The sequence below is a fragment of the Bacillus cereus group sp. MYBK195-1 genome (genome assembly GCF_051916605.1).
Taxonomy (GTDB): Bacteria; Bacillota; Bacilli; order Bacillales; family Bacillaceae_G; genus Bacillus_A; species Bacillus_A cereus.
In genome coordinates this window covers 57,672-115,342 of the sequence record NZ_JBQAGZ010000007.1, presented here as the reverse complement: position 1 = coordinate 115,342, position 57,671 = coordinate 57,672, and the positions used below count along the sequence as shown (strand labels likewise).

The following is a 57,671-nucleotide window of genomic DNA, read 5'->3' as shown; positions in this document are numbered from 1 at the left end:
AAATTGCAGAATAAAAAGGATGCATGTAATGCATCCTTTTTATTATTTCACCTATAAGCTCCCCCTTTATATGTGAGAAAACTCCATTCTTCATTTTTTGCTATAATAGAGATTGTCATTTTAAAGATAAGGGGTTAGTTATATGAGCAATTCCCGTTCCATTTTATCTCAGCCAGAGTGGCGCATTGTAGATCAATCTAGTTTGGGACCAACATTCCATGCACTTCAGTCATTCGCAATGGATGACACATTATGCACAAGCATTGGAAATGGCAAGTCAGCCGCAACAATGCGTTCTTGGGTTCATCACAATACAATTGTCCTTGGCATTCAAGATTCACGCCTTCCGCATTTAGAAGAAGGTATTTCTTTTTTAAAACAAAACAACTTCAATGTTATTGTCCGTAATTCTGGCGGGCTTGCGGTCGTGCTTGATGAAGGTGTTTTAAACGTATCACTTTTATTCCAAGAAACAGAAAAAGGTATCGATATTGATCTTGGATACGATACAATGTGGCATTTGATTAAGGAGATGTTAAAGGATTACGACGTTACTATCGAGGCAAAAGAAATTGTCGGCTCTTACTGTCCTGGTAGTTATGACTTAAGTATTCGCGATCAAAAATTCGCTGGTATTTCACAACGTCGTATTCGCGGCGGTGTCGCTGTCCAAATCTATCTCTGCGCTACCGGAAGTGGCTCTGAGCGTGCCGCACTCGTTCGTGATTTTTACAGCCTAGCAATTCAAGGGGAAGAAACACGCTTTACGTACCCTGAAATTGTACCAAGTACGATGGCCTCACTCTCAGAATTACTTGGCGAAACCATTACAGTACAAGATTTAATGATGCGTCTTTTAAAAACATTGCAGCAATTCGCTCCAAAGTTAACACCATCTCAATTAACAATAGATGAGATTCCTTTATATGAGACGAATTTACAACGTATTATTGATCGTAATAATAAAGCACTTGGTTTAGAAAAATAAAGACCGTCGCTATAATAGCGACGGTCTTTATTTCAATTCATTATAGAATTAAAGTGCTTGAGCTGCTGTAATTAAAGCTAACTTGTACACTTCTTCTTCGTTACATCCACGAGATAGGTCATTTACAGGCATGTTTAAGCCTTGTAAGATTGGCCCTACTGCTTCGAAGTTACCTAAACGTTGAGCGATTTTGTAGCCGATATTACCAGCTTCTAAGCTTGGGAATACGAATACGTTAGCATCACCTTTAATTGTAGAACCTGGAGCTTTTTTCTCAGCTACAGATGGTACGAATGCAGCATCGAATTGGAATTCTCCATCTAAAGTTAACTCAGGAGCCATTTCTTTTGCAATGCGAGTTGCTTCTACAACTTTTTCTGTTTCTGGAGATTTCGCAGAACCTTTTGTAGAGAAGCTTAACATAGCAACGCGTGGATCAATGCCGAATAACTCAGCAGTTTTCGCACTTTCGATACCGATTTCAGCTAAATCTTGACTGTTTGGTGCAATGTTAATTGCGCAATCAGCGAATACATATTTCTCTTCTTCACGTACCATGATGAATACGCCAGAAGTTTTTGTAACGCCTGGTTTTGTTTTAATAATTTGAAGTGCTGGACGAACTGTATCAGCTGTAGAGTGAGCTGCACCACTTACTAGACCGTGTGCTTTGCCCATGTATACAAGCATTGTACCGAAGTAGTTTTCGTCTTTAAGGATTTTGCGAGCGTCTTCTTCAGTTGCTTTACCTTTACGGCGTTCAACGAAAGATGCTACCATTGCATCCATTTCTTCGTATGTAGCTGGGTCGTAAATATCAACGCCTGCTAATGTTAAATTCATGCTAGCAGCTTTTGCGCTAATTTCTTCTCTATTACCAACTAAGATTGGTTTTACTAACTCTTCTTTTGCTAAACGCTCTGCAGCGCCTAAAATTCTTTCATCAGTTCCTTCAGGAAGTACGATAGAAATGCCTTTTCCTTGAACTTTTTCTTTTACTGTTGTAAATAAGTTGCTCACGAATAAACCCTCCTACATATGTTAAAAAAACTCTATCTTTAAGAATACTGCTTTTCTTCTATATTTTAAACTTATAGCTCCCAAAAAATAGATAAAATAAAAATGATTATATTTTCATAAAATTCAGCCGTTAAATTCACCTTGCTTAAACACTTAAATGTGACAATTTTATGCGCCAAGGTTTTATATAGATGATTTTAAAACTATATATGCTATAGTTAACGTGTAAAACTATCATTAACTGAGGTGAATAGAATGAGTGAAGCAACAACAACGTTAGATGGCTGGTATTGTTTACATGATTTACGTTCTATTGATTGGGCTGCATGGAAAACATTATCTAGCGACGAACGCGGACAAGCAGTGTCTGAATTTTTAAATGTCGTTGAAAAATGGAACGAAGTAGCTACTGCGAAAAAAGGTAGTCACGCAATGTATACAGTTGTTGGCCAAAAAGCTGATATTATGCTTATGATTTTACGTCCAACAATGGAAGAGTTAAATGAAATTGAGACAGAATTGAATAAAACAACTTTAGCTGAATATATGGTTCCTGCATATTCTTACGTATCTGTTGTTGAATTAAGCAACTATCTTCCAGCTGATGAGGATCCATACCAAAACCCGCAAATTTTAGCTCGCTTATATCCTGAATTGCCGAAAGCAAATCATATTTGCTTCTATCCAATGGATAAGCGTCGCCAAGGTGATGACAACTGGTACATGCTTCCTATGGAAGAGCGTAAAAAAATGATGTACAGTCATAGTAAAATTGGACGTCAATACGCAGGTAAAGTACGCCAAGTGATTTCAGGATCTGTTGGATTCGACGATTTCGAATGGGGCGTAACATTATTCGCTGACGATGTTCTTCAATTTAAAAAACTTATATATGAAATGCGCTTCGATGAAGTAAGTGCTCGTTATGGTGAATTTGGAACATTCTTCGTTGGAAACATTTTACCAGACGAAAAAGTAGAGAAATTTTTACACATATAAATGGTGAAAAGGAACGAAATTCGTTCCTTTTTTTATTCTTCTCTATATTTATCCTCAAAAATCCCCTTTTTTCTGCACTTTTGAAGAAAAACCGACATTTTTTCAAATTTATTGTAAAATTGTAACCTTTTTATATGTAAAGATATGCTAAAATGATACGAGCTATATGCTAAATAACGATGCGAAGGTGATAATCTATATGAAAAAAATTTTGTCTATTTTACTATTGCTTGTATTGTCAATTTCTTCCTTAGGAGTAACAACATCCCATGCGGAAGAAAAAATACATATTGAGGCAGCCGCTGCACTTTTATTTGATGCAGATACAGGAAAAATACTTCACGAGCAAAATCCAGATGAATTGCTAGCTATTGCTAGTATGTCGAAATTAATTGTTGTTTACGCTGTTTTAGAAGCAATTAAAGAAGGAAAAATCACATGGGATACGAAAGTAAATATTTCTGATTACGCTTATGAAGTCTCTCGTAATAATGAATTCTCTAATGTACCGTTCGAAAAAGGACGTCAATATACTGTAAAAGAATTATATCATTCTATTGTTATATTCTCTGCAAATGGATCTAGTATCGCTTTAGCAGAACTTCTTGCAGGAAGTGAGAAAAACTTCTTAAATCTTGCAAATGAACATGCTAAAAAGCTAGGATTAAAGAAATATAAATTTGTAAACGCTACGGGCTTAAATAACGCTGACTTAAAAGGAAAACATCCTGAGGGTACTGATCCAAATGCAGAAAACTCTATGTCAGCTCGTGATATGGGTATGCTTTCAAAAGCAATGATTACAAAGTATCCAGAAATGCTAGAGGATACAAAACAAAGATTTAGAAACTTCCCAGACAATCACCCAAAACCAATTCGTATGGAAAACTGGAATTGGATGTTACCAGGAGCTGCTTTCGCTTATGAAGGTACTGATGGTTTAAAAACTGGAAGTTCTGATACAGCTGGATACGGATTTACTATTACTGCTAAACGTGGTGATGTACGTCTTATCTCGGTTATTATTAAAACAAAATCAATGGATGAACGTTTCACAGAATCTCGTGAATTAATTGAATATGGATTTAATAACTTTGAAAAACAAAAACTAAAAGTTAATAAGAACAATACAATCTCTGTAGTAAAAGGGAAAGAAGACCAAGTAACTGTTGCACCCGAAAAAGAAATAACAGTAATTGCGAAAAAAGGTAGCAAAGAACCTTATAAAATTGGGACTGAATTAGATAAATCTCTTGCTGAAGATGGACATTTAGTTGCTCCTATTAAGAAAGATGCCAAAGTAGGCTCAATTACTTTAGAATCAACTGATAAATATGGTTTCTTAGACGGTAGTAAAAGTATGAAAGTTACTGCAAAAACGACAGAGGAAGTTGAAAAAGCAAATTGGTTTGTGTTAACAATGCGCTCTATTGGTGATTTCTTCTCAAACTTATGGTCTAAAGTTTTTTAATAAAAAAGCTGGCTCACGCTAGCTTTTTTTATTTTCCGCTCTCAATGTAAAACTTCGTTTGGTTGTCATATCTGAGCCCTTTTCCTCATACGTATGAACTAGTAATTGTTACACACTTCATCTAGAGATAAACCTCTTTCCAAAAGGTATTCCAAAAAGAGAGGTGACACATAATGGGAGTTATTGCTTATAACGAAGAAGATGTAAAGTTGTTAGCTAGACTGATGCGTGCTGAAGCCGAAGGAGAAGGACAACAAGGAATGTTAATGGTCGGAAACGTTGGGGTAAATCGTGTCCGCGGAAATTGTTTAGACTTTAAAAGCATTCGTAATTTACGTCAAATGGTTTATCAAAACCCCGGCGGTTTTGAAGCAACGCAAAAAGGATACTTTTATCAACGGGCACGTGAACAAGATATTGCCCTAGCGAGACGGACCATTCAAGGGCAACGTTTTTGGCCTGCCAACTTTGCCTTATGGTTCTTTAGACCTGAAGGGGCATGTCCACCGACTTGGTATAACCAACAAAACTCTGGTCGCTTTAAAAAGCACTGCTTCTTCCAGCCATCTGCTGGAGACTGCCCTAGCGTATATTAAGGAATAAAAATGAGGAGGGATTTTTGAATGGCACAGCAACAAAATCCGTACTATGGAACAGGTTTTTATCAACCATCTGGAACTTATGTACAACCGCAACAAATGACTCAACAACAGCAGCAAGCGATGCAACAACAAACAGCTCAAGCTGCGCAAGCTCAATATGCAATTTCTCAAGGCATGTTACCTCTAGAGCAATCCTATATTGAAAATATCCTTCGTTTAAACAAAGGTAAGCAAGCTACGGTTGTAATGACTTATGAACGTGGCAGTTCCCTTGGTACACAATCTTATACAGGTATTATTGAAGCAGCTGGCCGTGACCATATTGTTATTAGTGAACCGCAATCAGGAAAACGCTATTTACTACTAATGATCTACTTAGATTACGTAGAGTTTCCAGAAGAAATTACGTATTTACCTAGTCAACAAGCAACTTATACTCCAAGACCATAAAAAAAGCTGGCAAATGCCAGCTTTTGTTTTTTTATAATCCTTTTACAACTGCAGTCCCTACTAGAATCCACGCCACAATAAACGCTACACCACCAAGAGGTGTAATTGGACCAAAGAACTTAATGCCTGTCGTACTTAATGCATACAAACTACCTGAGAACATAATAATTCCAGCTACCATTAGCCAACCAGCAGTAGTTAAAAGTGATGATTGAACCTTATCCATCAATAAAGCAACTACGAATAGTCCACCTGCATGAAACATTTGATATGTAACGCCTGTTTTCCAAACTTCTAACATTTTTGCAGAAATTTTATTTTCTAAACCGTGTGCTCCAAAGGCCCCTAACGCAACAGATAGCCCCGCTGCAATACAACCTAGTAAAAAGAAAATTTTCATCTTAATTCCCCTTTTTTACCTTTATCATAAGCAATTTTTGCATATAAGCCAAACGATTTATCTTCTAAAAATCAAATAAAGAATTACCGTTTGCATCACTTTCTTTTATATATACTGGCTCCCCAGAAACAGGTGCAATTGGTTGCATAGTTGTTACTGGTTGTGATCCAATTACTTGCGATTGAATTTTCGGTTCTCTATATGTAGATGTTTCAACTTGTTCATCTAATAATAAGTCACATAAAGCACGCACAACTAATAAATGTTCTTTTGACTTTTGTCCTTCACTACTTTTTGCCTTCGCAATTTCATTCGCCATTTTATTTAAAATCTTGTCGCTAGATATTTGCATTCCTTATCACCTCGTACTTTGTAATTCTTTCTCGAATTGTCCCAATTTTTCTACTGAACCAAATACTATTATCATATCACGTTCTTTCAATTTTTCCTGCCCTGTTGGATTATGTATAATATTCCCATTTCTTGAAATCGCTAATATTGTTACATCAAACTGATTCCTTACATTACTCTCTAGTAACGATTTACCAACTAATATTGAATCTTTTCCAACTAGAATTTCTTCAATGACAAATGACTGTTCTACTCCATACAACACTGTATCAATATAATGAACGGTTAATGGATTTGCAATACCTTTTGCGATATGAATACCCGCCATACTAGATGGGTTAATAACCTTATTTGCACCAGCACGCCTTAATTTCTCTTCAGTTTCTGGCTTTTCAGATCTCGCCACAATTTTAATCGTATCGTTTAACCCTCTTGCTGTTAATGTAATAAATACATTTTCGGCATCATTTGCAACAATAGCAACTAAACCAGCTGCTTTTAAAATTCCGGCATTATGTAATACTTGATCTTCCGTTGCATCTCCATGTACAAATAAAAGCTTTTCCTGCTCCAATATACTTTCATCTTTATCAACAACGACAAATGGAATATTCTTTTCTTGCAATTCATGTACAACTTGAAGCCCCACTCTACCGCAACCACATACTATAATATGATTTTTCAACTGCGCTATTTGTTTATCCATTTTCTTCCTCCGTACTGCATGAAATAAATTCCCTTCAATAATCATAGCTGCCACTACCCCAATTGCATACGTAACAATACCTACGCCAACAGGAATAATAAGAAGCGCAAATACTTTCCCCGCTTGCGTTACAGGAACGGCATCTCCGTATCCAACAGTCAATACAGTAATCATTGTCATCCAAAATGCTTGAAACAAACTAATCTCTTCAATCGTCATAAATCCTATCGTTCCTAGAATTACAACAAAAGTCATACATATAACTGCTATCCATAATTGCTTACGTGCATTCATACCGTGTTTCAACTCTTTTCTCTATCTACAATCTTTGCCAGTGGAAATAAAATACGTATATACTAGATACGGAATCTATGAAAGAGGTTGATATAATGAAGACATTTCTTTCCGCCTTACAATGGGCACTATTTATTTTAGCTGGAAGCCTTATTGTACCAATTAGTGTCGCAACTAGTTATGGTCTTAATGGCGCTGAAGCCATCGCATTCGTACAAAGAACATTATTTGTTCTAGGTTTTGCTGGTCTCTTGCAAGCTATATTTGGGCATAAACTTCCTATTCAAGAAGGTCCTGCTGGCCTTTGGTGGGGAATTTTCTCCCTTTACGCAAGTTTAGGCGTCGTACTATTTGGATCAAATAATGAGACACTTAAAGTTCTTCAATATGCTTTCTTATTAAGCGGTATTATTTGTATTATTCTTAGCGTTTTTGGACTTATTGATAAACTCGTTCGCTATTTTACACCGACAGTCATTGGAACGTATTTATTTCTTCTTGTCGCGCAGCTTAGTGGCTCCTTCTTAAAGGGAATGTTTGGCCTTGATGGAAAACATACAGAAGTACAATCTAACGTATTTATTCTTTCACTCATTGTTATTTTACTATCCTTTTTCATCATGAAGCTACCTATTATTGGACAATATTCCGTTCTTTTCAGTATCGTATGCGGCTGGATATTATTCGCATGCTTCGGATTATCTAATCCAATAACACCAGTGACAGACATAATCCGTTTTCCATCCTTATTTGTTTTCGGAATGCCTCGTGTTGAATGGAACATGGTAATTACGGTCATTTTCGTTACACTCTTACTTCTAACAAATATGTTAGCAAGTATTCGTGTTGTACAAAAGGTTGTCTCTAAATATGAAGAAAACGCTGCATCAGATCGTTTTAAACAAGCTGGCATTATAACAGGAATCAACCAATTGCTAGGCGGCCTATTTTCAGCTATTGGGCCTGTCGCTATTTCTGGATCAGCAGGTTTTATTGCAACGACTAATATTTATAAACGTCTCCCGTTTATATTAGGGTCAAGCTTTATTATTGTCGTTAGTATATTTCCAAAGATTACTTCATTCTTTGCAGCAATCCCTGTTGCAGTTGGTTATGCCGCTATTTATCCTGTATTCGCAAGCATGATTGGCCTCGCCTTTCGAGAATACGAAACTGTCCAGGATAAAGAACGATTATTTAAAGTAGCCGGTCTTTCAATCTTTACAGGAGTCGGAGTTATGTTTGTTCCAGCAGGAGCATATTCCACACTTCCACCATTTCTAGCATCGTTTTTAAGTAATGGTCTCGTTCTTGGATCTGTAATGGCAATCTTGCTAGAAATACTATTTTCTCGTTCCACAGCAAAACAAATATCTTAAATTGGAAAACTTCCATTATTGCACTCTACCTTTAGAGTTGTTACGATAAAATCAAACTTTAATCATTGGGGTTTTATTCATCCCCAATGATTATTAACCAATATTATGAGTAACACACTCATAATAATTTATCTACTTCTTTTCAAAGAGGTTTGATGTCTTACTATTATTCCTCAACATCTTCATGAACATGTATTTTGATTTCAATTAAAGAAAGGAATTTTCTATATGACTTATAAAATGATTGTTTTAGATTTAGATGATACTTTATTACGTGATGACCATACTATTTCACCTCGTACGAAAGAAGCATTAATGACTGCACAAGAGCAAGGTGTAAAAGTTGTACTTGCTTCTGGGCGTCCAACATTCGGTATGCGCAATGTAGCGAAAGAACTTCGTTTAGAAGAATATGGCAGTTTCATTCTATCTTTTAATGGCGCAAAAATTATTAACTGTAAAACAAACGAAGAAATCTTTAGTAGTACGCTATCTCCTGAAATCGTTCACAACCTATTTGAAATTAGTAAAACTGAAGATGTATGGATTCATACTTATATGGGCGATGATATCGTAACAGAAGAAAATAATCCTTATACTGAAATTGAGGGCGATATTACTGGTATGCCAATTGTTGTAGTAGATGACTTTAAGGCCGCAGTTAAAGAGCCAGTAGTAAAAGTATTAATGAATAAAGAAGCTGAACGCCTTGTTGAAGTTGAAAAGAAACTACAAAAACAGCTAGAAGGCCAATTAAGTGTGATGCGTTCGAAACCATTCTTCTTAGAATTTACTGAAGCTGGTGTTACAAAAGGAACGAGCTTAAACAAACTGATTCAAAAGCTTGGCATTAAGCGTGAAGAAGTTATCGCAATGGGCGATAGCTATAACGACCAAGCGATGATTGAATTTGCTGGTCTTGGTGTTGCAATGGGCAATGCACCTGATGATATTAAAGAAATTGCAAACTACGTAACAGATACAAATATGAACGATGGTGTTGCAAAAGTTGTAGAGAAATTCGTTTTAAAAACGGATGTACTTGTTTAATATTTTCATTCACAAAACCTATTTGAAGTCAAATACTTCAAATAGGTTTTTATTTAAATTCTCATGCTTTTGTGACTATATTTTGAACTTTGCACTATTCTCGTAGTGTAAACTTTCTTTTTGTATATAATGAAACAAAATAGACTATTTTATTTTGAAAAAGAATACAAATTTACTATATACAAGCATACGTTAAAGGAGGCTACTTTATGTTATCTACACCAATCGGACGATTAAGAGCAATTGGACTAGTTGAGGGTATTTCTTTCCTATTACTATTATTTGTAGCAATGCCATTGAAATATTTCGCAGGATTTGCAACAGCTGTTAAAATTACAGGCATGGCTCATGGTGTTCTATTTATTCTATTCATCTTTGCAGTAATTCAAGTAACAATCGTACACCGTAAATCAATTTCATGGGCACTTGGAGCATTTGTTTCATCAGTTATCCCATTTGGCACTTTTGTACTAGATGCAAAATTAAAGAACGAGCAACAATAATAAAAAGGTAGTTAACGACTGTTAACTACCTTTTCTATTTATAAATTTGGAATTTCCCAATCAATTTCTCTTTCGCCCATATTAGCTAAAATCGTATTTACTTTAGAGTATGGCTTACTACCAAAGAAACCACGTCTTGCCGATAATGGGCTTGGATGTACAGATTCGATAATATGATGATTCGGATCCGTAATTAACTTCTTCTTCGCCTGCGCATGGCGCCCCCACAATATGAAAATAACTGGCTTTTCACGTTCGTTCAACAGTTCAATTACACGATCTGTGAAGTTCTCCCATCCTTTTCCCTTATGAGAATTTGCTTCGCCTTGACGAACTGTTAATACGGTATTTAGTAATAATACTCCTTGTTCCGCCCATTTTACTAAATAACCGTTATTCGGGATTTCATAACCATATTCATCTCGAAGTTCTTTATACATATTTAACAATGACGGTGGTGTTTTAACACCAGGTTGCACAGAAAAGCTTAAACCATGCGCTTGATTCGGTCCATGATATGGATCTTGTCCTAAAATAACAACCTTTGTATTTTCATAACTTGTATACTGAAGAGCGTTAAAAATATCTTCTACCTTCGGATAAACAACATGCGTGCTGTATTCTTCTGTCAAAAAACTGGATAGAGTAAGATAATACTCTTTCTCGAATTCTGGTGCCAATAGTGGCTCCCAATCATTCTTTAAAACATTTTCCATACTGTCACTTCCTGTCTAATTAATTCACCATATCCTGTCTTGTAAATACTACGAACGAAATAACAAGAGAAACAACTGCCCAAACAGTTAAATTCATCAAAGAAAATCCCATCGATAAACCTTGTAATGCAGGTAATTTTCCTGATAAATAATCCGTTAATGATAAATTCACACTAAAAATATATTTCGCGCCTTCCCAAGATGTTGCGAACGAGCTTAAAATACCGCCTGCAATTAATGCAGCTAGCATAACGCCCATACCAGCTGGTGTATTACGAATTAAAACAGAGACCATAAATGATATAGTTCCGACAACGATAGCAACAAACCAGGCTAGTCCATACGCCATTAAGATGTATTGCCACTGCGGAATAAGATGCACAAAGTTCGTATTTAACGTTTCCTTATCAATAACAAATCCTGTTAAAACAGGTAAATTCCATCCCGAGTACCCAAATACAAGCCCTGATAATATGTAAGCAAACAAGCCTACAAGAAACAGTATGAGCGAAATGAAAAATAACATCGTCACGTATTTACTAAGGAGTATTTTCCAGCGCCGAATTGGCCGCGTAAGTAACATCTTCATCGTCCCATCACTTCGTTCTCCTGAAACGATATCAATGGCTACAATCATTACGAGAAGCGGAATAAATAATGTAATTCCTTGTTCAATAAATGCTCTGACAAAAGTTGGTGCACCCGGTGCCATCGGATTAATATCATGATCTAAATAATATTGTTGTTGCTCAACTCTTACCTTTAACCAATCACGCCATTCTTCTGGCAACCTAGAATTGTTCAACCGGTTCTGAGAATCAACAATTTGCTGTTGCAATGAAACCTTCCAATCGGTTGTACCGAGCCTTTTTTGTGTCGTTTCTATTTCACGATACTGCGCATACACAAAAAGCGGGATCAAGATTGCTAAAATAAGCATGACAACAAAAATACGTTTCTTACGGTAAATTTTTTCTGATTCATTTAAAACTAGATTCGCAAATTCACGCATGCTGCTCACCCCTTGTGAGTTCAATAAATAAATCTTCTAGCGTAAATACAAGCTCCTTAACGCTATGTACATCTATCTCATTTTCTACAAAGTGTTTATTCCAACTACTTATAGATGCAATATCCATGCGGCATAGTAATCGCTCGCCTTCTACACTTACTTCCCTTACTTCTTCGGCTGCTTCTAGCATATCTTTCGCCTTAGAAATTGGTGTAACAATCCATTCTACACGATCACTTGCTGTTTTAATTAATTCTTCAACCTTGGCAACTGTTATCATCTTTCCTTTATGAATAATAGCAACGCGATCGCATATCATTTGCACTTCACTTAGCAAGTGGCTTGAAATAAACACGCTCATATTTTCTTCTTTTACAAGCTTATGTATAAATTCCCTAAGTTCTCTAATCCCTGCTGGATCTAAACCATTCGTTGGCTCATCTAATATGAGCAATTTTGGATTCCCAAGGAGCGCCTGCGCAATTCCAAGGCGTTGTTTCATACCAAGTGAGTACGTTTTTACCTTATCATGAATTCTTTCATCTAAATGAACCATTTCAGCAATTTCAATAATACGTTCATCTGATATATCACCTAACATACGAGCAAATTGCTTTAAATTTTCCCATCCCGTTAAATATGTATACAACTCTGGGTTTTCAACGATACTCCCAATTTGACGCATCGCTTCTCTGAAATTTTCCTTAATCGAATAACCACCGATAAAAATCGTACCTTCTGTCGCCTTAATCAATCCGACTAACATTCGAATGGTAGTCGTCTTTCCAGCACCATTTGGTCCTAAGAACCCGAACACTTCTCCTTGCTTTACATCAAAGGAAATATTCTCTACAAGAGTCTTCTTTCCAATTACCTTCTTCAAATCTCGTACGGAAAGTATCGTCGTCATTTTACCCCTCCTTGTTCTAGTTTTAATTTACTTACAACATTTTGAACTAAACGTTCTGCCATATACGTATAACCTACTTCGTTCGGATGAAAATGATCAGAGTATAATAAATCTTTCCCGCGGTTTTGGAATAAATCAAATGTCGGTGTAATATACACATTTTTATCGTTTAGCGCTAACTTCTCTAAAGATGCATTCCAGTCCACAACAATGTTTGAAGACCCTTTTAAATCTTCTACATCTTCAAAAGGATTGTATAAACCAAGCCAAAAAATCGGACTATCTGTATTTAATTTACGAATTTCTTCTATAATTTTCTTTGCTTCATTTTGAAACGTTTCTGTGTCAGGACGATACGTCTCTAAATCTATTTTCCCAAGCGATTCCCAGCCTGGGAACAAATCATTCCCACCAATCGTTAACACGATTACATCTGCTTGCTTAATTGAATATTGAGCGCCATTACTTTCAATTTGTTTTAATAAATCAGGCATTTTTGCACCACTAACTGCTAAATTTGTTAATGCAATTTTTTGCTTATAATCTTTTTGTAAATCCTCTTTCATTCGCCCAACATAGCCAATTCCTTCTTTATCACCAACGCCACGCGTTAATGAATCACCTAAACTAACGATTTGTAACGTTCCCGTTTTCTTTTTCTCTTTTGCCACTACATCGGTCTTTTTAATTAAATTTGAAGCTTTCGGATTTAATACATCATTTACACCTGAAACAAAGCCATATGCAAATAAACAGAAAGATGCAATTGTAATGAGTAGAATTACTTTTACTACTTTTGATCTCATATCAAAACCCCTTTTAGCCCTCATAGATTGTCCATAATTATACCAAACGAAATTTTGAAAAGCGATTTTCACACCTTCTCAATTATGTCGTTTCTCTATCTACTAACTCTGGTAATAACTCTATATGCTTCACATCTAATTTCTCTTCATTAATCTTTTCATATAATAATTCAAACGCTTTTACTCCAACGTTTTTACTAGAATGCGAAATCGTCGTTATACCCAATATATCTGCCACCTCTTGATCATCACACCCGATAATCGTAATATCCTCTGGAATACGAATTCCTTGTTTTTTTGCTTCTGTAACCATCCCTGCTGCAATATGGTTACAAGATACAAGGAACGCCGTCGGTTTTACTGACATATGAGCCCATTCTCTAATTACATTGCGTCCATCTTCCACTGTAAAACAACCCTCAAATTTCCAGGTCTCTAACGGTGTTACGATACTCTGTTGAAGCGAATCTTCATATGCCTTCTTTCGTCTTTGGCTATTAACACTATTACTTCTTCCAATACAATATCCAATATGTGTATGACCGGCATCTATTAAGCTTTTCATCCCAAGTGAAAATACTTTGTAGTAATCGATATGGACACTTGAAATGCATTTTGAATCTATTTCTTCACACATAACAATCGGGCCGAATTTCGTATATTCTTCAAGCTTCTCCTTACTATTTGCCCGAGAACAAATAATAACCCCATCAAGCTTTTTCATTTTTAACATATTTAAAATTTCTAGTTCTCTTTCTTCGCTATAATTCGTCTGGCAAAGCATCATATTATAATTATTCTTGGCTGTCTCTTTTGATATCCCCTCGATAATAGCGCTATAATATTGATCATTTACGTGTGGCAATAAAACGCCAATTACATTCGTTTTTCCTTTCACTAAATGAATTGCATTCACGTTTTGCGTGTAATTTAATTCTTCTATAATCGCTAGAATTTCTTTTCGTTTCTGTTCATTTACGTACGGATGATTATTTAGTACACGTGAAACAGTTGAAACAGATACTCCAGCAAGTTCAGCAATCTTTCTTATATTTGTCATCTCATTTTCCCCTTCTCACAAAAATTCTCCCTTGACCTGGTAAGCTTTCCACAATATATCCTTTCCTAGCAAATACATTTAGAAAGGATATACAACTATGCTTCGATTCAAATTAGAATATATATTTTTCATTGGCGGTTTACTCATTCTTGCCATCGGTATTAATATGATGACGACAATTACTTCCTTTGGACTTAGCCCTTATGATTCCTTCTTTATTGCACTATATCAAAATTTTGGCATAAGTATTGGTTTTTGGATTTTTATGATTAACTTTGCCTTTACACTTATCGTACTCTTTTGGAATAAAAAACAAATTACAATCGGTACAATTGTAACGATGGTTCTTATTTCTCTTTTTGTTGATTGGATTGGTTCCATTACAACTATTATGGACGCTATCCGCTCTCTTCCAAAATATATAACACTTATTTGCGGAAATCTATTCGTTGGAGCTGGAATTGGTCTTTACGTCTCTACAAACTTTTGTGCAGCGCCTCAAGAAGCTTTCGTTTTAACGGTTGCTGAGAAGAAAAAATGGACGTTTAGAAGAACAGAGATTTCATTAGCCTTTTTATTTTTAACGTTAAGCTTTTTATTAGATGGACCTATCTATTTTGGAACAATCATCTTATCCTTTACAACAGGCTGGATTATCCAAGCATTTATTCAATTTGGTACGCAGATTTTAAATAGAAAAGAGCCTATTAAGCAAGCTGCTTAATAGGCTCTTTCTGTTTTATGGTAAGAGATACTACTTAGCATCCCCTTCAATTCGATAGTTCGCTTTCAAACAATCTATTTCTACATACCCTTGCAACGTATGTAGAATATAATCATAATCAGCAAGAGACGCACGATGCGTTACAATTACAATTTCAGCCTTTCCTTTCTCTTCAAGCGGCATTTGAATAATTTTCTCAAAGCTAACTCCGCGCTCAGAGAACAATGAAGTAATTTTTGCAAATACACCAATTTCGTCTTTTACATGCAGTCTTAAAAACTTTTTCACGACAATTTCGTCTGGCTCTTTTAATACTTTTTGATATTGTGGGACTACAGCACTATTTCCTGTTACCCCTAATCTAATATTTTGCATTACAGCAACTAAATCCGAAACAACAGCTGTAGCTGTCGGTAAACTTCCTGCGCCTGGTCCATAAAACATCGTTTCCCCAACTGCTTCACCGTACACATACACAGCGTTATATTCATTTTGTACTGCCGCAAGAGGATGTGTATTTGGAAGTAAAGTTGGTTCAACTGTAACCTCCAATTTTTCACCATCTCGTTTTGCAAGACCGATTAATTTAATTGTATAACCTAAGCTCTTACTGTATTCAATATCTTCCTCTGTAATAGAGGTAATCCCTTTTACTTTCACGTCTCCAAGCTCTACATTTGTAGAGAAACCGAGAGTAGCTAAAATTGTCATTTTTCTTGCTGCATCTAAACCTTCTACATCTGATGTTGGATCTGCTTCTGCAAATCCAAGTTGTTGGGCTTCTTTTAACACGTCGTTGTATGCTCTCCCTTCGTCTGACATTTTCGTCAAAATAAAATTTGTCGTTCCATTTACAATTCCCATTACTTTCGTAATAAGATCTGAAGAAAGTCCTTCTACGATACTGCGTAAAATTGGAATTCCCCCTGCCACACTCGCCTCATAGAATAAATCAGCCTTATTATCTTTTGCTGTCGCTAATAATTCAGCTCCATGTAATGCCATTAAGTCTTTATTTGCAGTTACAACATGCTTTCCGCTTTTTAAAGCTTGTAAAATATATGATTTTGCATCATCAATGCCACCCATCACTTCAATGACAACATCAATATTTGGATTATCTAAAATTTCATTTGCATCTTGTGTTAATAGAGTAGAAGGTACCTCTACCTCTCTCTCTTTCTCAATGTTTTGCACTAATACTTTCGTTACCTTCACTGGACAACCTACTTGGTGTATGAGTCGTTCTTGATGATCCGTAATAATACGAACCACACCACTGCCAACTGTCCCAAGACCTAATAACCCAACTTGAATTTCTTTCATAGTACTGTCCACCCCTCAAAAATTGTGTTTAGATGAAATTATATGAGTAAAAAATCCGAAAAACAATGTATTTTGAACATTCGGAAAAATAAAGGTTGATCTTTACAAGGAAAACGTTGCCACGTGTTACACAATCTTTCTTTACAATATATAAGGGGTTTCTTGATACACGTAATAATTCAACCAATTAGAAAACAATAAATTACCATGACTTCTCCACCTAACAAGCGGCTTTTCATCTGGATTATTATGTTTAAAATAGTTTTTTGGCACATCAATATTTAATCCCTTGTCACGATCTCGTTCGTATTCTTGTTTTAACGTCTCACAACTATATTCGCTATGTCCAAGGGCAAACACTTGCCTTCCTTCTGGCCCAATAACAAGGTGAACACCTGCTTCTTCAGAGTTTGCTAACAATGTTAATTCTTTCACTTCTCTAATATCATTCTCCCGTACTTCTGTATGACGAGAATGCGGAGCAAAAAACAATTCATCAAATCCTTGTAACAATTTCACATGTTGCTCGCAAACTTCATGTTCAAATACACCGAACATTTTTTCCTTAAGGGGATACTTTGGAACACCATAATGATAGTACAAGCCAGCCTGTGCCCCCCAGCAAATATGGAGCGTAGATGTTACATTCGTTTTTGAATACTCCATAATATGTTTAAGCTCTTCCCAATAATCTACCTCTTCAAAAGCAAGGGTCTCCACTGGCGCTCCTGTAATAATGAGCCCATCAAACTTTTCATTTTCAATATCACGAAACGTTTTATAAAAGCTTGTTAAATGTTCTTGCGTTACATTACGAGATAGATGTGATTCCATATAAAGCAAATGAACATCTAATTGTAACGGTGTGTTTCCAATTAAACGGAGTAATTGCGCCTCTGTGTCTTGCTTCGTTGGCATTAAATTTAATATAGCAATTTTTAAAGCGCGTATATCTTGTGTTTCCGCTCGCTCCTTCGTCATTACAAAAATATTTTCTTTTTGCAACACTTTGCGAGCCGGTAAATCTTTATCAATTATGATCGGCATGTGTTTTGCCTCCAACTAGAGCTGCTTCCAAATCTGCAATAATATCAGAAACATCTTCTATACCAACCGATAAACGAATTAAATCAGATGTAACACCAGCTAAACGCTGATCTTCAGCACTTAATTGTCTATGCGTCGTACTAGCAGGATGTATAACGCAAGTTCGTGCATCAGCTACGTGCGTTACGAGAGTTGCTAGTTTTACATTTGCGATAAATTCTTTTGCTGCTTCTAATCCCCCTTTAATACCAAATGTTAAAACTCCACTAGCACCTTTTTTCAAATACTTTTGTGCTAACGAGTAATTTTCATTACTATCTAATCCCGGATAATTCACCCATTCAATACGTTCATGATTAGCAAGCCACTTAGCAACCGCGAGAGCATTTTCGCTATGACGCTCCATTCGTAAATGCAAAGTCTCTAAGCCAATATTGCTAATATATGCATTGAATGGGCTCATACAATTTCCATAATCTCTTAATAGCTGAACACGTGCTTTCACAATATACGCTGCTGCACCAAAGTTTTGAACGTAACTTACACCGTGATAACTTGGATCTGGTTCAACAAGTTCAGGATACTTCCCATTTGTCCAATCAAAGTTTCCACCGTCAATTACAATACCGCCTAAGGAGCTCGCATGCCCATCGATATATTTAGTTGTAGAATGAACAATAATATTTGCCCCATGTTCAAAGGCCTGGCATAAATAAGGAGTTGCTAATGTATTATCAACGATAAAAGGTACCTCTAATTCTTTAGCGGCAGCTGAAAATTCTTTAAAATTTAAAACATTCATCGCTGGATTTCCTAACGATTCTGCATAGATAAGTTTCGTCTTGTCATTAGCAAGCGCCGTAATTTCATCTGCCGTTAAATTCGGATTAAAGAACGTAACATCAATGCCCAGTTTACGCAAACTCACTCCAAATAAATTAAACGTTCCCCCGTAAACCGTTGAAGAACAAAGTAAATGATCCCCACTACTACAAATATTTAAAACTGCGAGCATAATAGCTGCTTGCCCAGAAGCCGTTGCAACAGCTCCTACACCGCCTTCTAAATCTGATAACTTCTGCTCAAATGCGGCTAGAGTAGGGTTTCCAATACGCGTATAAATATATCCTTCTGCCTCTAAGTTAAATAGAGCTGCTAAATCATCCGAAGTATCGTATTTATACGTTGTGCTTTGATAAAGTGGTAAAACACGTGGTTCACCATTCTTTGGCGTATAGCCACCTTGCACACAAATCGTTCCTTTTCCCCATGATTCTCCCATCTCTCATTCTCCTTTCTTTTATACAAAATAAAAAACTGCCCCTTTCCTGAAAACAAGAAAGGAGCAGTTTGAAAACACGCTCTAAAGGCTCTTTCTTATCTCTCAGGATTACTACCTGCAGGATTTGGCACAATTCCGTTATACGGCTGTTGCCAAGGTTTCATCGGGCCTGTCCCTCCACCTTTTCTTGATAAGACTATGCAATTACCGTTGATTTTATAGCAATAATTTCCTAATGTCAAACAGTTTTTCTGAATGTTCTAAAATAAATGTTAACAGTTTCATATAAAGCAACAAAAGAAATATATTCTAGTCTATTTCAAAAAAGACCTTTAAAAACCTCAAATCAGTCTATAAAATTAAATAAGTAATTTAACCTATAAATTCAAATTCCCCAAAAGTTAGCCTATACGTTGAATAGGCCATCTTCTCAAAAAGATACTATATATATTCAATCCATTTTCCACTAGTATATTTCACTTTTTCCCTACTAAGATTTACATAATGGAGGTATAACATGACAAATAAAAAAGATATGCAGTACATACTTGCTCTATATGGCATTCTTCTAGGATCTATAGTAGGAGCTACAGTCTGGTTATTTTTAGTCACAATAAATATTGGAATCCACTTTATTTGGGGATACTTGCCTGAAGTTCTCTCTTCTCCCGCTTATTACACCCTTTGCGTAACAATAATTGGCGGAGTCCTCGTTGGTCTATCACAAAAATATTTCGGTACATATCCACGCCTTATGCCTGAAGTGATGACTGAATATAAAAAAGCTGGTCGAATCGAATATCGCTTTGTCCATCAGGCTACTTTAACAGCGATTATTGTTTTAATTTTCGGAGCTAGTCTTGGTCCAGAAGCCGCACTAGTTGGAATTATAGGCGGACTGTGCACATGGGTAGGGGATCGCTTTAAATTTGCCTTAAAGGGTATGAATGAGCTAACCGAGATCGGAATTGGAGCTACTTTAAGTGTCATTTTTAACGCACCATTATTCGGTTATTTAGCACCAAATGAAAATGAGGGGGAACAAATTGCTGCTTTTTCTAAAGGAAAAAAGGCGATTGTATACTTAGCTACTACTTTCGCAGGTTTTTCTGTTTATTTACTACTGAGTAAACTCGATAATCGTGGATCCTTTATTGTTGATTTCGGGGAAGGTGCACTTTCTTTCAATGAATGGATCGCATTTCTTCCACTTGCTAGTATCGGTGCTATAGTTGGTTTCTTTTATTTCAAGTTAGAATTCACATTAGAGAAGTTAATTCACCCTTTTAGGGAATACAAACTGACACTCGGAATTATCGGTGGTATTTTATTAGGAATTGCGGGAACTTTTCTTCCGTACACATTATTTTCAGGGGAACATCAATTAAAAGAATTAGTTGTTGAATGGAGCCATTTATCTTTTTGGATACTACTTCTTTCAGGGATTTTAAAGTTGTGCATTACTGCCGTTTGTTTGAACACAGGGTGGCGAGGTGGACATATCTTCCCAATTATATTTTCCGGGTCAAGTATCGGATACGCTGTAGCATCTATTCTTCCTATAGATCCAGTAGCATCTGTTGCCATCGTAACGACAGCAATTTCAAGCTATGCGTTACGAAAGCCAATAGCTATAACATTACTATTACTTATGTTTTTCCCGCTTAATTTACTATTGCCCATGCTTGGTGCAGCTGCTATCGGGAATGCCTTTCCGCTCCCAAAGCATAACGAAAATAAAAATTAATAAAAATAGGCAGTGGGGATGAAAGCTCCACTGCCTATTTTTTTATTACACATGCTGCTTTAATAACGCTTCTAACTCCTCAAAATTATGCACTTCATATGTCGGTATAATCCCACTATCATTTAATTTCCTTTCTAGATTAAACCAACAAGTATCAATTCCCGCTACATATCCACCTTTAATATCAGCGCTTAATGAATCCCCAATAATCAGCCCTGCTTCAGGTGCAAAGTTAGGAATCCGTTCAAAAACATAATCAAAATACTCTTTCATCGGTTTTTGAAAACCTGTATCTTCCGAAACAAAAACATCTTTAAATAATGAATGTAAACCTGCATTACGCAAACGTTTATCTTGCGTCTTAGAAACACCATTTGTCACTATATACAATTCATACTCTCCTTGAATTTGATTTATAAATTCAAACGCACCTTGCATGAGTTGATTTCCTTCTTCTAAGTAGTTACGATAATTATTTTCGAATAATATTCCATCTACTTCTTCTCCATACTCTTTAAACAACAGAGAAAATCGTGTATTTACAACTTCATTGCGTGATAGTTCTCCTTTTTCAAAAGCATCCCAAAGACCTTTATTTATTTTTTTATAACGAGCCTCTATCTCGTCTGTTAAAGGGATTCCCTTCTCTTCAAAAAGCACCCGTAAAGCCACTTTTTCAGCCTTTTGGAAATCTAGTAATGTATCATCTACATCAAATAACAATGTTTTATATTTTTTCATAAATTCATCACACTCTCTTTTCTACAAAAACAAATTTACATAAATCGTATCATTCCTTCTTGTAAAGATAATAGGAGATATCTCATACTATACATGGGGGTGAAAATATGAAAATCAGCAAAAATGAGGAAGAAATTTATCAATACATGCGAATCCATCAATTCCATACCCTATTTTCATTTCATGTCTTGCCATATGTAGAGCTGCATTCTTTTCAAACGAAAGAGATGATATGTAGCGAAGGAAATGCTCTCCCTTATCTCTATTACTTAATTTCTGGGAAAGCAAAAATATATATGAGTCATCAAAACGGGAAGGTTTCATTAATTAACTTTATTCAAGCACCATCTTTTATCGGGGAATTAGGATTAATAGGAGTAGAAAATATTACTAAATCCGTTGAAGTACTAGAAGATTGTGTGTGTTTGGCACTTCCTCTTAAAGATTGTCAGCAACTTTTATTACAAGATGCAACGTTTTTACAGCACTTATGTAAATTTATTGGAGAAAAGACAATTACTCGCACTGAAAATTACGCAAAAAACTATAGTTATCCTTTTGAAAATCGATTAGCTGCTTTTATTTTATTAACAGAGCAAAATAATTGTTATATAGAAAAGCATACCGAGGCCTCGGAATATTTAAATGTCAGCTACCGTCATCTTTTATATGTATTAAATCAGTTTTGCCAACAAAATTATTTAAGAAAAGAAGGCCGAACATATTATATACAAGATCGAAATACATTAGAAAAACTTGCTGACGAACTAAAAATATAAAAAAACAGCATTAACATGTAAACGTTAATGCTGTTTTTTCGAGTGACGATTATAATTTTAATTAAAATTCACTTGCTACTTTAGCTGCTTCTTCAAGACCTACAGCGATGATTTCTTCTGCTTTATCTGGAAATTGGTTATGTCCTTCAATAACTACTGTTTCCATGTTTGTTGCGCCGAAGAAGCCCATCATACTTGCTACATATTTAACAGCCATTTCTACCTCAGCTGCTGGACCTTCTGAATATACGCCGCCTCGTGCATTTAATAATGCAATCTTCTTATCTCCGATTAGACCAACTGGACCCTCTGGCGTATATTTGAACGTTTTACCAGCACGGTTTAAATAATCAATATATGTGTGCAATACTGCTGGAATCGTTAAGTTCCATAATGGGAAGCCGAAAACAACTTTATCAGCTTCTAGGAATTGATTTAAATACTTATCGGCAACTGCTACTGCTTTTGCCTCTTCTTCTGTTAAATCAAATCCTTTACCTACCTTGAATGTACCATTGATCATATCTACGCCTACATATGGTAATTCTTCTTTATATAAATCAAGTTCTACTACTGTATCATTTGGGTGTGCTTCTTTATAGTTTGCTAAAAATGCCTCATATAATTTTACACTAACTGCTTGTTCCGCTGGACGGTTATTTGCTTTAACGAATAAAACTGTTGCCATTATTTATTCCTCCTAGTACTCACTCTTATGTTGTTATATGCTTTCAAAAAAGGTATCCCTTGTAATTGTTGTTTTGTTGCTTACAAACATATTTTATCTTTATATAATGACAATTTCGTCCTCACATAGACGTATTTTTCCATAAAAAAAGTCCACCTTCTAAAGGCGAACTTGGTCTTACGACTTTCGTCTTATACAATTCCATTTTTCACTGCATATAATGCCGCTTGCGTACGATCAGATAAATTCAACTTACTCAAAATACTACTTACATGCGCCTTAACTGTCTTTTCTGTAATAACTAAAACAGATGCAATTTCCTTATTGCTCATCCCTTTTGCTAATAGCTGCAATACTTCATTTTCTCTCGCTGTTAGCACATCCACTTGAATAGAAGGTTCTTCTTCCTTTTCTTCTACAGGTAATGTTTGAGAGAGAAGAGCATTTGCTATATCCGGATGTAATTGAATATTACCTTTATATGCGCTTCGAATAGCCTCAACAAGCTGATCTGGTTCTACATCTTTTAAAATATAACCACTTGCTCCAGCCCTTAATGCAGGTAACACATGCGCCTGATCAGAAAAGCTAGTTAATACAATTACTTTCACATTTGGATACTCTTTTTTAATATATGCCGTCGCCTCAACACCATCCATTTCAGGCATATATAAATCCATTAATATAACATCGGGATTTGTTTCTCCTACTTTCACTAACGCTTCTTTCCCATTATTCGCTTCTCCAACTAACTCTAAATCTTCCTGTGTACTTAAGAAAAATGCTAATCCTTTTAAAACGACTGTATGATCATCAACTAACAATACTTTTATTTTCACAAACTTCCCTCATTTTCACATCATAATGGTACATTTACTTTTACGCTCGTTCGTTTATTACTACTTACAATTTTAATTGTTCCACCAACTAATTCTACTCTTTCACGCATCGTAGTCATACCTAGTGATTTCTTTTCTTTTATATTCTTTTCCACAAAGCCCTTTCCTTGATCAACTATTTCTAATGATACATTTTTCTCATTCACTGTAAAATAAATCGTCGCTTCTTTTACACCTGCATGCTTACTTACATTGTTCAGTGCTTCTTGGCCTATGCGCCACAAAGCTTCTTCTACTACACGAGGTAAATCACGAACACCCGTAACTTGCTCCCTAATTTTCAGTCCCAAATTTTCACCGTACTGCTTTAGAGCTGGCAATAATCCTTTTTCTAATCCCGCCGGACGAAGCTGCCAAATTAATGTCCTCATTTCTTTCAAAGCTCCTTGCGCAAGTTCACGCATCTCATGCAAAGATTGATCTACCTTTTCATTTTTACCTTTTAAAACTGCCTCGGCGCCTTTTGTCATGAAGGTTAATGAAAATAATTTTTGCGAAACAGAATCATGTAAATCTCTTGCTAACCGATTTCTTTCTTCCATTCGTACAAGTTCACGGCGCTGCTCGTTTAACCTCAAATTCTCTATTATTAACGAAACATGGTTCGATAATGCTTGAATTACATCTATTGTATTAGCATCAAACTCTCCATTATTCAAGCTAACACATAAAACACCAAATATATGGTTTTGAATATGTATTGGTGTAGCAATAACAGCTCGATTTAGATGTACATTATGTCCTATTTGATGTTTTATTAGAACTGGTTCATCTTGTTCTAACGCCCTCTTGGCCGCCTCTTTTACATCCTCTTGTAACTCTTCCTGAACGTAAGACGCTCGCAGAGATAATTCTTTTTCCTCCCTAATAAAAAGCGCTACTTGATTCCATTGAAATACTTCACCTACGTGATTTACCACTTTTTCAGGTAGTACATTAAACTTATGAATCGTTTTTAAATCTTGAATGAAACGCTCTAATTTCACATAATAATGTGCTCTTCTCTTTTCATTTTCATATAATTTTGTTCGCTTTAAAGCCGTACCAATTTGGAAGGCAACCGATTGGAGTAATACTAATTCTTCTTCTGAAAAATGTGTTTTACCCGGACTTGCAACATTTAACAACCCAAATTTTTCTCCCCCAGCTTTTAAAGGAACCGTAGCATGATGAAGAATGCCCTCCGTATCTCCCCAATTATATTCAATTGCATTATTAATTCTTTTACATTCAATAATATTAACGGCTCTCTCTAATTTTCCATCTACAAAACCTCGTAAACACCAACATTCACCTTCGCACATCGGGCGTTTATTTTCATATGTCAGTGCCTCTGGTAATTGATAATCAATTAACTTCGTATACTTCCCATTTTCATCCGCAAGAAAAATCCATCCTGTCGTTAAACCTGTTACACTTAGTAATTTCTCTAGGACAGCTTGCAATACATGATATGTATCATTTGATGTATTTAATGTTTCTGCAATTTCCTTTAATATAACTAATTCATTTGTACGATTATCTCGAAACATACTCAGTCTCCTGCATACAAGATTTTAAATAGCTCTTAAAATAAATCATCTACTTTTCACTTTGTACTTATTCGTAACATTGATATAATGGTGAAAACATAGTTTTCATTATATCACTCGAGGGGGCTTTCATAATGACATTAAATAAAGCACTTACTATCGCTGGTTCTGACACAAGTGGCGGTGCTGGTATACAAGCAGATTTAAAAACATTCCAAGAACTGGGCGTATACGGAATGACATCTCTTACAACAATCGTAACGATGGATCCACATAACGGTTGGGCACATAACGTATTTCCAATCCCAGCTTCTACATTAAAACCACAATTAGAAACAACAATTGAAGGTGTTGGCGTAGACGCTTTAAAAACAGGTATGCTTGGATCAGTAGAAATTATTGAAATGGTTGCAGAAACAATCGAAAAGCACAATTTCAAAAATGTAGTAGTTGACCCTGTTATGGTATGTAAAGGTGCTGATGAAGCATTACATCCTGAAACGAATGATTGCTTACGTGACGTTCTTGTTCCAAAGGCATTAGTTGTAACACCAAACTTATTTGAAGCTTACCAATTAAGTGGCGTAAAAATTAATTCTCTTGAAGACATGAAAGAAGCAGCGAAAAAGATCCATGCTTTAGGTGCGAAATACGTCCTAATTAAAGGCGGTAGCAAACTTGGTACGGAAACTGCAATCGACGTCCTATATGATGGAGAGACATTCGACCTTCTAGAATCAGAAAAAATTGATACGACAAATACACACGGCGCAGGTTGCACATATTCTGCTGCAATTACAGCAGAACTTGCAAAAGGAAAACCTGTGAAAGAAGCAGTAAAAACTGCTAAAGAATTCATCACAGCTGCTATTCGTTACTCATTCAAAATTAACGAATACGTAGGTCCAACTCACCATGGTGCATATCGTAAATTTGTTGTATCAAAAGAACTTGTCTAATATATAAATAAAAAACACTCACAAAGTTCATACATTGCCTCTGTGAGTGTTTTTTATAAGCTTTATGTCTTCTGGTCATCTTATCTTTAAGATACAGAGCTGACCTTATTTCTACCATTTCGTTTCGAGTAGTATAACGCATCATCCGCCGCTTGAATAAATTGCTCCGGTGATTCTTCATATTCTGAAACCCCCACCGAAACTGTAATTTTTATTTTCGTTCCATCTAACAATTGAAATGAGTGACTTTCAACAGCTGTACGAATTTGCTCGCCCATACGAATTCCGTAAGCTAATCCCTTATTCGGTATCAAAAGCGCAAACTCCTCTCCACCCTTTCGAAAAGCCAAATCTGGAAATTGTGAAGTTTCTCGTAAAATACATCCTACTTGTTTTAGCACTTCGTCCCCTGCAGGATGCCCGTACGTATCATTTACATACTTAAAGTGGTCAATATCTATAAGTAGTAAACAAAACGAATCATTTTTCATGTTCTTATTACTAATATGACGATTCATCTCTAAATCAAACTGTCTTACGTTTCCTAAACCTGTCAATGCATCTATCGTTGCGTATTGTTTCATCTTTTGAAATAACTCATTGGATTGTAAAACATAATTTGCACTTATGAATGTTATGTAACCTGTAATAATACTAGAAATTAAATATAATCCCACTATGTGGATCTCTTTAATTAACCATATATATAACGCTGGGATTAGAATAGATAAAATATATGTGTGTAACCATACCCACTTTCCCCCTAAAGAAAGCTTCATGCGCGAAATAAAGATACTCCCTATTCCTATCGCAATGATTGTATAAAAAGCCACTTGAGAAGCTAATGAATAATCCATAAACAACAGCCTAGTTACTAAAATCATACCAATTGTTATGGTACTCGCTATCGGTCCTCCAATAATAACAGCTAGAATAACAGCTAAATAGCGTAAATCCAATAGAATGGTACCAACACGAACACTGAAATACATTAATACTATACCTAGTATCCCAGTAAAAATGCCTACTACACATTTCTGCCCAAAAGAGAATCCTTCTTTTAACGGCTTATCCCTTAAAAGCTGGCCTCCAATAAAAATAAAGGAAAGAATAATTGTTGTATTTACAAATAAGTCCCTTAACATAAAATAATCTCCCTACTTTTCCATCTATCCCCTTCCTCACTTTATTGTATACGAAATACCTTTAATTCCCAAAGGTTTTGTTTATTTTTGCTGTTCCACGTGAAACAGCAAAAAAATAAAAAGGGCGAAAACTCGCCCTTTTTCATTAACAACAGCGTGATATTTTTCCACCCTTTGCATTAAATCTTGCTTCTTGTGCCTCAGCAAAAAATTGCTTTTGACATACAACCTCTTCTTCAGGATGATGCTTTTTCATATGCTCCACATATACTTCATAACTTGGTACCCCAACGAGCAAACTAATAAAGCGTTTTCTTTCACCCCATACTTGCCACAACTTTTTAAGCATAGTTCCTCGACTCACTTTCATCTCTCGGAATATATGGTGCCTCTTTTAACGGCATTGGCTTATTTCTTAATACTTGGATCCAAATTCGAAGTGCTGAAATTAACACAGCGATTACAACTATCATAAAAATTCCGCAAAGCGCTGCATCGATATAATCATTGAAAATAATTTGCTTCATTTGAGCGACATTTTTAGCTGGCGCTAACACTTTTCCCTCATCTAATGCTCCCTGAAATACCTTTGCATGCGATAGAAATCCAATTTTAGGATTTTCATGAAATAGCTTTTGATACCCCGCCGTCATCGTTACAATCAGCAACCCGACAGTTGGAATAAGTGTTACCCAAACGTACGCCTTTTTTCCCATTTTGAACAAAATTGTCGTTCCAAGTAATAATGCAATACCTGCTAGCATTTGATTTGCAATACCGAAAAGTGGCCATAATGTATTAATTCCACCGAGCGGATCTATTACCCCTTGGTATAAGAAATATCCCCACCCTAATACACATAATGTTGTAGCGATTACATTCGCTAATGTAGAATCCGTTTTCCCAAATGGCTTATATACATGCCCTAAAATATCTTGAATCATAAATCGGCCGACACGCGTTCCGGCATCAATTGTTGTTAAAATGAATAGAGCTTCAAAGAGAATCGCAAAATGATACCAAAATGCCATCATGGCCGTTCCACCTATTACTTGTGAGAAAATATATGCCATACCTATCGCTAATGTTGGCGCACCACCTGTACGTGATAAAATCGTTTGCTCTCCAACATTTACAGCGAGATCTTTTAGTTCATTTGGTGTAATAGCAAATCCCCATGAGGAAATAACTTGAGCTGCCTGCGAAACATCTGTACCGATAAGTGCTGCGGGACTATTAATTGCAAAATACGTTCCCGGTGTTAATACACAAGCCGCAATCATCGCCATCGCTGCTACAAACGACTCCATTAACATTGCTCCATAACCGATTGGCTGTGCGTGTCCCTCTTGCTCGATCATCTTCGGCGTCGTACCTGATGAAACGAGAGCATGGAATCCAGACACTGCACCACAAGCAATAGTAATAAATAAGAACGGGAATAAGTTTCCAGAAAACACAGGACCAGTTCCATCAATAAATTTCGAAACTGCTGGCATTTGTAAATCTGGTGCTACAATTAAAATACCAATTGCTAACCCTACAATTGTTCCGACTTTTAAAAATGTACTTAAATAATCACGTGGTGCTAAAAGCATCCAAACTGGTAATGCCGATGCGATAAATCCATATATAATAAGCATAATAGCAATTGTTTCACCACTAAATGTGAACATACTTGCAAGTGTTGGATTTTCTGCTACATACTGTCCTCCAACAAGAGATAAAATAAGTAGGATAATACCAATTACTGATCCTTCTCCAACACGACCAGGCCTAATATAGCGCATATAAACTCCCATTAAAATAGCGATAGGAATCGTTGCTGCTATCGTAAACATTCCCCAAGGACTTCCGATTAGTGCCTTTACTACGACTAACGCTAATACTGCTAATAAAATAATCATAATTCCTAAAATACCTATCATTGCAATTAGTCCTGTAACAGGTCCAATCTCATCTTTAATCATTTCTCCTAACGATTTACCATTACGTCTCATCGAAGCAAATAAAATGACAAAATCTTGGACAGCCCCCGCAACAACTACCCCAACAATAATCCAAATGGTTCCTGGTAAATATCCCATTTGTGCTGCTAAAATCGGTCCTACTAAAGGTCCCGCCCCAGCAATCGCTGCAAAGTGATGTCCAAACAATACCCACTTATTTGTTGGAACATAGTCTTTCCCATCGTTTAATGTATGGGCTGGTGTTTGCCGATTATCATCTAAATTAAAAACCTTTCTCGCTATAAATCTACTATAAAAGCGGTAAGCAACTGCATATACACATACGGCAGCTACTAAGAGCCATACAGCATTAATGGTTTCACCTTGTGATAAAGCTATTACCCCAAAAGCACCTGCTCCTACTGCTGTAATAACGCCCCAAAGTAAGATCGATTTCAATGTCTTCACATACAATTCCCCCAATACTATTTCTTAGTGGAGATTGTACTAAATTTTCTGAATATTTAACTTGAATCCTCCCTATCATGAAGGATTTTCAGTTTATCATGTTAAAATACTCTCATTACCTACTATAATTCAATGTTATTTCGAAGGCGTTTTACATAATTACGACTGACTGGAATCGGTTGCTCATCATACCTATCTAAATACAAATTATACGTGCCATTATAATAAGGTTTCAGTTCTTTTACATATGACATATTAATTAAATAGCTTTTATGTACACGTAAAAAATCATATGCATTTAGCTTATTTTCTAATTCCTGAAGTGTATATGTTGAAATATACTGATTATTCGTTGTGTAAATTGAAACAGTTTTATTTTCTTTATTTTTACTTACATATACGATATCTTCTGGAAGAATATATCGTATACCCTCTTGACTTTCTATCGGTAGTTTTCGCAAATAACTCTTTGCTTTCTCACCTTGTTCTTTACCTATTTTATATAAAAGAAATTGTAAATCTTCTTCACGAAATGGTCGCAATAAATAATAAAATGCTTGGAAACGAAAAGCTGTAATAGATTCTTCTATGTTTTCACCTACAAAAATAAATTTTGTATAGCAATTTATTTCTCGTAATAAACTTGCATATTCAAAACCAGTACCATCTAGTAATTTGGAACTTAAAAAAACAAAGTCTGGTATATGTTTTTTCATCATAAGTAAAGATTCTGTTCCTGTCTTTGCTTCAAAACATTCTACATTTCTCATATTTTCAGTGAAATTTTCAGCTAACTCTCTTCTCTCTTCTGCCTCTTCCATGATCAGTAAAATTTTCATTTCTTCAACCACCTAATTCTTTGTCCATATGTCCTGTTGTATACATTCGCTTTTATAAGAAATAATCCCTTTTTCTTACTATACCATTATTTATCTAAAAAAACAGAAAAAAGGAAACCACTTCGGTTTCCTCTCCCCTTTTATCCCGCACTAACTGCCTATAAAGAGCCGAGTAGTGTAGGATAATAAACGGTCAGGGATACGTTTAAATTTTCACTTTATACTAATTCTCGTTGCTTCGTTTCCTGTCCAAGTATTATTACAGCGAATACACCAATTAAAATTGATCCACAGAAAATCGTAAATATTAATGATAGTGAAGCTTCTGAAGCAACTAAATATCCCACTAATAGTGGCCCAAGAATACCACCAATACGACCAAATGCTGCTGCCATTCCTGCACCTGTACCACGAATAACCGTTGGATACTGCTCAGGTGTATAGGCGTATAATGCTCCCCAAGCACCTAAGTTAAAGAAGGATAGTAACATACCTGCCACGATTAATACTGTTAATGAATCCGCAACCCCAAACAAATAAGCACTGCAAGCTGTCCCGATTAAATACGTAACCAAAACAAATTTACGACCGAGACGTTCAATAAACCAAGCAGCTGTGAAATATCCTGGAAGTTGAGCTAATGTCATAATAAGTACGTATTGGAAACTTTTTATTAAACTAAATCCTTTTAGCACCATTACACTCGGTAACCAAAGGAACATTCCATAATAGGAAAAAACAACACAAAACCATAGAATCCATAGCATAATTGTTGCTTTACGATATTCCCCAGACCAAACTGATTTTATATTTTCAATAACAGATGGCCTTTTTTCAACTTTTTGGAACCTTGGGGAATCCGGTAAATTCCATCTTAAATATAAAGCATATAATGCTGGAACTGCACTCAATACCATCGCAACTTCCCAACCATATTTAGGAATAACAAAATACGAGATAAGAGCTGCAATTAGCCATCCACCTGCCCAAAAACTTTCTAATAACACAACAATTTTCCCACGCTCATGCGCTTCAACACTCTCTGATACTAGTGTAGAGGCAACCGGAAGCTCTCCGCCAAGCCCCATACCAATTAAAAAGCGTAAAACGAGAAACATCGCAAGTGTTGTTGTTAATGCAGTTAAACCACTACCGATAGAAAATAATAATAATGTAATAATAAAGACTGATTTTCGCCCTATTTTATCTGATAGTATCCCAAAAATAAGCGCTCCTACTGCCATACCGATTGAGTTAATACTGCCTATCCAGCCCATTTCTTGCGTACTTAATCCCCAATCCTTTTGCAAGGCTACCATTACAAATGAAAGCATTCCAACATCCATTGCATCAAATAGCCATCCAAGCCCAGCTATACCAAGTAGTTTGCGCTTCGAAATTTCTTTTACCTTGCCCACTAGAAGTCCTCCTCACACAGGTGTCTTTACACATCATTTTACATGTGTGAATTGTATAAGTAAAATACTTTTGTGTAAAAAATTCTCCTTCATCATTCCCAAAAAGTAAAACGTCTATCCCGATTGGTGAGAGCTAATAATCAGTGGGGATGCCTCACTGATTAAAGTTTCAATTTATTAAAAATGAACAAATAAAAAAAGCAGCGATATTTCGCTACTTTTTCGAACGCATTACTTCTTTTAAAAATTCCGCTAATACTAACTGACGACGCCAGCGTGTTGGATTACTGCATAATCTATAAAACCACTCTAAATGAATCGCTTGAATCCATTTTGGTGCACGTTTTACCTCTCCAGCCCATACGTCTAAACTTCCACCCACTCCAACAGCCATTTTCGTTTCTAAACGATGCTTATTGTTTTGGATAAAGTTCTCTTGTCTCGGGAAACCAAGTGCAACAAGTAATAAATCTGGTTTTGCTTCTTGAATGCGAGAAATAATATTCTCTTCGTCTTCTTGTTTAAAATAACCATCTTGTATACCAGCGATGGATACAGCTGAATATGTCTTTGTTAAATGATCTGCTGCAGCTTGTACAACATGCGGCTTTGCACCTAATAAGAAAACAGATACCGGCTTACTATCTTCTGATAACTTCGCAAGTAAATTACACATTAAATCAAAACCTGCTACACGTTCTTTTAAAGGTGTACCAAGCATCCCGCTTGCCTTTACAACCCCAATACCATCAGGTGTAATTAAATCTGTATTCAATAATGTTTGATAGAACTTTTCATCCTTTTTTGCGCACATAACAATTTCAGGGTTTGCTGTTACTACCTGAAACGTATGAGTTCGCTTCGCTTCTAGTTGTTCTTTTAAATATTGGACCGTTTCATCCATTGTCATTGTAGAAAAAGGAACGCCTAGAATATCAACTGTTTGTACTGCCATTGTTAACTATCCTCTCTATCATTACAAGTTTTTCGCTATTAATTGCTTATATGTTTCCTTTGTATCTTCATATAGTTTTTGAAGTGAGAAGTTCATAGTAGCATGCTCATAAATATGTTTACCCATTGCTGCTAACTCTCCAGTTTTCCACTTATCATACGCTTCTTCTAAAGCTAATGCTAATGCCTTTCCATCACCTGTTGCCACAATCCATCCGTAAGTTTCATCTACGATTAATGGTTCAATTTCTCCAGCCCTAGTCACAATTGATGGTACGCGTTGATTTGCCGCTTCTAATAAAACTAGTGGGAACCCTTCACTATGGGAAGTTAATAAATTTACATGTGACGACGCAAATAATTGTTTTACATCTTGACGATGTCCTAAAAACTCTACTTTATCGTTAATCCCCTTTTCAGTAGCTAATGACTTTAGATTTTCTTCTAATGGGCCATCGCCAACTAATAATACTTTAATTTTCTCTAATTTTGTTTGTTGTAACGCATCGAATAAAACTTCATGTCCTTTGACAGGATGTAATCGTGCTACTTGGATTGCCGTAAATACATCTTCATCAATATTGAACATTTCTTTTTTATTATAGCCTTTTGCTTTTTCCTTATCGTATTCAATTCCATTATAAATAACATGCATCTTTTCATTTGAAATACCTAATGCTGCCAGGCTTTTTTTCAATCTATTTGTTACAACGAAAAATAAGTCTATATTTTTTAAGGCTTTCAAATTTAATTTCGTAAAAATCCAACCTTTTAAGCCCTGTTTAGTAAAGTCTTGAAATGGATCACTATGAATAGTCGTTACCCATTTTGCCTTTATTCTCTTTTTCATTAAAGAAACATAGAAATTAGCCCTAGGGCCATGTGTATGAACTACATCAAATTTTTCTTTATTAATAAATTCACTTATATTCTTTAAAATGGATAAATCATAGCGCGATTTTTGTGAAAACACATGGACTTTTATCCCTAACTCCCTTGCTTCCTTCGCAACAATTCCATCTTCAAATACTGCTAATTCTACTTCACCAGTTGGAAACTGATCGAGAAGTGAAATAATATGTGTTTTCCCTCCCCCATCTTCTGCTCCTGCATTCATATGCAATATTCTCATATTTTTTCCTCCTTTAAATCCTCGCTACGTTTCCATCTATTTTTATTTTACTGTACTAAAAAATAAAAGCTAACAAAAGTTAGCTTTTATTTTTATCATTCAATTTCTAGGTCTACTATTAGATAAGCTAATACCACTACAAAGTAAATCCCAACTCCTGGTGCTGTTAAAATATGTCCTGCAATATAAGCAATACCTAACGCTAACAATAAGCTTGCTGAAATCATTCCATATTTTATATTAAATATGTCCTTAAATCTCGTAGCAAATGCTAGTAGAATTCTTAGCCCGTAATAAATAAATGGAATCATTAGTAATACAAAGCCAATAATCCCGAAATCATAAAACCAATCATGGAAGTCCATTTCAATTAGTTTTGGATCTGGCTGCTTTTGTTCATTGTATTTAAAGTTACCTGCATAACCCATTCCTAATAACTTTTGTGACGTTGGCGCTTCTTTAAAGAACTGCTTATGTCTTTCTTCATATACTTGACGTCCACTGAAAATAAGATTTTCTTGATTTTCTTTCTTTTGCTCTTTCTCAAGCTCTTTCTTAACTTCCTCTTCTATCTTCGCCTTTTCTTCTGGCTTTTCACCTTTATGATGCTTTTCTTCTTTTGCTTTAAGTTCTTGTTCTTTTTTCAGCTTCTCTTTAATTTCTTTTTCTTTTTGACCTTGCTGTGCTACATTTTGCTCTGATAAATAATTATTGTGAATACCCATATTTTGTGCTAATGGCGTTTGTTTAAACGTTCCAACTACACCAGCTAATAAGACAATAGCAATTACTGCATTAAGCGCAAGGGATTTTTTTTTCGGATTTTTTCTATCAAATAATAATTGTAGTACAATGATCCCGATTGCTGCCGCTAACGTAGCACCAATTGAGCCCATTCCTACTTTTGTACCAACTTGAATTAGCGAATAAATCATTAAAAGTGATGGAATCCAATATAAAATGTGTTTCCAGCTCTTTGTTTTTTGAATAGAATATAGTACCACAATAGGGAAAATAATAGCTAAGATTGAACCTAGTTCATTCCCTGCATAGAACCAACCTCGAGAACCAACCTTCATCCATTCATAACTACCAAAGTCAGTAGATGTTGAAATAGAAATAACCATAATTGCGTTAATGATTAATGTAGAATATACAATACTATTTCGAACCTTATCACTAATATTAACCTTCTTTTTCAATGATTTTAAAGCTAAAATGTATGATCCCAGCATGATATATATATATAATGCTTTCGCAACGAATTTAACCTCTTCACTAAGTACAATAGGATTTTTGACTAGTTTGTTATTAATAAATCCTATCCCTAAAACTCCGGCTAATAATATAAGATAAATTAAAAACTTTCTATTTTCCTTCTCTTTTGCCTGAATTAAAATGTAAATACCACCAACAGCCATAATAAGGAATCTTACTAAAATTCCAACGGTAGCATTTGACTTTAATAAAGTGATGCTAAGAGACGTTAATAAATCTAAAACAGGCTGTAAAATAATAAAAAAGAGCAAAAAACGCTCAAATCTAACCCTAGCTTGATTTGCTAACATTCCAAGACCTCCATACAAAATCTTAACATTATCTTTTAATCATAATTTTTATCTTCAAAACACACCTAGCAATTATAACATAACTCATATTTAAATTGAGAACTTATTTTTATGCCGAAACTAACCAAATCTAGCGTAAGTAGTACTAGAAAACATTATCCTTTAGCTATCTTTCCCTATCTCTATAAAAACTATCTAACACTCTTCCACTTATTATCGGCATTATAGTAACATTTATTAATTTATTTATAAAAATATAAATTTAATAATTACACACAAACACCCACTCGGCTATCCTACAACTAAAGATTAACCTTGCTTCGTTTTCTCCTAAACATTTTCAAACGCTTTCTTTATGTATTTTATCCGTTTTTCTACATGTAACGAAAAGTAATTGTTATTTCCAATACTTTAGTGTATATTTTTTCTCTGGAACATCTTTAAGAGGAAGGGATTAAGGCCATGTTATTAATCGATATATTTACGTTTCTTGGCATTATCGCCGCTGCCATTTCTGGTACATTAGTTGGTTTAAAAAAAGATTTAGATTTATTTGGTGTCCTTTGTTTAGCTGTAGCTACTGCGCTCGGCGGCGGTATTATTCGTGATATTATGATTGGTAACCTGCCCCCTGTCGCATTTGTAAAACCCATTTACTTTTTCGTAAGTGTATTATCAGCATTATTTACTTGTATGTTTTTTGAGCGCATCAATAAACTTCAAGTCGTTATTATGCTTTCTGATGCTGTTGGCTTAGGCGTTTTTACAGCTATTGGTGCAAATGCGGCAATGTCACATCATGTTGACGCCTCATTTCTAGTTGTTTCAATGGGAGTCATTACAGGTATTGGAGGCGGTATTTTGCGTGACATTTGTGCTCAAGATATCCCTTACGTATTCCGAAAAGAAATTTACGCAATCGCTTCTATCTTAGGAGCAATTAGCTTCCTAATCACACACGCTATGGGGGCGCACGTATTAGCTTTCTATGTTTGTTTATTAGTAACATTTGTTATTCGTGTCGTCACTGTAATATATAATGTGCATTTCCCTGTTTTCTTTAAAACACATGCTAAAATTAATAAAGGCCATTAAGAGAATTCTAGATAGAATTCTCTTAATTTATATACTATTCAACAAACTAATATAGAGTAATTATATATAAGCATATATAATTACTCTATATTAGTTTTAAAATTGAAAACGTTTTATATACAGGGGGAAGAATGATGCTTGGGGTTTTCAAAAAAAATATTAATAAAACAAACGCCAGTATAATCGAATTAAGTAAGGACCAACAAATAACTTTTAATGTACCTACTAATTCTGAATTGAAAATTCAAATGGATATGCTACATATTTCAAAAGAAGATTTACAAGTTGTAAAAGTACTACAGCCTTTTATTTATGCAGAAATTGATTGGATTACTGAAAAATTCTATGCCAACATTACAAAACAACCTAATTTAATTACTATTATTGAACGTTACAGCTCTATTCCAAAACTAAAACAAACTTTAAAAACACATATTAAAGAATTATTCAGCGGCAATATGCATGAAGATTTTATTGAACAGCGTGTTAGGATTGCCAAAAGGCATGTACAAATTGGTTTACATCGAAAATGGTATACTGCTGCTTATCAAGAATTGTTCCGCTCTATCATGAAGATTTTGCAAACAAAAATAACAACAATCGATGATTTTTCCTATTCTATAAATGTTATAAATAAATTATTCACTCTTGAACAAGAACTTGTTCTTGCAGCTTATGAATCTGAATATGAAAGAATGCAAAAAGAGCATGAGAAAGAAAAAGAACTAACTGCTATGACAATTACGCATATCGCAACAGAACTAGCTGCTGTATCTGAAAAAACAAGCTCTTCTATTCAAAAACTAACCGCCAAATCTGAAACTATTGTAGAGATTGCTAAAACAGGTACATCATTAGCTACAACATCTGAAGAAAAAGCGAATAAAGGGAAAGAACAATTAAACCAGCAAAACAAACGAATGGGATCTATTCAAATGAATATGGAGACGATTATTACAGATACTCATGAACTTCTCAATATTTCTAACAAAATTAATGAAATCATAGATATTGTTAAATCGATTGCGGAGCAAACCAATTTACTCGCACTAAATGCAGCTATCGAATCTGCACGTGCTGGAGAATTTGGGAAGGGGTTTTCTGTTGTTGCTGGTGAAATCCGAAAATTATCAGAGCAAACGAAAGAATCTATATTTAACGTTACAAAGCTCGTCGAAAAAACAAATGAACAAATTACCCGTGTATCGTCTTCCGTGAAACAAATTAGCTCTCTCGTATCGGAAGGAACGGATAGTATGTCGGCAACTGATCGATACTTCCAAGAAATCGTAAAAGATATGTCTAACTCCAAAGAACAGAATAAGAAAATTGAACACGAACTACAAGCTATTTCACAAGTAATGAAAGGAATTCAAGATGATTCCTCACAAATGGCTCTAACAGCCGATAATTTGCAACTAGAATTAAATCGATAAGATGAAATTTAGTAGTCAGGCATACTTTCCATCTGCACTGACTACTAAATTTCATCTTCCATCAAAAAAAGAATCCAGAATGGATTCTTTTTATTTTCTGAAAAATATTTTTTGACAATACACATAACTCATATAAACACCAAAGCTCTGCAAAATAAACAATGCTGGCATAATTACATTGTAATATGCCATATCTAATCGGAAGAGCTTTAACAATACGTAGCCACTAATTAAAAATAAGAACAACATATATCCCTCATTTTGTTGTTTCTTAATAAGGAAGTGTAATAGAGCTATAGTCATAAACAATGTTACGGCTATATATATCAGTTTTTCACATTTGAAAAGAATAGAATTTATCCCTTCATCTGAAAACTGATTTATCATCGGTTCTAAAAGTTTAAATCTTTCTCCCTCAATCTCTTTTAACTTTTGATCAATATGCCCTGTTACACTTTGATTTTTCGATATTTTTTCCTCATGTTGCGTTTTTCCAATTAATACAGATTGAACATACGTCTCATTCGCAATCGTATATTGTGACATTCCCATTGTCTTAATTCCATAATTCACACCAAAATGGGCACTATAAAATAGAATAAGTATCCCTATCATTTTTAGTAACACCTTTTGTTTCGTTGCTGATTGAAATACTTCGATTAATAATACATATACCGTGATAAAAATAGGAAGAAATAATCCCATTGGGAAAATCATATTACTAAATGCAAGTAAAATCGCTGAAAACACCCACATATAAGGATGATCTAATCCTTTATATAAAAGTATGTAACAAGCAAAATAAAATAAAAATATTGCAAGTGACTCAGGAGTTAATACGGAACTCATGAATATATTTGGAATATACAGAGCATAAAAGATAGAAGCAATACGACCGCATTCTTCTCCAAAAACCATTCCCGCAATACGATAAATAAATAATGCTGTTCCTGTGCAAAATAGCACATTAAATAGTTGTAAAGCGAATAATGAATCACCAAATATACGAATAATTACCGACTCATATATAATAAAAGGTAAATGAGTTACAGTCCCTATCTTATTACCAATTGCAATCTGCTTTGCAGACTCATACATCACTTTCATATCACCAATTATTGGAGCATCTACAAATAACAGCATACTAAGCCTCACAACTATAGATATACTTATAAGAAAAATAAGAAATTGTTTATCTGTAAAACGATATTGTAGAATTGATGCCACTAACAAAATGAGTATGACGAAAATTGCCAATATGATTGTTACACTTGTTGTACTTCCTCCAAAAAATTGCTTACTTGTCTCAAATGCTGCCCAACAACTATAAACGAAAAATGCGAGCATCGCACCGATTGTAATTTTATTGAAGAAAGATGAAAAATTTGTTTGTATATGATTCATATGTCCATTGCACCTCTATTTCCATTCATAACAAAACGATTCTATCATGAATGGGTACACGGCTGATAGGGAATTTCTATGACAAATATATAGTCATTACTTTTTACTTGCAATGTAAGCGAATCCTCTTTTACACTACATTTTAGATAAAATAAATTTTCTTTCAGTTACATGAATACAAATACAGAAGTTTAAATAATCCTCTTTTGGAATACACTTTACTTCATTAAATATCTAATATGAGTACTAAGCTTACACATATTATTCTGATTGAAAACAGACTATAGGGGCTGAATATATGGAAAAGAAATTCATGCGAGAATCTAAAGCAATTAAGACAACACGTGTTTTTCCTAACGATTTAAATAATCACCAAACACTTTTTGGAGGGAAATTATTAGCAGAAATTGATAGTATTGCTTCAATTGCGGCTGCAAGACATAGTCGTAAACATTGCGTAACAGCATCTATTGATTCAGTTGATTTTTTAACTCCAATTCACCAAGCTGATTCTGTTTGTTATGAAGCATTCGTATGTTATACAGGGAAATCTTCAATGGAAGTTTTCGTAAAAGTAATCGCAGAAAATTTATTAGCAGGCGAGCGTAGAATTGCCGCTACTTGCTTCATTACATTCGTGGCAATAAAAGATGGAAAACCTTCGTCCGTACCACAAGTACTTCCTGAAACTGAGGAAGAACATTGGTTACACACAACCGGTTCAGAACGCGCGGAAAATAGAAAAAAAGGGCGTTTAAAAAGCAAAGAAATGGCTGAGGTTTTAACTTTAAATAAACCTTGGAATATTTAATACGATACTCTTCCATATACATGCACAGATTTTTTCTTCCTTGCATGTATTTTTTTATACAAAATATCACCTCTTACCATTTTATTGTCAATCTGTTCTCCTAAATCATGCACCAGCTTTTCCTTTATTTTGTTATACTATTAATGGTATATTAAATAAAGTTCGTTTAAAAATAACCATAATATGATTAAGTATATAAGGGATGGTGCGGTAATGACTATTGAAGTACCAATTTCAATACCAAAAACGTTAATTATTATTCCAGCGTATAACGAGGAAGAAGCAATTGCAGATACATTAACAAGATTATTAAAACTAAAACAGCATTTCACAGGATTAAGCATTTGTGTTATTAATGATGGATCACACGATAAAACAGCTCAAATCGTACAAGATTTTCCTGTTCACCTTGTGAATTTACCATATAACCTAGGTATTGGCTCAGCTGTACAAACTGGATATAAATACGCATATGAGAACGGATATGATATTGCGATTCAGTTCGATGCTGATGGACAACATAATCCAGATGATTTATATAAAATTATAAAGCCAATCGCTGAAGATGAATGCGATATGGTGCTAGGGTCACGTTTTACAGAAAAAACAGCATATAAAGGTAGTATTTCCAGAAGAATCGGTATTTTTTATTTTACTGCCCTATTGAAAGTACTAACAAAACAAACATTTATGGATCCAACTTCTGGATATCGTGCTATCAATCGAGAAGTAATTAAAATTTTTGCACACAACTATCCAAAAGACTATCCAGAACCAGAAGTTCTTATTCATTTAAAAAAGAAAAAACTTCGCATTAATGAAATATCTGTAAATATGCAAGAGCGACAAGGTGGACAATCTTCCATCACACCTTTTAAATCTGCATATTACATGATTAAAGTAAGCCTTGCTATATTGATGCAAAAAATCGTGAAAGGTTGATAATAAATGCCTATAATTACCTTTTCATTCATCTTTATTTTATTATTATTATTATTAATTATTAATTCCATTCGCCGTGGAACTTTAGAAACGAAATATGCTGTTTTATGGATTTTTGTTTGTATTGCAATGGCTATTTTAAGTTCTACCGATAAAATTATAAACTGGATTGGAAAACTATTAAAAGTAGAATATCCTCCTTCCATTTTATTCTTATTTGGACTATTATTCTGTTTCATTTTAATTTTTGACCTAACAAGAAAAATTTCTAAACAACATCATCAACTTGTAACATTAACGCAAGATTATGCGTTACTAAAGCAAAAATTAAATGCAACTGAGCCAGACAAAGACTAACCTAATATTTCAAAGCTAATATAAAAAACCTCTTAATTTATTTCAAAAATTAAGAGGTTTTTTTATTCTCAATAATAATTTGTTTGCCTTCACAACCCTTACGATAAATATATCCTACTTACTAATAAGTTAAAATGGTATGAATAAGAATTTATAAGCAATAGACATGTTAAAGCTGTTTAAAATACGAGAATTAACCATAAGAATCTCATTTCCCGCTACCTTTTTAATAGAAAGTTGATTTACAAAGTTTATATGCGTTAAACTTATACAGATGTTCTTGTAATCTTCTTCCTTTCAAAAGGCTTGTATATATGATGCAAGACATAAAAAACTTGAGGAGATAAAAATTCTATGATGGAACAAAAGCAACTTGTTTCTGTTGTCATACCTCTGTATAACACAGAAAAATATATTGAAGAAACGATGCAGTCAATACTAGATCAAACATATAAAAATATCGAAATTGTAATTGTAGATGATGGAAGTAAAGATCAATCACCTTCTATTGTGAAAAACCTTGCTGAAAAATATCCAGGGCAAGTAAAATACATTCATCAAAAAAACCAAGGTGTTTCGGTAGCCCGTAATACAGGTATCGAAAATGCTAGCGGAGAATATGTCGCTTTCCTTGATAGTGATGACTTATGGCATCCAACCAAAATTGAGAAGCAAGTCGAAAGTATGCATAAAAATGAAATGAACGCGTGCTATTGTGGTTATATGAATTTTTACGAAGAAACAGGCGAGAAGGTTGAACATACAACAAACTTTATTAAAGGTGATATGGCAAAAGCATTCCTAACACATCAAGTTGTTGCTCAAACAAGTACTTGGATTTTCGAACGATCCATCGTAATGGATCATAACATTCGTTTTACACCAGGATGTAGTTGGGGCGAAGATTTAGAGTTTTTATTTAAACTAATGAGTGTGACAAATGTATGCTATATCGATGAATATTTAACATATTATAGAATCTTATCAGAAGGAAATCTTTCTTCTAAGTATAAAGATTATGAATTAAAAACGACAAAAGAGTTGGAAGTATTCAATCGTATGAAAGATTGGGTACATAATAAATCTCAAGATTTCATTACAAAAGACCCTCAGTCACTTATTGAGATTCTTGAGACTTATTTATTCCCTTATACAGTCATCAATAACGCTTGTATATATATTAAGGGAAACTCTCAATTAGATAAATCACAAGTTCAATTAATCAAAAAAGATATAAAGAAATATTGCCGTAAAATCTATTCAAAGAATGGAAAACGTAGTAAAAAACTATATGCAATGCTTTGGTTTGTACGAATTAAATTTCTGTTTTCTTAAACTGAAAATATAACGATACTCTCTCTTTCTGTGAACAAATCAAATTTACAAATAGGACAAGCTAACCAGGTCCTAAAGAATAGAAAGGTCTTTTCCCATGAAAACAAATAAAATTCTAAAAAACGCATCCTACCTCTTTGTAGGAAACATTACCGTCCGTTTTGTACTGGCTATTGCAACAATTTTCTTTGCAAGATATGTTTCTCCAAGTGATTACGGTATGTTTACAACTGCGTTAGCAGTTTCAGCTGTTATTTGTTACTTTACAGATGCAGGTTTGACACATACGTTTATGCGTGAAGGAACGAGAAGCGATGCTAATATTAGCGTGCTAATAAGTAGTTATTTACGTATTCGTTTAATATTAGCTATCGTAATTTCTGTACTTTTCGCTATTTTTGCCCAGTTCTTCTATCCCGATGCTTACTTACGTGCGATGGTATATTGGGTTGTTCTGCCAACAATGTTTGGAGCAACTTTACAAGGTGTTGGAATGGCTTACTTCCAAGTAACAGAACGCATGCAATTTACAGCTATTATTTCTGTACTACAAGGTGTAACAGCTGCTGCTGCCCTATTACTAGGGATGTCTTTCCAATGGTCACTTATGATGGTTGCTGCCATGTATGGGGTATCTAGTCTTGTAACAGGTGTTATCGCCTTTATAATGACAATACGTTACACGAAAGTCCATAAGGGTTGGGATAAAGGCATTTTAGATCAACTACTTATTTTCACAATCAATGGAATCATCATTATGCTCTTACCACAATTGGGCCCTATTATATTAGAAAAGGTTTCAACGTATAATCAAGTTGGATTCTTTGGTGCTGCATCTAAAATACCTGCTGTACTATATCAAATACCTGGGGTAATTGCAGCTGCCTTTTATCCAAGGCTGTTTGCTTTTGGTAATGAGAAAAATATTGAAGAACATAGAAAATTATCAAGTTTTGAATTAAAACTTATGTCTTTTTTAGGAATGGGAATTTCTATCCCCTTTATTGCTGATCCAAGTTTCTGGATTGTTAGTTTATTAGGAGAAGAATACGCTCCCGCCGGTGACGCTCTTGCTATTCTAGCGTTTATGGTTATTTTACAATCAATTAACTATCCACTAGCCGATAATTTAACAACGATTGGCCAGCAATGGAAACGTGCAACAACAATGACTATTGGATTAGTTGTTGCCATCATAGGTTATATTGTATTAGGTAGTAAATATGGAATGATGGGGGCAGCTGTCGCAGCTATCCTTACCGAAATTACACTATTAATCGGATTTACCCTCTTTATTCGTAAAGGCATGCAATTATTAGTTAAAGGAATTATATTTAATTCCTTGGCCTTTATTATTAGTTACGGTATATACCGAATTGCATTAATCAACTTACCGCCACTAATTGCTTTAACTCTTACTGGTATACTATACGGTATGATTGGAATTGTAATTGATCCTCAAATACGTGGATTCGTTTTAGGGTTTATAAAACAAAAATTAGGTAAAAAGGTAGTATAAAGTTAAGTTCCTTTTCAAAATCATGAAAAGGAACTTAACTTCTTTATTTACATCTGTTTTTCATATACATAATTATTTCTTTTAACCCATCATAATAAGAAGTTTTGGTAACTCTCCAATACATTTCTCGTATTTCTCTCCACTTAATACAACTGGTTTTTCCGTCAAATATAGCATTTCCACAAATTCTTTCATCTGCTTATCAAACAGACCAATGAACTGGATCATTCCTCTTTTTACAGTTATTATTCATTTGGTATATCCCGTTAATTCCCGTATGTGTTGAATCATTTCCTCACCTGTAATGACACCATAACCTCGTATGTTCCAATTTTGTCCATAGGCCTCATCATGTGAAGCTAATTCAACCATTGCTTTTGCACCATCTGGTGTGAAAATATATTCACGGGCAATCTTTTTATCTCCAACAAAGCTAGATATTTTATTTGCAAGTATTGCCTTTAATGTATGATGGACAAGTGTGCTTTCTGCATTTGGACCATAAAGTTCTGGGAAATGAGCAATAAACATTTGTACATTAGCTTGTTTTGAAAATATATACATTTTGAAATGATAGCATTATATGAAAGAATTTAGTATCATGATTCAAGGTACTATTTCAAGTTGGACGGAGGATACTATGAGCTTATTAACAGTTGAAAAATTAGGACATACATTTGGCGATCGTACATTATTTAAAGATGTATCTATGCGATTATTAGCAGGTGAGCACGTTGGATTAGTTGGTGCAAACGGTGTTGGTAAATCAACATTCATGAATATCATTACTGGTCAGCTTATTCATGACCAAGGTCGCGTAGAATGGACACCGGGCACACATTACGGCTACTTAGATCAGCATACTGTTTTAACGCCTGGGCGTACAATTCGTGACGTACTAGCGGATGCATTTTTACCGTTATTCGAAAAGGAAAAAGCTTTAAATGAAGTTACAGAAAAAATGGGAACTGCTACACCAGAAGAACTAGAAGAACTTCTTGAGCAAATGGCAGAAATACAAGATGCACTTGAAGCAGGTGGTTTCTACTTACTAGATATGAAAATTGAAGAGGCTGCACGTGGTCTTGGAATTGATGCAATTGGTTTAGATCGTGATGTTTCAGCACTAAGTGGTGGACAACGTACAAAGGTATTGCTTGCAAAGCTATTACTTGAACAGCCAGAAGTGTTATTGCTTGATGAACCTACTAACTATTTAGACGTTGAACATATTCATTGGTTAACAAATTATTTAAAAGAATACCCACATGCATTCTTATTGATTTCTCATGATACGGAATTTATGAACAAATGTGTTGATGTTATTTTCCATCTAGAATTCACAAAAATGACACGCTATACAGCGACATATGAAAAATTCCTAGAACTAGCAGAAATCAATAAAAATCAACATATAAACGCTTATGAAAAGCAGCGTGAGTTTATCAAAAAGCAAGAAGACTTCATTGCAAAGAACAAAGCTCGTTATTCAACGACAGGCCGTGCAAAGAGTCGTCAAAAACAACTTGATCGTATGGAACTTATTGATCGCCCCGAAACAGCAATTAAACCTGAATTCTCATTTAAAGAAAGTCGTGCAAGTAGTCGCTTCGTCTTTGAAGGTGAAAATGTAGAAATCGGATATACACATCCGCTACTACCAAAGCTCTCAATGACAATCGAACGTGGTGAAAAAATTGCTATTGTTGGATGCAACGGTGTTGGTAAATCAACGTTACTAAAAACAATCTTAGGTAAAATTAAACCTTTAAGCGGTAAAACAAGCCTTGGGGACTTCTTAGTGCCTGCATACTTTGAGCAAGAGGTTAAAGCTGACAATATAACACCAATTGATGATGTATGGAATACATTCCCTGGCCTAGACCAGCATCAAATTCGTGCGATGTTAGCAAAATGCGGATTAAAAAATGAACATATTTCTCGCCCATTAAGTCAATTAAGTGGTGGAGAACAAGCAAAAGTTCGTTTATGTAAACTAATGGGTGAAGAAAGTAACTGGCTACTATTTGATGAGCCGACAAACCATCTTGATGTTACAGCAAAAGCGGAACTTAAGAAGGCTATGAAAGCATATAAAGGAACAATCCTCCTTGTATGTCACGAACCGGACTTCTATGAAGATTGGATTACAAAAGTTTGGAATGTAGAAGAATGGTCTCAAAATAAAAATTAATAGATATAAGATTTTTATCCATATTTTATGCTATACTATACCTTGCGTGACAACATCTTGTTCTGTTGTCACGTTTTTTATAGAGTAAGATTTTATTAATGCTGGGGGCTATATTATGCTTTTTAATTCTTTTGAATTTATGCTTTTATTCTTGCCTATAGCAGTAATTGGATATTTCCTATTGCAAAAAGTTAACGAAAATTTCGCAAAACTTTTTTTAGTAGGTATGTCCCTTTACTTTTATGCATATTTTGAGGTGAAATACCTATTGCTAATAGGAGTTTCATTATTTACAAACGCATTTATAGGCCAACAAATTATACAAAAAATTAATCAAAAAACCCGAAAAGTATTTTTAATAGTTGGTTTAGTATTTAACATATCATTACTGGGATACTTTAAATACTCTGACTTCTTCTTAGATAATATAAATACCCTATTTGGAACTGATGTACCTTTATTAAAGTTATTACTGCCTTTAGGCATTAGTTTTATTACCTTCCAAAAGATAGGTTTTTTAGTAGATTGTTATAAGAGGGAATTAACAAAGTTTAATTTTATTGATTTTTGCTTGTTCGTAACGTTTTTCCCGCAACTTATTGCAGGACCCATTGTCCATCATAGTAAGGTACTTCCTCAATTTCAAGATGAATCCAAAAGGAGCCCGAATATTGAAAATATTACAAAAGGACTTTACATATTCGGAATTGGTCTTACTAAAAAAGTAGTAATTGCTGATTCACTAGCACAATGGGCTGATTTTGGCTTTAGCAATGTAAATCACCTATCTACGACCGATGCATGGGTTTCATCACTTGCATATACATTACAACTGTATTTTGATTTTAGTGGATATTGTGATATGGCAATAGGTGCAGCGTTGTTATTCAACATTATACTACCAATTAACTTCTTTTCTCCTTATAAATCTTTAAGTATTCAAGATTTTTGGAGACGTTGGCATATGACATTAGGAAGATTTTTCACTCAATATGTATATATTCCATTAGGTGGGAGTCGAAAAGGGCAAATTCGTACTTATTTAAATTTATTTACAATTTTTCTTATAAGTGGAATTTGGCATGGCGCTGGATGGACGTTTGTTATTTGGGGCGTTTTACACGGATTAGCTATTGTAATACATCGATTATTTAAAAACTTAGGTGGAAAAATGCCTAAATTAATTGCTTGGATTTTAACAATGGGATTTGTACATGTAACATGGGTGTTCTTCAGAGCTACTTCTGTAGAAGATGCATTAACTATGTTAAATCGCATGTTCAACGTAAATTACTTACACATCCAAACAGCACTTATTCAATTCCGTCCAGAAACATTAACTGGTGTGTCTATAATGGATAATTTAATTTATTCAATTTGTAATTTATTCCCGTTCCAAGTGACTGGTGATCACTTTAACTTCCAAACTATTTTATACCTAGCAATTGGAACCGCTATTGTATTATTTACAAAAAATTCTATAGAAAAATTAGAATCTTTCCATCCAAAACCGATTTATGCTCTTGCATTAGCTAGCATGTTTATACTTTCTTTGATGTATTTAAATCGTGTAAGTTCATTCTTATACTTTAATTTCTAATAACCGTAGGTGAAAAATATGTATAAACGTTTTATATGTTGGTTTATTATATTCCTTTTCATTTTATCTGGAATAGTTTGCTCTATTGTTTATAAGCTTGACCCATTATATGTATATAAATTTAAGAAGAACGATTATTTTTATGCTACTGAACGCTATCAAATGCCTGGACTTATTAAACATATGGATTATGATACCTTATTTGTAGGAACTTCTATGGGAAGAAACTTCCTTGAACCTGACGCTAACAAATTACTTCATACTACCAGCTTTAATGGCTCTCTTCCAGGTTCAACAGCTAGGGAACAAAATATGACAGCCCAGTTAGCTACTCATTCAAAAACTGTTAAAAATATTATTTGGGAACTTAATTTATATTCATTCTCTGGAAAACCTGAATGGGTATCAGAAGGTGCTTCACCATTTCCAACTTACATGTATGATACAAATAAGTTGAATGATATCCAATATTTAATTAGCCCGTATTCTCGAAAAGTAGCATTACAGAATATGAAATTAAAACTAGATCCAACAAAATCTCCACAGGATCCCCATTGGCTATACAAATTTGGAGATGACGAGCCAAAATTCTCAGCAGATATAGCTAAAAGGGTTGTTGATGGAACATCTCATCAATCAATCAGCGATGGTTGGTATCATGAACAAATGCTTAAATCTTTTGATTCTAATATTATTGAACTTGTAAAACAAAACCCGGAAGTGCAATTTACATTTTTCTATGCGCCATATCCAGTAACATATCACGTAGTTATGGATAAAAACGACTCAAAGCATACAAAGGAAAATATGTTATTTAAAAAAGAAGTATACACTAAATTAGCACAACTAAAAAATGTAAAACTCTATGATTTCCAAGACCAAAAAGAAGTTACGTATAATCTTTCTAATTATATGTCTGACCAAACGCATTATTACAGATATATAAATGATTGGATTGTAAAACAATTAGCAACAACTGAACCGATTACTAATAAACAAGATTACGAACAAAGATTAACTAACTTCTCTAATGAAATACGGAATTTCGATACTTCTAAGCTAGTGAATTCAGATGAAAGACCTAAATAATGAAAAAGGTAACAATGATAAATATCATTGTTACCTTTTTATATTGTAATAGTCCATAAGCCTCAAACGAAATTCTTTTAAAGTTGGATATGCCTCTAAATTAAACAACATCCCTTGGATAACTGGAATTCTTGTATTTCGCATCCTCATTTCTGCCTCCAAAACATCTAATGTAACAAGCAATTCCTCATCTTCTAATTGATCCGCTAATGTACGTTTAAACACAATAATTTCTTTTAAAAAATGTTCCTTAATCTGTTCCTTAATAAGCTCTGATTTACAAAGGAATTCTCCAAGCTTTTCTTCATGTAAAATAGGTTCTTCCGAAGATTCTACTAAGCCATCTACTAAATGATCTACTCTTTTTAAAATAAAAGCAGCGACATACGATAAATCAATTTCTGGTGCTTGTAAAATAATTAACTCTAAATAACCACGGCATATGCCTTCTACCATAATTACTAAATCCAATAAATATGGCATAACCTTTTCACCATAAATGGACAATAAACTATTCCGATAAAATGCATGAGACTCTAACTTCATCCGCATCATAAATTCTTCTACTTCTTTATTAAACGGAATTGCATTTTCTCTCGCATGCATAATAATAAATTCTTTATGTTTTTGTATATCATTAAACTGACAATGTAATTGTTTTGCAAATTTTTCACGTGGTAATAAAGACTCTTGTTCAATATCCAGCATTTTCTTTTGGATTTTGTCATAATAATATCGAAGTGTCGCTAATAAAAGCTCATCTTTCGATTTAAAATATAAGTAAAAAGCTCCCTTAGATATACCACTAGCTGTCACAATTTCCTGCACTGATGTCGCATTTACACCCTTAGTAGCAAATAACTTCATAGCCGATTCTATAATTAAACGCTCTTTTTCTTTCATATCTTCTCTCCTAAATTTAATCTCGCATCTTATTATAAATGTATTATACCATCCCTTTTTATTGACGGTTGACCGAACGGTCAGTTATATTATGTATTAGACTGACCAGTTGGTCAATATAATACAAAGGGAGCGCAAACATGAACAAAATCATCAATTTCTCGTTAAAAAATAAGTTCGCAGTTTGGCTACTAACCATTATTGTTACTATTGCGGGGATCTACTCTGGACTCAATATGAAGCTGGAAACAATTCCTGATATTACAACACCGATTGTGACAGTAACTACGGTCTATCCTGGTGCTACACCAGAAGAAGTAGCTGATAAAGTTTCAAAGCCGATGGAAGAACAACTACAAAATTTAAGCGGTGTTAACGTTGTGAGTTCATCATCTTTTCAAAACGCATCTTCTATTCAAGTAGAATACGATTTTGATAAAAATATGGAAAAAGCAGAAACAGAAATTAAAGAAGCTCTCACAAATGTAAAACTCCCAGAAGGTGTTAAAGATCCTAAAGTTTCACGAGTAAACTTCAATGCTTTTCCCGTTATTTCGTTAAGCATAGCAAGCAAGAATGAATCTTTAGCTACTTTAACTGAAAATGTAGAAAAAAATGTTGTACCGGGATTAAAAGGACTTGATGGTGTTGCATCTGTTCAAATTGCTGGTCAACAAGTAGATGAAGTACAGCTTGTCTTTAAGAAAGATAAAATGAAAGAACTAGGACTAAGTGAAGATACTGTAAAAAATGTGATTAAGGGATCGGATGTATCTTTACCACTTGGCTTATACACATTTAAAGACACGGAAAAATCAGTTGTTGTAGATGGCAATATTACAACGATTAAAGCATTAAAAGAACTCAAAATTCCAGCTATACCTTCCTCACCTAACGGTCAAGGTAGTCAAAATGCTGGCGCTGGTGCACAAACGCCACAAATGAATCCAGCCGCTATGAACGGGATTCCAACAGTTACATTAGATGAAATTGCTGACATTAAAGAAGTTGGGAAAGCAGAATCCATTTCTCGAACAAATGGAAAAGAAGCAATTGGAATTCAAATTGTGAAGGCCTCTGATGCAAATACAGTTGATGTTGTAAATGCAGTAAAAGATAAAGTAAAAGAACTTGAGAAAAAGTATAAAGACTTAGAGATTATTTCAACATTCGATCAAGGTGCACCTATTGAAAAATCAGTAGAAACAATGCTGAGCAAAGCAATTTTCGGTGCTATCTTTGCGATTGTTATTATTATGCTGTTCCTACGAAATATTCGAACAACGTTAATTTCTATCGTTTCCATACCACTTTCTTTATTAATTGCTGTTTTAGTCATAAAGCAAATGGATATTACGCTTAACATTATGACACTTGGAGCAATGACCGTTGCTATAGGCCGCGTTGTCGATGACTCAATTGTTGTTATTGAAAATATTTACCGACGTATGTCGTTATCAGAAGAGAAATTGCGTGGAAAAGATTTAATTCGTGAAGCTACGAAAGAAATGTTTATCCCGATTATGTCTTCTACCATTGTAACAATTGCTGTATTTTTACCGCTTGGACTTGTAAAAGGTATGATTGGTGAAATGTTCTTACCATTCGCCTTAACTATCGTCTTCGCTTTATTAGCATCATTACTAGTAGCAGTTACAATCGTACCGATGCTAGCTCATTCCTTATTTAAGAAAGAGAGCATGAGGGAAAAAGAAGTACATCATGAAGAAAAACCAAGTAAATTAGCAAATGGGTATAAACGCATACTTGCATGGGCTTTAAATCACAAAATTATTACATCAAGTATCGCTGTCCTTCTATTAGTTGGTAGTCTTGCACTTGTACCAGTTATCGGTGTAAGTTTCTTACCTTCTGAAGAAGAAAAAATGATTATCGCAACATACAACCCTGAACCAGGTCAAACGTTAGAAGACGTTGAAAAAATTGCAACAAAAGCTGAGAAGCACTTCCAAAATAATAAAGACGTCAAAACAATTCAATTCTCATTAGGTGGCGAAAACCCAATGAGTCCTGGTCAATCAAACCAAGCAATGTTCTTCGTGCAATATGATAACGACACGAAAAACTTTGAAAAAGAGAAAGAACAAGTCGTTAAAGATTTACAGAAGATGTCTGGCAAAGGCGAATGGAAAAACCAAGACTTCGGAGCAAGTGGCGGCAGTAACGAAATTAAACTATACGTTTACGGAGATAGCTCAGAAGACATTAAGCCTGTCGTAAAAGATATTCAAAATATCATGAAGAAAAATAAAGACTTAAAGGATATTGACTCTAGTATTGCAAAAACGTATGCAGAGTACACTTTAGTCGCAGATCAGGAAAAACTAAGTAAAATGGGTCTAACAGCTGCACAAATCGGAATGGGACTTTCTAATCAACATGATCGCCCTGTTCTGACAACAATTAAAAAAGACGGTAAAGATATCAATGTATATGTAGAAGCTGAAAAACAAAATTATGCAACAATCGATGACTTAACAAATCGCAAAATTACAACACCACTTGGTAATGAAGTGGCTGTGAAAGATGTTATGACTGTAAAAGAAGGTGAAACTTCGAATACAGTGAAACACCGCGATAGCCGTGTTTATGCAGAAGTAAGTGCAAAACTAACATCTGATGACGTTTCAAAAGCATCTGCCGCTGTTCAAAAAGAAGTAGATAAAATGGATCTTCCTTCTGGCATAGATGTTTCTATGGGCGGCGTTACAAAAGATATTGAAGAATCATTTAAGCAACTTGGCTTAGCGATGTTAGCTGCGATTGCCATTGTATACTTCGTTCTTGTCGTTACATTTGGCGGTGCCCTTGCACCATTCGCAATTTTATTCTCGCTACCATTTACAATTATCGGAGCTCTTGTTGCCTTATTAATCTCCGGTGAAACATTAAGTGTATCTGCAATGATTGGTGCGCTTATGTTAATCGGTATCGTTGTAACAAACGCAATCGTGCTTATCGACCGCGTTATTCATAAAGAAAATGAAGGACTATCAACACGTGAAGCTTTATTAGAAGCTGGTGCAACACGCCTTCGTCCAATTTTAATGACTGCAATTGCAACAATCGGTGCTCTTATCCCGCTTGCATTAGGATTTGAAGGTAGTGGGTTAATTTCTAAAGGACTTGGTGTAACGGTAATTGGTGGATTAACAAGTTCAACGTTATTAACACTTCTTATTGTTCCAATCGTTTATGAAATATTAAGCAAATTTAAAAAGAAAAAAACAAAATAACAAAAAAATAACCTCGCTAACTACGAGGTTATTTTTTATTTCCAAACAAGATTAGGAAATCGCCATAGCCTTCTTTCTCTAATTCCTCTTTTGGAATAAATCGAAGAGCTGCGGAATTAATACAGTAACGAAGGCCATTTGGTCCTGGACCGTCTGGAAATACGTGCCCAAGATGTGAATCTCCCTCTTTACTTCTCACTTCTGTACGTGTCATATTATGACTCACATCCATCTTTTCTTTCACACTTGCTGACATAACTGGTTTTGTAAAACTAGGCCATCCACATCCACTATCAAATTTATCTAGAGAAGTAAACAACGGCTCACCGGAAACGATGTCTACATAAAGACCTTCCTCTTTATGGTTCCAATACTCATTTCGAAATGGTGGTTCTGTACCATTTTCCTGTGTTACATAAAACTGCATCTCATTGAGTTTTTCTTTTAAATGAGCATTATCCTTTGGCCAATGTTGCTTAATAAAAGCATCTCGTCCTGAGCCTTTACGATATAACTCATAGCGGAATGTGTTTTTCTTATGATATCCTTGGTGATATTCTTCAGCTGGATAAAATGTAGCTGCTGGTAGTATTTTTGTCGCAATTGGTTTTGAAAAGCGTCCACTCTGCTCAAGTTCTTCTTTTGAGGCCTCAGCTTTTTTATGTTGTTCTTCATTGTGATAAAAAATCACCGTTTCATAAGACTGCCCGCGGTCGTGGAATTGTCCCCCAATATCGGTCGGATCAATTTGTCTCCAATATATATTTAACAATTCCTCATACGACATTTTATTTGCATCAAATGTAATTTGTACCGCTTCATAATGTCCTGTTGTTTCTGAGCACACTTCTTTATACGTTGGGTCCTCTTTATGACCGCCTGTATAACCTGAAATAACCTGTATAATGCCCTCCATCTCTTCAAATGGAGAAACCATACACCAGAAACACCCTCCAGCAAATGTAGCTAACTCTACCTTTTCATTTACAGCCATTACTTCACCCCTATTCTATATTCTCCTTACAGTATGGCATAAGAAACATAATGTTATAAAAGAAAAAGCATCGAACATCGATGCTTTTTCTTTACTTCACTTTATTTTTTCCAACATCCTTCTCCATTTCATCACTTGTCACATCCAAAACATCTAGTAAGAAAATGAAGATTGGAATACCGATAATCAGTCCCCATACACCTAAGAAGTGCTCTGAGAAAATTAATACCATAAAAGTATAGAAAATCGGTAAATTTGTTTTTTGCGACATAAACTTCGGATTTAATACGTAACTTTCAAGCGCATGAATCACTGTTACGATAACTAAAATATAAACAACGTACATAATACCGCCAATATTGTAAGCAATCATACAAAGTGGGAATAACGAAATGATAACCCCCGCTACTGGAATTAATCCAAGCAAGAAAATCATTAATGCTAAACCTAATAATTGCGGGAATCCTAATATCCATAATGCGATAACTGAAAGAACACAGTTAACAACAGCAATTAAAAATTGTGCTTCGATTACCTTTCCAAATGAACGTGCAAATTTCTTTCCGAAGTACTCAATTTCAGTATAGAAAATTGCAAGCCTGCTTTCTTTAAACTTTGCAGTAAAACCAACAATACGAGATTTTTCTAATAAGAAAAACAAACTCAAAATTAAAGAAAGTAAAACTTGAAGGCCAAATTTACCAACATTCGTAATCGATTTATACAAAATGTCTACGCCTTGTCCTACATATTTAGAAAGCTCCATATGATTGACAGCATTAACTGCATACTTAATTAGTTCACTATCTGGTGGGTTTCTTAAAAATACATTGAATTGGTAAATCAGTTGTGAAATTTGTATCGTCAATACTGGTAAATATTTAAATAGCGTAATAGCAATTCCACCAATTAACATTACATATAGAAATGCTATAATAATTTTTCGATTAATAGGCATGAAATGATCTAATTTGCGGGAAATAAACTTTTGGAATCGATCCATTAAATACGTGAGAATAAACGTAATTAATATTAAATTCAACATACTTTGCAGCCCGTATAACACGAGAGCAAGTATTACTAATACGAGTAACCTCTGAAATCCTTTACTTTGAAACAGGTTTTTTATTTGCATAATCGACGAATACTCTCTCCTGTCCTATAAACTAAAACGTTAATAAGTAGATTTCTCTCTCTTTTCTACTTTTAATTATTCATTCATATTAAGATTTTTATAAACTCATTATATGCCTACCTTAACAGGTATATAGTAGCTTACTTCTTATTTTACAATACAATGACCTAATTCAAAACGTATTCTACATAGTATTAATGAAGATTTAAGGAAACTTACATTTTTTTAAATAGGTCTTACCACTACTGTAACATAAAAAGCAAGCTATCAGTAGAAATCTGTCCTACAAATAGCTTGCTTTTCTTGTTTTTTAAGTAAGTTTTACTATCCAATGAATGGTATGAACATTGGGATGACAACTACTGTTACAACCCCAACTACTGTTACAGCAATACTTGCCATCGCTGCCTCTACCTCACCCATTTCAATTCCTACCGCAACTCCTAATGCATGACCCGCTGTTCCAAGTGCTAAACCTTTTGCAATCGGATGTTTCACTCTAAATGTTTTTAAGAATAATGCTCCTAATGCGTATACGATAACTGCGTTGAAAATAACTGCAAACGATGTAATTGCTGGAATACCACCAATACTTTCTGAAATTGGTAACGCAATTGCTGTTGTTGCTGCTTGTGGTAGCATTGAATTCATTACTGCTGTATCTAAACCGATTGCTTTTGCAACAATGAACACGACAATTACTGAGCAAATAGATCCAACCACGATAGCTGATAAAATTTGCCACCAATATTTTTTCAACTTATCAACTTGTTTATAGAGTGGGATAGCAAATGCAATTGTTGCTGGCTCTAAGAAGAAACTAATCATTTTTCCGCCAGTATTATATTCTTCAAAAGTAAAGTTACCTACCTTTAGAAAGACAATCCCTAATACCATCGCTACGAATAATGGCGTAAATAGGAAGAACCCTTTTGAATGCTTGAATAATAATGTTCCGATTCCGTATGCGATTAATGAAACGACGATTCCGAAATATGGAGTCATTGTGCTTGCCATGTTCATTACCTCCTAACAATATATAAATGCAATGGTTACGCAACCTTTCCGTGCTTGCGTCCTTTATTTACTACTTTCAATTCTTTTGTATCTTCTGTTTCTTTTTCATCTTTTCCTAAAATAAATTGTGCAAATAACCCTGTTACAGCGAGTAAAATAACTGTTGCTACAACAATTACAGTTAAAATTTGTACAAAGTATTGCCCCATTACACCAAGAGAATTAATAACTGAAATACCTGATGGGACGAATAAGAATCCAATAATACCTGTTAAAGCTGTTCCGAGTGATTCAACTTGCTCCAATTTAATAACTTTTAAACATAATAGACTAAATAAAATAACTAACCCGATTACCGATGAAGGCATTGGAATTGGTAAATGTGTTGCAATAATATTAGAAATTAACATAATAGCTGAGAATATGAATGCTTGTGATAAGAAACTATATACTTTTTTCGTACTCATTTTGGCCACCTCTTTCGATTTGGTACCTTTATTGTATAGGATACAAACGTATAAGTAAGCGTTTACATAACAGAACGTCAAATATACAGAATCAGTTACAAATATAAAAGGATGAAATACAAAAGCTGCTTCTTAAATACGAAGCAGCTTCTTGAGTTCTTTTGCATATGTACGGCTAACAGGTACTTTCGATCCTTCTTTC

At 34.7% G+C, this 57,671-nt stretch carries 55 protein-coding genes, 2 pseudogenes and 1 riboswitch (2 of these 58 cut by a window edge); of the genes and pseudogenes, 25 read left to right on the top strand and 32 right to left on the bottom strand.

Translation table 11 applies throughout. The features are described from left to right. Positions 1-14: the 3' portion of an RsfA family transcriptional regulator gene (locus ACTFRY_RS23675; protein WP_000868358.1), read on the top strand. The gene continues 679 nt to the left of window position 1, outside the view; only the last 14 of its 693 coding nucleotides appear in the window; its start codon lies beyond the left edge, outside the window; its stop codon occupies positions 12-14. Positions 15-142: 128 nt separating this feature from the next. After that, positions 143-988, top strand: coding sequence for a lipoate--protein ligase family protein (locus ACTFRY_RS23670; RefSeq protein WP_000071952.1), 846 nt, complete (start codon positions 143-145; stop codon positions 986-988). Positions 989-1,036: 48 nt separating this feature from the next. On the opposite strand, the gene pta is transcribed toward ACTFRY_RS23670, so the two are convergent. Then, positions 1,037-2,008, bottom strand: a complete 972-nt coding sequence (gene pta, locus ACTFRY_RS23665; RefSeq protein ID WP_000067225.1) for a phosphate acetyltransferase — start codon at positions 2,006-2,008, stop codon at positions 1,037-1,039. Between the two features lie 255 nt (positions 2,009-2,263). Here pta and hemQ point away from each other — a divergent pair, with 255 nt between their 5' ends. From hemQ to gerQ, 4 genes are all read left to right on the top strand, one after another. Further along, a complete protein-coding gene (gene hemQ / locus ACTFRY_RS23660; RefSeq protein ID WP_001287595.1) occupies positions 2,264-3,007 on the top strand; it encodes a hydrogen peroxide-dependent heme synthase in 744 nt (247 codons plus the stop codon). A 199-nt stretch (positions 3,008-3,206) separates the two neighbouring features. Further along, positions 3,207-4,478, top strand: a complete 1,272-nt coding sequence (locus ACTFRY_RS23655; protein WP_000722867.1) for a serine hydrolase — start codon at positions 3,207-3,209, stop codon at positions 4,476-4,478. 173 nt (positions 4,479-4,651) lie between these two features. Continuing rightward, positions 4,652-5,074 carry a cell wall hydrolase CwlJ gene (gene cwlJ, locus ACTFRY_RS23650; RefSeq protein WP_000538167.1) on the top strand — a complete coding sequence of 141 codons (423 nt, stop codon included), beginning with the start codon at positions 4,652-4,654 and terminating at the stop codon, positions 5,072-5,074. 27 nt (positions 5,075-5,101) lie between these two features. Further along, positions 5,102-5,530, top strand: coding sequence for a spore coat protein GerQ (gene gerQ / locus ACTFRY_RS23645; protein WP_000068652.1), 429 nt, complete (start codon positions 5,102-5,104; stop codon positions 5,528-5,530). Positions 5,531-5,561: 31 nt separating this feature from the next. On the opposite strand, the gene ACTFRY_RS23640 is transcribed toward gerQ, so the two are convergent. From ACTFRY_RS23640 to ACTFRY_RS23630, 3 genes are all read right to left on the bottom strand, one after another. Continuing rightward, on the bottom strand, positions 5,562-5,930 hold the full coding sequence (locus ACTFRY_RS23640) for a DUF423 domain-containing protein (RefSeq protein WP_000688315.1): 369 nt from the start codon (positions 5,928-5,930) through the stop codon (positions 5,562-5,564). 64 nt (positions 5,931-5,994) lie between these two features. Further along, complete coding sequence (locus ACTFRY_RS23635; RefSeq protein WP_001167349.1) at positions 5,995-6,282, bottom strand: YwdI family protein; 288 nt, start codon at positions 6,280-6,282, stop codon at positions 5,995-5,997. Between the two features lie 6 nt (positions 6,283-6,288). Further along, positions 6,289-7,281, bottom strand: a complete 993-nt coding sequence (locus ACTFRY_RS23630) for a potassium channel family protein (protein ID WP_000993984.1) — start codon at positions 7,279-7,281, stop codon at positions 6,289-6,291. 95 nt (positions 7,282-7,376) lie between these two features. Here ACTFRY_RS23630 and ACTFRY_RS23625 point away from each other — a divergent pair, with 95 nt between their 5' ends. From ACTFRY_RS23625 to ACTFRY_RS23615, 3 genes are all read left to right on the top strand, one after another. Then, positions 7,377-8,660 (top strand): purine/pyrimidine permease, encoded by a 1,284-nt coding sequence (locus tag ACTFRY_RS23625; RefSeq protein ID WP_061664276.1) that lies wholly within the window; start codon positions 7,377-7,379, stop codon positions 8,658-8,660. A 228-nt stretch (positions 8,661-8,888) separates the two neighbouring features. Next, complete coding sequence (locus ACTFRY_RS23620; RefSeq protein WP_000221382.1) at positions 8,889-9,710, top strand: Cof-type HAD-IIB family hydrolase; 822 nt, start codon at positions 8,889-8,891, stop codon at positions 9,708-9,710. A gap of 209 nt (positions 9,711-9,919) precedes the next feature. Beyond that, positions 9,920-10,213, top strand: a complete 294-nt coding sequence (locus tag ACTFRY_RS23615; protein WP_016118960.1) for a DUF3817 domain-containing protein — start codon at positions 9,920-9,922, stop codon at positions 10,211-10,213. Between the two features lie 38 nt (positions 10,214-10,251). Here ACTFRY_RS23615 and ACTFRY_RS23610 read toward each other — a convergent pair whose 3' ends face one another. The 5 genes from ACTFRY_RS23610 to ACTFRY_RS23590 are packed head-to-tail and all read right to left on the bottom strand — an operon-like array spanning position 10,252 to position 14,717. Beyond that, positions 10,252-10,929: a uracil-DNA glycosylase gene (locus ACTFRY_RS23610; protein WP_098616163.1), complete on the bottom strand. Its 678-nt coding sequence runs from the start codon at positions 10,927-10,929 to the stop codon at positions 10,252-10,254. Positions 10,930-10,948: 19 nt separating this feature from the next. Next, a complete protein-coding gene (locus ACTFRY_RS23605) occupies positions 10,949-11,941 on the bottom strand; it encodes an ABC transporter permease subunit (RefSeq protein WP_001206477.1) in 993 nt (330 codons plus the stop codon). Beyond that, positions 11,934-12,851 (bottom strand): ABC transporter ATP-binding protein, encoded by a 918-nt coding sequence (locus tag ACTFRY_RS23600; RefSeq protein ID WP_016118962.1) that lies wholly within the window; start codon positions 12,849-12,851, stop codon positions 11,934-11,936. Before ACTFRY_RS23600 ends, ACTFRY_RS23605 begins: the two co-directional genes overlap by 8 nt. Continuing rightward, the gene (locus ACTFRY_RS23595) at positions 12,848-13,729 is read right to left on the bottom strand and encodes an SGNH/GDSL hydrolase family protein (RefSeq protein WP_002022849.1); all 882 of its coding nucleotides are present in this window, start codon (positions 13,727-13,729) and stop codon (positions 12,848-12,850) included. Before ACTFRY_RS23595 ends, ACTFRY_RS23600 begins: the two co-directional genes overlap by 4 nt. 10 nt (positions 13,730-13,739) lie before the next feature. After that, the gene (locus ACTFRY_RS23590) at positions 13,740-14,717 is read right to left on the bottom strand and encodes a LacI family DNA-binding transcriptional regulator (RefSeq protein ID WP_016118963.1); all 978 of its coding nucleotides are present in this window, start codon (positions 14,715-14,717) and stop codon (positions 13,740-13,742) included. Positions 14,718-14,814: 97 nt separating this feature from the next. On the opposite strand from ACTFRY_RS23590, the gene ACTFRY_RS23585 reads away from it, so the two are divergent. After that, a complete protein-coding gene (locus tag ACTFRY_RS23585; protein ID WP_016118964.1) occupies positions 14,815-15,441 on the top strand; it encodes a YczE/YyaS/YitT family protein in 627 nt (208 codons plus the stop codon). A gap of 30 nt (positions 15,442-15,471) precedes the next feature. Here the strand turns inward: ACTFRY_RS23585 and ACTFRY_RS23580 are convergent, their stop codons facing one another. The 3 genes from ACTFRY_RS23580 to ACTFRY_RS23570 form a co-directional block, all read right to left on the bottom strand. Beyond that, positions 15,472-16,767 (bottom strand): homoserine dehydrogenase, encoded by a 1,296-nt coding sequence (locus ACTFRY_RS23580; protein ID WP_017672913.1) that lies wholly within the window; start codon positions 16,765-16,767, stop codon positions 15,472-15,474. Between the two features lie 141 nt (positions 16,768-16,908). Beyond that, the gene (metA, locus tag ACTFRY_RS23575) at positions 16,909-17,814 is read right to left on the bottom strand and encodes a homoserine O-acetyltransferase MetA (RefSeq protein ID WP_098616164.1); all 906 of its coding nucleotides are present in this window, start codon (positions 17,812-17,814) and stop codon (positions 16,909-16,911) included. Beyond that, positions 17,798-19,096 (bottom strand): bifunctional O-acetylhomoserine aminocarboxypropyltransferase/cysteine synthase, encoded by a 1,299-nt coding sequence (locus tag ACTFRY_RS23570; protein WP_098391496.1) that lies wholly within the window; start codon positions 19,094-19,096, stop codon positions 17,798-17,800. Before ACTFRY_RS23570 ends, metA begins: the two co-directional genes overlap by 17 nt. A gap of 92 nt (positions 19,097-19,188) precedes the next feature. Continuing rightward, a riboswitch (SAM riboswitch) is annotated at positions 19,189-19,293 on the bottom strand. 320 nt (positions 19,294-19,613) lie between these two features. Here ACTFRY_RS23570 and ACTFRY_RS23565 point away from each other — a divergent pair. Beyond that, on the top strand, positions 19,614-20,843 hold the full coding sequence (locus ACTFRY_RS23565; protein ID WP_098616165.1) for a chloride channel protein: 1,230 nt from the start codon (positions 19,614-19,616) through the stop codon (positions 20,841-20,843). A gap of 45 nt (positions 20,844-20,888) precedes the next feature. Here ACTFRY_RS23565 and ACTFRY_RS23560 read toward each other — a convergent pair whose 3' ends face one another. Then, entirely contained in the window at positions 20,889-21,584 is a 696-nt protein-coding gene (locus ACTFRY_RS23560; protein ID WP_000760187.1) for a YjjG family noncanonical pyrimidine nucleotidase, read from the bottom strand. A gap of 107 nt (positions 21,585-21,691) precedes the next feature. On the opposite strand from ACTFRY_RS23560, the gene ACTFRY_RS23555 reads away from it, so the two are divergent. Then, positions 21,692-22,363, top strand: coding sequence for a transcriptional regulator YeiL (locus ACTFRY_RS23555; RefSeq protein WP_000703323.1), 672 nt, complete (start codon positions 21,692-21,694; stop codon positions 22,361-22,363). A gap of 61 nt (positions 22,364-22,424) precedes the next feature. Here the strand turns inward: ACTFRY_RS23555 and ACTFRY_RS23550 are convergent, their stop codons facing one another. From ACTFRY_RS23550 to ACTFRY_RS23540, 3 genes are all read right to left on the bottom strand, one after another. Further along, on the bottom strand, positions 22,425-23,051 hold the full coding sequence (locus tag ACTFRY_RS23550; protein WP_044797723.1) for an FMN-dependent NADH-azoreductase: 627 nt from the start codon (positions 23,049-23,051) through the stop codon (positions 22,425-22,427). 191 nt (positions 23,052-23,242) lie between these two features. After that, entirely contained in the window at positions 23,243-23,890 is a 648-nt protein-coding gene (locus tag ACTFRY_RS23545) for a response regulator (RefSeq protein WP_000695799.1), read from the bottom strand. 20 nt (positions 23,891-23,910) lie between these two features. Beyond that, on the bottom strand, positions 23,911-25,482 hold the full coding sequence (locus tag ACTFRY_RS23540) for a GAF domain-containing sensor histidine kinase (protein ID WP_061664270.1): 1,572 nt from the start codon (positions 25,480-25,482) through the stop codon (positions 23,911-23,913). Between the two features lie 134 nt (positions 25,483-25,616). Here ACTFRY_RS23540 and pdxK point away from each other — a divergent pair, with 134 nt between their 5' ends. Then, entirely contained in the window at positions 25,617-26,441 is an 825-nt protein-coding gene (gene pdxK, locus ACTFRY_RS23535; protein WP_000174252.1) for a pyridoxine/pyridoxal/pyridoxamine kinase, read from the top strand. Between the two features lie 86 nt (positions 26,442-26,527). Here the strand turns inward: pdxK and ACTFRY_RS23530 are convergent, their stop codons facing one another. The 8 genes from ACTFRY_RS23530 to ACTFRY_RS23495 all read right to left on the bottom strand — a co-directional run bounded on the left by ACTFRY_RS23530 (position 26,528) and on the right by ACTFRY_RS23495 (position 35,914). Then, positions 26,528-27,586 (bottom strand): GGDEF domain-containing protein, encoded by a 1,059-nt coding sequence (locus ACTFRY_RS23530; RefSeq protein ID WP_061664269.1) that lies wholly within the window; start codon positions 27,584-27,586, stop codon positions 26,528-26,530. Positions 27,587-27,731: 145 nt separating this feature from the next. After that, positions 27,732-27,935 (bottom strand): YbdD/YjiX family protein, encoded by a 204-nt coding sequence (locus ACTFRY_RS23525; RefSeq protein ID WP_000914504.1) that lies wholly within the window; start codon positions 27,933-27,935, stop codon positions 27,732-27,734. Continuing rightward, complete coding sequence (gene cstA / locus ACTFRY_RS23520) at positions 27,928-30,003, bottom strand: carbon starvation protein CstA (protein WP_086423355.1); 2,076 nt, start codon at positions 30,001-30,003, stop codon at positions 27,928-27,930. Before cstA ends, ACTFRY_RS23525 begins: the two co-directional genes overlap by 8 nt. 122 nt (positions 30,004-30,125) lie before the next feature. Beyond that, entirely contained in the window at positions 30,126-30,842 is a 717-nt protein-coding gene (locus ACTFRY_RS23515) for a LytR/AlgR family response regulator transcription factor (protein ID WP_098616166.1), read from the bottom strand. Between the two features lie 218 nt (positions 30,843-31,060). Continuing rightward, the gene (locus ACTFRY_RS23510) at positions 31,061-32,260 is read right to left on the bottom strand and encodes an MFS transporter (protein WP_000521077.1); all 1,200 of its coding nucleotides are present in this window, start codon (positions 32,258-32,260) and stop codon (positions 31,061-31,063) included. Between the two features lie 214 nt (positions 32,261-32,474). After that, complete coding sequence (locus ACTFRY_RS23505) at positions 32,475-33,215, bottom strand: WecB/TagA/CpsF family glycosyltransferase (protein ID WP_086408449.1); 741 nt, start codon at positions 33,213-33,215, stop codon at positions 32,475-32,477. A 21-nt stretch (positions 33,216-33,236) separates the two neighbouring features. Further along, entirely contained in the window at positions 33,237-34,346 is a 1,110-nt protein-coding gene (locus ACTFRY_RS23500) for a glycosyltransferase family 4 protein (protein ID WP_001221228.1), read from the bottom strand. 95 nt (positions 34,347-34,441) lie between these two features. After that, entirely contained in the window at positions 34,442-35,914 is a 1,473-nt protein-coding gene (locus ACTFRY_RS23495) for an O-antigen ligase family protein (RefSeq protein ID WP_098616167.1), read from the bottom strand. A 462-nt stretch (positions 35,915-36,376) separates the two neighbouring features. On the opposite strand from ACTFRY_RS23495, the gene ACTFRY_RS23490 reads away from it, so the two are divergent. From ACTFRY_RS23490 to ACTFRY_RS23480, 3 genes and pseudogenes are all read left to right on the top strand, one after another. Then, positions 36,377-37,009, top strand: coding sequence for a trimeric intracellular cation channel family protein (locus tag ACTFRY_RS23490; protein ID WP_000924371.1), 633 nt, complete (start codon positions 36,377-36,379; stop codon positions 37,007-37,009). 131 nt (positions 37,010-37,140) lie between these two features. Beyond that, positions 37,141-37,689 (top strand): annotated as a pseudogene (locus tag ACTFRY_RS23485) (protoglobin family protein); the annotation flags it as partial. Positions 37,690-37,704: 15 nt separating this feature from the next. Then, on the top strand, positions 37,705-38,445 hold the full coding sequence (locus ACTFRY_RS23480) for a methyl-accepting chemotaxis protein (RefSeq protein ID WP_370512974.1): 741 nt from the start codon (positions 37,705-37,707) through the stop codon (positions 38,443-38,445). A 90-nt stretch (positions 38,446-38,535) separates the two neighbouring features. Here the strand turns inward: ACTFRY_RS23480 and ACTFRY_RS23475 are convergent, their stop codons facing one another. Then, entirely contained in the window at positions 38,536-39,849 is a 1,314-nt protein-coding gene (locus tag ACTFRY_RS23475; protein ID WP_098617010.1) for an ArnT family glycosyltransferase, read from the bottom strand. Between the two features lie 298 nt (positions 39,850-40,147). On the opposite strand from ACTFRY_RS23475, the gene ACTFRY_RS23470 reads away from it, so the two are divergent. The 5 genes from ACTFRY_RS23470 to ACTFRY_RS23450 all read left to right on the top strand — a co-directional run bounded on the left by ACTFRY_RS23470 (position 40,148) and on the right by ACTFRY_RS23450 (position 44,813). Further along, on the top strand, positions 40,148-40,660 hold the full coding sequence (locus ACTFRY_RS23470) for an acyl-CoA thioesterase (protein ID WP_000412121.1): 513 nt from the start codon (positions 40,148-40,150) through the stop codon (positions 40,658-40,660). A gap of 213 nt (positions 40,661-40,873) precedes the next feature. Continuing rightward, positions 40,874-41,602, top strand: a complete 729-nt coding sequence (locus ACTFRY_RS23465) for a glycosyltransferase family 2 protein (RefSeq protein ID WP_000151539.1) — start codon at positions 40,874-40,876, stop codon at positions 41,600-41,602. A 6-nt stretch (positions 41,603-41,608) separates the two neighbouring features. Continuing rightward, complete coding sequence (locus ACTFRY_RS23460) at positions 41,609-41,959, top strand: DUF2304 domain-containing protein (protein ID WP_001121774.1); 351 nt, start codon at positions 41,609-41,611, stop codon at positions 41,957-41,959. Positions 41,960-42,313: 354 nt separating this feature from the next. After that, entirely contained in the window at positions 42,314-43,294 is a 981-nt protein-coding gene (locus ACTFRY_RS23455; RefSeq protein WP_098617011.1) for a glycosyltransferase family 2 protein, read from the top strand. Positions 43,295-43,391: 97 nt separating this feature from the next. Further along, positions 43,392-44,813 (top strand): oligosaccharide flippase family protein, encoded by a 1,422-nt coding sequence (locus ACTFRY_RS23450; RefSeq protein ID WP_000856133.1) that lies wholly within the window; start codon positions 43,392-43,394, stop codon positions 44,811-44,813. A 43-nt stretch (positions 44,814-44,856) separates the two neighbouring features. Here ACTFRY_RS23450 and ACTFRY_RS23445 read toward each other — a convergent pair. After that, a pseudogene (locus ACTFRY_RS23445) lies at positions 44,857-45,365 on the bottom strand (short chain dehydrogenase); the annotation flags it as partial. A gap of 88 nt (positions 45,366-45,453) precedes the next feature. On the opposite strand from ACTFRY_RS23445, the gene ACTFRY_RS23440 reads away from it, so the two are divergent. The 3 genes from ACTFRY_RS23440 to ACTFRY_RS23430 all read left to right on the top strand — a co-directional run bounded on the left by ACTFRY_RS23440 (position 45,454) and on the right by ACTFRY_RS23430 (position 49,696). Next, on the top strand, positions 45,454-47,007 hold the full coding sequence (locus ACTFRY_RS23440; protein ID WP_000055412.1) for an ABC-F family ATP-binding cassette domain-containing protein: 1,554 nt from the start codon (positions 45,454-45,456) through the stop codon (positions 47,005-47,007). A gap of 115 nt (positions 47,008-47,122) precedes the next feature. Further along, on the top strand, positions 47,123-48,607 hold the full coding sequence (locus tag ACTFRY_RS23435) for an MBOAT family O-acyltransferase (RefSeq protein WP_098617013.1): 1,485 nt from the start codon (positions 47,123-47,125) through the stop codon (positions 48,605-48,607). 18 nt (positions 48,608-48,625) lie between these two features. Continuing rightward, positions 48,626-49,696, top strand: a complete 1,071-nt coding sequence (locus tag ACTFRY_RS23430; protein ID WP_000278074.1) for a hypothetical protein — start codon at positions 48,626-48,628, stop codon at positions 49,694-49,696. Positions 49,697-49,726: 30 nt separating this feature from the next. Here ACTFRY_RS23430 and ACTFRY_RS23425 read toward each other — a convergent pair whose 3' ends face one another. Further along, positions 49,727-50,599: a TetR/AcrR family transcriptional regulator gene (locus tag ACTFRY_RS23425; RefSeq protein WP_086408372.1), complete on the bottom strand. Its 873-nt coding sequence runs from the start codon at positions 50,597-50,599 to the stop codon at positions 49,727-49,729. Between the two features lie 140 nt (positions 50,600-50,739). On the opposite strand from ACTFRY_RS23425, the gene ACTFRY_RS23420 reads away from it, so the two are divergent. Beyond that, a complete protein-coding gene (locus tag ACTFRY_RS23420; protein WP_098617014.1) occupies positions 50,740-53,856 on the top strand; it encodes an efflux RND transporter permease subunit in 3,117 nt (1,038 codons plus the stop codon). Positions 53,857-53,884: 28 nt separating this feature from the next. Here ACTFRY_RS23420 and msrB read toward each other — a convergent pair whose 3' ends face one another. The 5 genes from msrB to ACTFRY_RS23395 all read right to left on the bottom strand — a co-directional run. Then, positions 53,885-54,850 carry a peptide-methionine (R)-S-oxide reductase MsrB gene (gene msrB, locus ACTFRY_RS23415; protein ID WP_000290174.1) on the bottom strand — a complete coding sequence of 322 codons (966 nt, stop codon included), beginning with the start codon at positions 54,848-54,850 and terminating at the stop codon, positions 53,885-53,887. 91 nt (positions 54,851-54,941) lie between these two features. Then, complete coding sequence (locus ACTFRY_RS23410; RefSeq protein ID WP_001166010.1) at positions 54,942-55,985, bottom strand: AI-2E family transporter; 1,044 nt, start codon at positions 55,983-55,985, stop codon at positions 54,942-54,944. A gap of 324 nt (positions 55,986-56,309) precedes the next feature. Continuing rightward, positions 56,310-57,002 (bottom strand): antiholin-like protein LrgB, encoded by a 693-nt coding sequence (gene lrgB, locus ACTFRY_RS23405; protein ID WP_000168868.1) that lies wholly within the window; start codon positions 57,000-57,002, stop codon positions 56,310-56,312. Positions 57,003-57,037: 35 nt separating this feature from the next. Further along, positions 57,038-57,469 carry an antiholin-like murein hydrolase modulator LrgA gene (gene lrgA / locus ACTFRY_RS23400; RefSeq protein WP_000104901.1) on the bottom strand — a complete coding sequence of 144 codons (432 nt, stop codon included), beginning with the start codon at positions 57,467-57,469 and terminating at the stop codon, positions 57,038-57,040. A gap of 132 nt (positions 57,470-57,601) precedes the next feature. Then, positions 57,602-57,671, bottom strand: the final stretch of a protein-coding gene (locus tag ACTFRY_RS23395; RefSeq protein ID WP_000921841.1) for a LytR/AlgR family response regulator transcription factor. It continues 671 nt past the right edge of the window; only the last 70 of its 741 coding nucleotides appear in the window; its start codon lies off the right edge, out of view — the gene reads right to left on this strand; its stop codon occupies positions 57,602-57,604.

What these genes read in the sequence shown, in the direction of transcription:
- ACTFRY_RS23630 (WP_000993984.1), bottom strand. Translation starts at nt 7,281, where the DNA reads ATGAATGCACGTAAGCAATTATGGATAGCAGTTATATGTATGACTTTT.
- cwlJ (WP_000538167.1), top strand. Translation starts at nt 4,652, where the DNA reads ATGGGAGTTATTGCTTATAACGAAGAAGATGTAAAGTTGTTAGCTAGA.
- ACTFRY_RS23480 (WP_370512974.1), top strand. Translation starts at nt 37,705, where the DNA reads ATGCAAAAAGAGCATGAGAAAGAAAAAGAACTAACTGCTATGACAATT.
- ACTFRY_RS23670 (WP_000071952.1), top strand. Translation starts at nt 143, where the DNA reads ATGAGCAATTCCCGTTCCATTTTATCTCAGCCAGAGTGGCGCATTGTA.
- ACTFRY_RS23460 (WP_001121774.1), top strand. Translation starts at nt 41,609, where the DNA reads ATGCCTATAATTACCTTTTCATTCATCTTTATTTTATTATTATTATTA.
- ACTFRY_RS23560 (WP_000760187.1), bottom strand. Translation starts at nt 21,584, where the DNA reads ATGAAAAAATATAAAACATTGTTATTTGATGTAGATGATACATTACTA.
- lrgA (WP_000104901.1), bottom strand. Translation starts at nt 57,469, where the DNA reads ATGAGTACGAAAAAAGTATATAGTTTCTTATCACAAGCATTCATATTC.
- ACTFRY_RS23490 (WP_000924371.1), top strand. Translation starts at nt 36,377, where the DNA reads ATGTTATTAATCGATATATTTACGTTTCTTGGCATTATCGCCGCTGCC.
- ACTFRY_RS23625 (WP_061664276.1), top strand. Translation starts at nt 7,377, where the DNA reads ATGAAGACATTTCTTTCCGCCTTACAATGGGCACTATTTATTTTAGCT.
- ACTFRY_RS23555 (WP_000703323.1), top strand. Translation starts at nt 21,692, where the DNA reads ATGAAAATCAGCAAAAATGAGGAAGAAATTTATCAATACATGCGAATC.
- ACTFRY_RS23525 (WP_000914504.1), bottom strand. Translation starts at nt 27,935, where the DNA reads ATGCTTAAAAAGTTGTGGCAAGTATGGGGTGAAAGAAAACGCTTTATT.
- ACTFRY_RS23410 (WP_001166010.1), bottom strand. Translation starts at nt 55,985, where the DNA reads ATGCAAATAAAAAACCTGTTTCAAAGTAAAGGATTTCAGAGGTTACTC.
- ACTFRY_RS23495 (WP_098616167.1), bottom strand. Translation starts at nt 35,914, where the DNA reads ATGTTAGCAAATCAAGCTAGGGTTAGATTTGAGCGTTTTTTGCTCTTT.
- ACTFRY_RS23585 (WP_016118964.1), top strand. Translation starts at nt 14,815, where the DNA reads ATGCTTCGATTCAAATTAGAATATATATTTTTCATTGGCGGTTTACTC.
- ACTFRY_RS23565 (WP_098616165.1), top strand. Translation starts at nt 19,614, where the DNA reads ATGACAAATAAAAAAGATATGCAGTACATACTTGCTCTATATGGCATT.
- ACTFRY_RS23515 (WP_098616166.1), bottom strand. Translation starts at nt 30,842, where the DNA reads ATGAAAATTTTACTGATCATGGAAGAGGCAGAAGAGAGAAGAGAGTTA.
- ACTFRY_RS23610 (WP_098616163.1), bottom strand. Translation starts at nt 10,929, where the DNA reads ATGGAAAATGTTTTAAAGAATGATTGGGAGCCACTATTGGCACCAGAA.
- ACTFRY_RS23620 (WP_000221382.1), top strand. Translation starts at nt 8,889, where the DNA reads ATGACTTATAAAATGATTGTTTTAGATTTAGATGATACTTTATTACGT.
- ACTFRY_RS23465 (WP_000151539.1), top strand. Translation starts at nt 40,874, where the DNA reads ATGACTATTGAAGTACCAATTTCAATACCAAAAACGTTAATTATTATT.
- msrB (WP_000290174.1), bottom strand. Translation starts at nt 54,850, where the DNA reads ATGGCTGTAAATGAAAAGGTAGAGTTAGCTACATTTGCTGGAGGGTGT.
- hemQ (WP_001287595.1), top strand. Translation starts at nt 2,264, where the DNA reads ATGAGTGAAGCAACAACAACGTTAGATGGCTGGTATTGTTTACATGAT.
- lrgB (WP_000168868.1), bottom strand. Translation starts at nt 57,002, where the DNA reads ATGGCAAGCACAATGACTCCATATTTCGGAATCGTCGTTTCATTAATC.
- ACTFRY_RS23590 (WP_016118963.1), bottom strand. Translation starts at nt 14,717, where the DNA reads ATGACAAATATAAGAAAGATTGCTGAACTTGCTGGAGTATCTGTTTCA.
- ACTFRY_RS23500 (WP_001221228.1), bottom strand. Translation starts at nt 34,346, where the DNA reads ATGAGAATATTGCATATGAATGCAGGAGCAGAAGATGGGGGAGGGAAA.
- ACTFRY_RS23605 (WP_001206477.1), bottom strand. Translation starts at nt 11,941, where the DNA reads ATGCGTGAATTTGCGAATCTAGTTTTAAATGAATCAGAAAAAATTTAC.
- ACTFRY_RS23430 (WP_000278074.1), top strand. Translation starts at nt 48,626, where the DNA reads ATGTATAAACGTTTTATATGTTGGTTTATTATATTCCTTTTCATTTTA.
- ACTFRY_RS23475 (WP_098617010.1), bottom strand. Translation starts at nt 39,849, where the DNA reads ATGAATCATATACAAACAAATTTTTCATCTTTCTTCAATAAAATTACA.
- ACTFRY_RS23640 (WP_000688315.1), bottom strand. Translation starts at nt 5,930, where the DNA reads ATGAAAATTTTCTTTTTACTAGGTTGTATTGCAGCGGGGCTATCTGTT.
- ACTFRY_RS23420 (WP_098617014.1), top strand. Translation starts at nt 50,740, where the DNA reads ATGAACAAAATCATCAATTTCTCGTTAAAAAATAAGTTCGCAGTTTGG.
- pdxK (WP_000174252.1), top strand. Translation starts at nt 25,617, where the DNA reads ATGACATTAAATAAAGCACTTACTATCGCTGGTTCTGACACAAGTGGC.
- ACTFRY_RS23435 (WP_098617013.1), top strand. Translation starts at nt 47,123, where the DNA reads ATGCTTTTTAATTCTTTTGAATTTATGCTTTTATTCTTGCCTATAGCA.
- ACTFRY_RS23505 (WP_086408449.1), bottom strand. Translation starts at nt 33,215, where the DNA reads ATGGCAGTACAAACAGTTGATATTCTAGGCGTTCCTTTTTCTACAATG.
- ACTFRY_RS23570 (WP_098391496.1), bottom strand. Translation starts at nt 19,096, where the DNA reads ATGGGAGAATCATGGGGAAAAGGAACGATTTGTGTGCAAGGTGGCTAT.
- ACTFRY_RS23635 (WP_001167349.1), bottom strand. Translation starts at nt 6,282, where the DNA reads ATGCAAATATCTAGCGACAAGATTTTAAATAAAATGGCGAATGAAATT.
- ACTFRY_RS23440 (WP_000055412.1), top strand. Translation starts at nt 45,454, where the DNA reads ATGAGCTTATTAACAGTTGAAAAATTAGGACATACATTTGGCGATCGT.
- ACTFRY_RS23470 (WP_000412121.1), top strand. Translation starts at nt 40,148, where the DNA reads ATGGAAAAGAAATTCATGCGAGAATCTAAAGCAATTAAGACAACACGT.
- ACTFRY_RS23655 (WP_000722867.1), top strand. Translation starts at nt 3,207, where the DNA reads ATGAAAAAAATTTTGTCTATTTTACTATTGCTTGTATTGTCAATTTCT.
- gerQ (WP_000068652.1), top strand. Translation starts at nt 5,102, where the DNA reads ATGGCACAGCAACAAAATCCGTACTATGGAACAGGTTTTTATCAACCA.
- ACTFRY_RS23450 (WP_000856133.1), top strand. Translation starts at nt 43,392, where the DNA reads ATGAAAACAAATAAAATTCTAAAAAACGCATCCTACCTCTTTGTAGGA.
- ACTFRY_RS23615 (WP_016118960.1), top strand. Translation starts at nt 9,920, where the DNA reads ATGTTATCTACACCAATCGGACGATTAAGAGCAATTGGACTAGTTGAG.
- ACTFRY_RS23540 (WP_061664270.1), bottom strand. Translation starts at nt 25,482, where the DNA reads ATGTTTCGAGATAATCGTACAAATGAATTAGTTATATTAAAGGAAATT.
- ACTFRY_RS23530 (WP_061664269.1), bottom strand. Translation starts at nt 27,586, where the DNA reads ATGTTAAGGGACTTATTTGTAAATACAACAATTATTCTTTCCTTTATT.
- ACTFRY_RS23455 (WP_098617011.1), top strand. Translation starts at nt 42,314, where the DNA reads ATGATGGAACAAAAGCAACTTGTTTCTGTTGTCATACCTCTGTATAAC.
- ACTFRY_RS23425 (WP_086408372.1), bottom strand. Translation starts at nt 50,599, where the DNA reads ATGAAAGAAAAAGAGCGTTTAATTATAGAATCGGCTATGAAGTTATTT.
- ACTFRY_RS23550 (WP_044797723.1), bottom strand. Translation starts at nt 23,051, where the DNA reads ATGGCAACAGTTTTATTCGTTAAAGCAAATAACCGTCCAGCGGAACAA.
- ACTFRY_RS23600 (WP_016118962.1), bottom strand. Translation starts at nt 12,851, where the DNA reads ATGACGACGATACTTTCCGTACGAGATTTGAAGAAGGTAATTGGAAAG.
- metA (WP_098616164.1), bottom strand. Translation starts at nt 17,814, where the DNA reads ATGCCGATCATAATTGATAAAGATTTACCGGCTCGCAAAGTGTTGCAA.
- ACTFRY_RS23580 (WP_017672913.1), bottom strand. Translation starts at nt 16,767, where the DNA reads ATGAAAGAAATTCAAGTTGGGTTATTAGGTCTTGGGACAGTTGGCAGT.